We start from the raw sequence: 55830 nt of genomic DNA, 5'->3' as shown, positions 1-55830 counted from the left end.
ATTGGACATCCACACTGCACGTTCATTTTTCTCCTCTTGTTTTTGCCATGCCGCAAGCATCGCTGAAAGCCCGAGAGCCCCAGCTCCGCCCCCTCCGCTGACAAGAACGAGCCACATATAATCGCCTACCGACTGTGAAAGCGTTATCATAAATAAAGACATTAAAATTCCGCAAAAAAGACCCATTTTCATGCTTATCCCCTCCATTCGTCCTATTGTACAAGTCGCCATAATTGTTGTTTGATTTTCGATTATTACTACTATATGTACGAAATCGATAAGACGACCTTTCTTTTTACCTAGAAAAGCAAAAAAAGAACCTTTCACTTTGTCAAATTTGTGAAAGGTCATTTCCACTGAGGATTTTTTCGTCTCATTAAAAAATAAGACACACCAATCGCCTGGCAAATGGTTACATAATGAAGCAACATTAACAATAAAATACCCGTGTTCATCCCCATAATGACACCGACCATCCCAAAGCCGTTTTGAGAGCCAAAATAATAAATCATGGAAAATGAAATAATATGGGACCAGACCGTATGGTACAAGGCGTCTTTCACTAAACCTAGCCCAATTAAATACGCTTGAAGCGGGACGGCAAAAAAATGAAACAAAAAGTACGGCCATAAGGCGTGGACGTAAAAGACCGCTTCTGGTGAACGGAAAAACAAATTCGTGAGCGGTTCTGCGAACACGTACATAATGATAATCGCTGGCAATCCATATAAAAAGGTGAGCTGCATCGATTGCTGAAGCAATTGCTGCAATTTTTCCGTGTCTTGCTTCGCGTACGCTTCTGAAACGGATGGAATAAGAGCGACAAGCAGTGAATGGGCGAAAAAGGCCGGAAAAAAGCCAATCGACATCGCCACTCCTGCCATTAACCCGAAGTGCTGATTGGCAAGACTTGCCGTCAATCCTGACAAAACAAGTGCCTTTTTAATTAAAAACGGCTGAATGGCATTGGCGACGGAATTGAAAATGCGCAGACCCGTGGTCGGAAGCGACACCGATAATAATTTTCGGCGCACATCTTTTGCATTCATTTCGTGATGATTCGTTTTCGGAATGCGATGCAGCTGCAACACATAGATGACAAGTAAATATAAAAGAACGACTCCTTCGCTCGCAATAAGAGTGCAAATCGCCGCAAACAAGGCCACTTCCGTTGTGACGAAATGAAAGGCTTGAAATAAGACAAATAAAATGGTCAACTGAATCGCTTTTCGAATGAAGTTGGAGACGGCAATGGCTGACATATGATGGACCCCCATAAAGTAGCCACGCAGCACAGCCGAATATGAAATAATCGGAATAAATCCGATGACGACCCATTTAATCAGTGGGTGATGTTCATGAAAGATTGGGATGTAGGGAAATAAAAATAACCCGATCACCATCAACACCGCAGCAAGCATCGTCACGAACGAAAGCGCATGCCCAAGCATATGCCGGTGCTCCTTGCGGTCGTGCTCTGTCAAAAATTTCGAAACCGAGACGGGTAACTCCAAATTCGCAATGGTCACAATCAAAAAAATCGTCGGCAAAATGGACATGTAAATGCCCATCCCTTCTTTCCCAAGTTCCCGGGCCAATACCATGTTCACTAAAAACTCCACCAACTCTGACACAAAAGCGGCTCCGGCTAAAATGAACGTTCCCTTTAAAAAAGTGTTCATGCGTCAAACTCCTCTATCATCATATCCTTTCTTTCATATATATGTAGACAAGCCGCAAGTCATCACCAATTTGAGCGGAACGCGAAGCAGTTCCGCTCAAATTGATGATGCAAAAGAGGCTGGAGAATTCCCCAGCCTCTTTTGCCAACACTTTTTACGTTCATTATTCATTGCGGTAAACATATGGGTCGGACGGTTCGCTAATGTTTTGCCAGCCTGTTACCTTTAAAATAGGAATGGTTTTTTTGAATGGCTGATAATACATTGTGCTAATGGTTCCTTGCACACTTACCCATTCATCTTGTTCAAACTTCGTCCCTTCTGGAAATTCGACAAGCATCCCGAACACGCCGGAATCAGCCACACAGTGAATCACACCAAAGCGGAAAATGAAATATTGATGATCTTGCATTTCGTCTGTATGGAACGTAAATCCTTTGAACTCAATCGTTTTATCCATAAACTGACTCGTATGGTTATACAAAATTTCCATCCCCGTCAAAAAGTTATCATCATGAAGGGTGACTGTTTCTTTCCCTGTATATTTTGGAAGCTGTTCATTCATAAGCTCCTCGTAACCTTCTTTTCCGTAATAGACGCTCGTATCCGGCTGCAAAAATTGATGCTGTTCATAGGGACTCGCATTATCGTACATCGGAAAATGAAACCCTTTTGCTTCTACAATGCTGGAATCCAATGTGGCTACCGGAAAGAAAAGAGCCGTCACCACCGGAAACAAATAAATCGGATACGAAAGAAAGCGCAACCACGCTCGCTTCGGCTGATGGTCATGACAGCCATCACACCCGCAGTCATGATTGTGGTCATGGTTATCGTCTTCCTTCATATAAAAATACAAGGAAGCAATCGTTAAAAAGAACAGCAAAAAAATTGTACTAAAAGAAATCCACGAATATCTCATATTCACATATTTTGCAATATTACCTGTCGCATGCAAATGCATAAAAACGAACGTAAACCCAAGTAAAATAATAACTCGAAACATACGGACTATTCCCCCCTTCTATTAAATGAGCAAGATGGAGCCGATAAACACAAAGACGGTGACATACACAAACAAATAGAACACAAATTTCGCTTTGAAGTGTCCAAGCATCATCAATGTATTTTTAATATCAAACATCGGCCCGAACACAAGGAAAGCGGTAATGGAACCTTCCGAAAACGTACTGCGAAACGATGACGCAATAAAGGCATCTGCCTCTGAACATAATGACAGCACGTAAGCAAGCCCCATCATGACAAGCGTCGAAGAATATTCTCCGCTCCCCACATTCAGCAATGTTGATGTTTTAATAAACGTTTGCATAGACGCCGCTACAAATGCCCCGAGAATGAGAAATTTTCCAACTGAAAAAAATTCATCAATCGTATGTTTAATCGTCCCTACTAGTTTCGTTTTTAAATTGCCACTATGATGATGGTGATGGACATGCGTGTCCGATTTCACTTGGGAATCCTTAAACTGTCGCGCTAAAATTAAGCCAACAAACAACGCCACAAGCAAGGCAAGCCCTCCCCTGTTCCACATCATCCCCCAATCATTGCCGAATGCTACATAGGTAGAAAACAACACAACCGGGTTAATGACAGGGCCCGTCAACATGAACGGAATGGCCGCATGAAGCGGTACCCCTTTTGCCATTAATCGGCGCGTAATCGGTACAATCCCGCATTCACATGCCGGAAAAAGGGCCCCGAGAAAAGACGCCCATACCACCGATAAAATTTTATTTTTCGGAATCGCCTTGGCCATCATTTCTTCGGTCACAAACATTTGAATAATTCCCGACACGATGACACCGATGAGGACAAACGGCAATGATTCAATTAATAAACTAATAAAAATCGTATTTAACTGTAAAAAAGATTCGTACGTCATAAAACTCCTCGCCTAGCCTATCTTTTTATTCTCTTAACCTACCTATTTTAACGAAAGAAACAAGTTTATGCAAAACAGACAAAAAGGGTGCCTAAAAAGGGAAAAAACACCTCTTTTCAGACAACCTCAATAAAAATTTTCAATCTTATTATTGACACTTCAGTTAATCATTCGACACTGCTTTACTTCGCGGAAGAACGTTCACAAGAGGTTCTTTAGACCTCCTGAATCATCCGCTTAGGTCTAGAAAATGGGGCATAACCGCCTTTTGGTCATGCCCCATTTTCTAAATCAATCTATTAATTTGTTTCTGGATTTTTGTTATCAAGCTCGTCCTTTTTCTCGCCATCGCTAATGCCGTTATCTTGATCGATACCATCACCGATGCCGTTCTCTTCCATTTCTTGCTCCAGTTCATTTACTTCTTGTTCCGCTTCTTCCATTTGCTGTTCTGCTTCTTGTTCCATCTCATTCATTTCATCATTCATAGGATTGTCAGTATCTAGTTGGTCCTTTTGCTCACCATCACTGATGCCGTTATCTTGATCCACTCCATCACCGCATGCAGCCAATCCTCCAAGTGTTAACGTAGCAGCCATTGTTCCAATCATCAGTTTGTTGTTCAAAAGTGATTTCATTCGTAGTTCCTCCTTTTAGTTCATACAAAGTAAGTATTTGTAGAGGAAATACCCCGTCTTTTTTTTCTTTAAACATAGGAAAACGATTATTTTTCAAAAATAAAGGGGGGTCCGAAAAGAGGACCGTTACAAAAGCCTAGGAATATTCCGGGTTTTCATAAACGGTCCATTTTGCATAAACAGAAAAACGATCATTTCCCTAAACATTTTAAGACTTATTGGACAGCCCCATCTCACTTCATACAACTACAGCAATCACTCGTTATTTTCTCTCATCTTCTGTTCTTATTCCATTCATCTTTAATTAATAGTAGCTATGACCGTGGTGATGACCTTGGTCATGTTTCGGCCAATGTTGGTCGTGCTTCGGCCAATGGTGTCCGTGTCCTCCATGTTGCGGCCACGGCCATTGTTGCCCATGTCCTCCATGTTGCGGCCATGGCCATTGTTGCCCATGTCCTCCATGTTGTGGCCATGGCCATTGTTGCCCATGTCCTCCATGTTGCGGCCATGGCCATTGTTGCCCATGTCCTCCGTGTTGCGGCCATGGCCATTGTTGCCCGTGCCCTCCGTGTTGCGGCTGTCCACCTTGATAATATGAATAAGGGTTATTCATGCTTTCCTCTCCTTTAAAGGGGTAGTAAACTCTAGACTACATTATGCACCTTCCTATAAGCATGTTCCCTTAAAAGAACCCTTACCTAAAAAAGGGCTTATTTATGGACCGACCAAAAAAGAGACGGTTTGAACAGGAAGATTCCCATGTTCAAACCGTCTCTTTTTGTTATATCAGCCCGTATTGCGAAGCCCTGCCGCAATGCCGTTAATCGTTAGAAGTACTTCTCTTAATAAGCTGACGGCTGCTTCATCGTGCTCAGCTTTGCCGCGCAGCTCAGAAATCAGCTGAACTTGAAGGAAGTTCAATGGATCCACATACGGGTTGCGAAGTTTAACCGACTCTTTAATATTCGGAATATGGTCGAGTAAATCCGCTTGTTCCGTAATATTCAATACCATTTCTTTCGTTTGTTCGTATTCATTCATGATCGTGTCAAAAATGCGTTTTTCAACTGCATCATCTTCTACCATCGCCGCATATTCCTTCGCCGTTGTCACATCTGCCTTTGTAAGAGCCATTTGCAGATTGTCAATCGTCGAGCGGAAAAACGGCCAATTACGGTACATCTGTTGCAACAGCTTCAAGCCGCCTTTTTTCTCCGCAACTTGCTTCAAACCAGTTCCAGCCGCAAACCATGCCGGAAGAAGCTGACGACTTTGCGTCCAAGCAAATACCCACGGAATCGCACGTAAATCTTCAAAACGCCCGCTTCCTTTTCGGCTCATGGGTCTTGAACCGATATTTAGCGCGCCAAGCTCTAAAAGCGGTGTCGCTTGTTTAAAATACGTTAAGAAGTCTGGGTCTTTAAACACGAGCGACTGGTATTTTTGCAGAGCAGCAGCAGAAATCTCATCCATTGCCTGCTCCCAGTCTGCAGAACGTGAATCATTTTGCTCCGCTTCCTTTGATACGTGAGCAATCGCCGTGAGAAGGGTCGATGTCGCCTGCTCTAAACTGCGGTATGCGATATCTGGAAGCAAATAACGGGACGAAAGCACTTCCCCTTGCTCCGTAATTTTGACGCCGTCCCCTAATGTTTCAGATGGCTGTGATAATAAGCTTCGCGTTAACGGTCCGCCTCCTCGTCCGAGCGACCCACCTCGTCCGTGGAAAAACTTCAAGCGAACATCATACGTTTTCGCCATATCGTGAATTTCCTGCTGAGCTTTATACAGCTTCCAATTCGCCGTGAGCGTTCCGCCGTCTTTGCTGCTGTCGGAATAGCCAAGCATAATTTCCTGCAAATCGCCACGCACTGCTAAATGTTTGCGGTACAAGTCCATTTGGAATAATTGCTCCATCATTTTTGGACCGAACGTTAAATCGTCAATCGTTTCAAGAAGCGGCGCCACATGAAGCTTACTTGTTACTGTTCCGTCTTCATATACTCGATATAGCCCAACTTCTTTCGCTAATACGAGTACTTCGAGAAGATCACTTGCCGCTTGTGTCATACTAATTAAATATACTTCAATAGCGCGCTCGCCAAATTCTGCATGCGCTCGTCGAATCATTCGGAATACTTCAATGATTTCCTGTGTTTCCGGCGAGAACACATCGAAAATCGAGATAAGTGGTCTGCGATCTTGAAGAACCTTTGTCAGCACTTCCACTTTTTCTTCTTCTGTCAATGCTTTATAATCAGCCGCAATGTTCACATTGCGGAAAATTTCAGCAATCGCCGCTTCATGCTCCCCGCTATGGTTACGAATATCAAGAGACGCTAAATGGAAACCGAACAGCTCCACTTGACGAATGACTTTTTGCAGAAGCTTTAACGTATATCCGTTCGGATGATGTGTTTCCATGCTCGTCCGAATCATGTGCAAATCAGCAAGAAGCTCTTCTGCCGACTGATAGCCACCTTCCTCTTTGCCAACACGTTCTAACTTTTCCAGCATAATCGTCACTTTGCAGCGATACACTTCATCTTCGTTTCGCCATTTTTCTTTTCCTTCAAGCAGTCCTTTTTCTTGCTCGATGGATGCCAGCAATTCATCACTTACTTTTACACGTGATGTCGATTGGCTCAAGCGTGTTTGTAGCTCTTGAAGCCCTTCTTTATATTTGCTTAATGCTAAATGACGATGTTTGCGCAATGTTTTCCAAGTCGTTTCAGCCGTCACGTTCGGATTGCCGTCGCGGTCGCCTCCAATCCATGAGCCGAATCGTAAAAACGTCGGAACATGCCACTTTTCATTGTATTGTTCAAACAACAACTGCTCTAAGTCTTGATGAATTTGCGGAAGTACGTCGAATAACGTTTCATCAAAATAGTATAAGCCGTTGGCTACTTCATTCATCACTGTCAGTTTCTTATCTCGCAGTTCATCCGTTTGCCATAAAGCGGTAATTTCGTTGAATAAGCTTTCTTCAAGCGCTTGCTTTTCCCGTTTCGAACAAGGCTGGTCAAGCTGAAGTAAAAGCCTCGCAATACGCTGATGGATTTGCAGTACCGTTCTTCTTGTCGCTTCTGTCGGATGCGCTGTGATAATTAATTCAAGAGACAATTTCTCCAGCACATCTGTGACGACATCTGGAGTAATGTTGTTTTCCGCTAACGAAACAACCCCTGCTTCAAGTGAGCCTGGCTGAACAGCCTCTTCCTCCAAATACTGATATTCACGACGACGACGGATACGGTGATTTTGCTCCGCTACGTTCACAAGCTGAAGATAAATGGAAAAGAAGCGAATCACTTGTTGCCTTACCGGCGGTTCAAGCTGGTTCATCTCTTCTTTTAGTTGCTCATAAGTGGACGCATCCTTTTCGTCACGCAATGATTTAGTCATCGTCCGAATTTTTTCGATTTTGTTGATTAATGCTTCTCCACCTTCATGAAGGAGAACTTGATCAAGTAATTGTCCAAGAAATGCGGCATCTTGCGCTAATGGGTTCGTGTATGTTTCGTGCTTTTCTGATAATTTTACTGTCATAAATTCCCCTGCCCTTTCAATATCATGCTTTAGCCGTATCTTCTATATTGTAATCGATAGAAGATATCGTCATTCATCAAAGGGACATCAAACGTCCCGACAGGACTGATTTTGTCCCTATTAAGGAAAAGCCCTCGCTTTCCTTTCATTTTTCTCTATTCTACCAGTATTGAACTTTTTTCACAATAAATTATTTTATTTTTTAGAATTTTAATATTATTACCCACATATTTCCTGCCCTAAAATTCGAACTGCGTTTCCTTCCAGCGCGCTTATGGTATAATATAGCGGAGATTACGCCCGTCGTTTCGGGACAACTGAATTTGAGAGGAGTATATAAACATGACCAACAACGCTTTGTTTACCGGCTATGTCGGTACATACACAAAAGGCGATAGCCAAGGCATCTACACCTTCACTCTTCATACAGAAGAAGGAAGCATTACAAATGTGAAGGAAGCAGCCAAACTTGAAAACCCTACATATGTTACGATTAGTCAAGACAATCAATATCTTTATTCCGTCATTAAAAAGGGCGAAAAAGGCGGAGTAGCCGCTTATGCTATCCACCCTGACACGAAAGAGCTGACAGCATTAAATGAACAGCTGTCAGAAGGCGCGTCTCCATGTCATGTGAGTGTAGATAGCGAAAACCGCGTTGTCGTGACCGCGAACTACCATAAAGGAACCATTGAAGCATATGTCGTCAACGAACAAGACGGCAGCGTCCAGCCTGCTTCTTCTATTATGCAGCACGAAGGCACTGGCCCAAATGAAGAACGACAAGAAAAGCCACATGCCCATTATGCAGGATTCACACCTGATGAAAAATATGTAGTTGCCGTCGATTTAGGGACAGATGAACTCATTACATACAAAGTAGACGGAGGCACGCTGACGAAAGCCCATACGTTATCCATGAAGCCTGGAAGCGGTCCGCGTCACTTAGCTTTTCATCCGAACGGAAAATATGCCTACATTATGACAGAGCTCAGCTCAGAAGTTGTGGCGCTTACGTATCATCCAGAAGATGGGCGTTTTACTGAGCTTCAATCTATTTCAACAATCCCAGCAGACTTCACGGAAAACAATCAAGGAAGCGCCATCCACCTCTCGTCTGACGGACGCTTCGTGTATGCTGGCAACCGCGGACACGACAGCATCGCTGTATTCCGTGTCGATGAACAGACAGGAACGCTTGAATTTATTGAGCATACATCCACAGAAGGAAACTGGCCACGCGACTTCGTGCTTGATCCGACTGAAAAATTCTTAATTGCTTCCAATCAGGAGTCTCATAATCTTGTATTATTTTCACGAGATGCCGCTTCTGGAACGTTAACTCTTGTACAATCCGATGTAACTGTTCCATATCCAGTGTGCATTAAGTTTTTAAACGCATAATAACGAAAGAGGAGGTGTCTAAAAAGAGACAACCCACCTCTTTTCAGACACCCCCTGCAAAATGGACCGTTACAAAAACCTAGGAGTATTACGGGTTTTGATAAACGGTCCATTTTGCATAAAAAGAAAAACGATCGTTTCCTCGAAAATTTTAAGACTTATTGGACAGCCCTTTTCTTCATATGAGAGACGCTTCATCATTCGGTATGCAGGTTGCTTCCATCAGTACGTAAATTTCACCTAGGGGGGATGGCGTTCACGTTGATTGCAGCCATTCATAGCCATTGATTAAACACTCTCGTCTCCTCTATTATTTTTCACCTAAATATTCATTTAATTTCGCCATTTTCGCTTCGACCGTTTCTTTTGTAATGACCTCTGCTCCTGAATCAATACGTTTTTCTACTGCCTCGCCTTTCGCATGCTTATACGCACTCTCTACACTTAAGTAACCAATCATATAAGGGTCTTGGGCAATTGTAGCTGTTAAACCATCATTTTTAATCGATTCTAACCCTTCAGGCGTTCCGTCAAAACCGATAACAAAAATCCCTTTGTTTTTATCCTGAACGGTACGCAAAGCACCTAGAGCCATCTCTTCACTCGTTGCGTAGACAGCTGTCACATTTGGATTTGCTGTCAAAATATTTTCCATGACATTCGCCGCTTTCGCACGATCTGAGTCAGCAGGCTGAACCACTACTTCAATCCCTTGCTCTTTCAACACTTCTTCTGCTCCTTTTGTCCGATCATCATGCGTGTTATCACCTTTTGCTCCTCGAATAATTGCAACGGTGTCACCCTTTTTCACTTGCTTTGCGATAAACTCTCCGCCTAAACGGCCTGCTTCATAGTTACCCGTTCCGATAAATGACACCTTTTCTTCAAAGTCAGCATCAGTATCGAGCAATAAAACAGGGATGCCAGAAGCTTGTGCTTGTTCAAAAACAGGCTGTGCAGAAGCAGGCTGACTCGGAGCAGCAAGAAGCGCATCCACACCTTGAGTTAATTGGTCTTCCATCATCGATACTTGTTCCATAAACTGTGTTTCAGCCGGTGGCCCAAGAACATTTACCTTCACGCCATATTCTTCCCCAGCCGCTTTCGCACCCGCTTCGACAAATTTCCAGTAATCACTGTTTAGCGCTTTCAAAATCACACCTACTTCTAGATCTCCGCCATCAGAATTAGCATTGCCGCCTTCCGAACCGGTTTCCGTGCTTCCACATCCAACTAATGCCATGAAACTAAGAAGTAAAACGAACGAAATACTCCATATTTTTTTCATCTCAAAACCCTTCCTCATATCATTTACGATTCTTAATAGTTCAGCAATAAGGTAACCGGTTAATCTAATTCATTTCGTTAGACTATAAGTTTTACTAGAAAATATTAAAAGTGTTAGCTTAAAAATCATGAAAATTGCCTTAAATAGTATGAAAACACCACCTAACATATGTAATCTGAATGATAGAAAAAAGGAAACCGGTTACTTTCTTAAAAAGAGTGTATATTATTTTTAAAGCGTTTTCAATAATAAATTCAGAAAATATTTTAATTTCTAACATTTACTTCATTTTTTTCTAAAAGACTTTCATCTATTAGCATGAATATTTCTTCTATCATCCCACAACAAACAAAAAGAAGATGACTTTTATCAAGCGTAAAGCCCGGTCAGTCATCTTCTTTTTGTTTAGTTTTTTCCGTCTTCTATCCTCATTGTCGATTGACGAATCACAAGGTCTGGCAGCAGTACAACTCGGTGTGTGGTTTTGCTCTTCCCTTCGATCTTTTGGGTGAGTAGATTCACAACGTGATGACCAATATCTTTCAGCGGTTGCTGTACGGTCGTTAAAGAAGGGTCGACTACTTTAGATAGCTCCGTATTATCAAATCCAACGATCGATAAATCATTTGGAATCGTTAAATCTCGGTCGCGCGCAGCTTGCATTACACCGATCGCTAATAAATCATTACAGCCAAAAATAGCGCTAGGACGCCGCTCTAAATCAAGCAAAGCCCCAGCTTGTAATCTCGCACACGCCCTTGTTGACTCACTGCATACTTTGATTAACGCTTCATCCACTTCTACTTCTGCATCGATGAAGGCTTGTTTATACCCTCTAATCCGTTCTTGACTGCTTATATCGCCCTCCGCAATTACACCAATGCGTCGATGACCTAGTGAAAGCAAATATTCCGTCACTTGATAACCACCTAAATAGTCATCGACCGTCACCGTATCAATGGGCATTGCAGGTAAATCTTGAGCAATGAGGGCGAGCGGAAACTGCTCTTTAATTAAACCTTTTAACAGTTTAATATTTTTAAACCTAGCCGCGACGATGATTCCATCCACTTGTTTTTGTTTTAAAAGCGAAATGTATTTCAGTTCCTTATCTGGGTTGAAGTCTGTATTACACATGATGACGGTAAATCCAAGTTCTTGCCCTCTTTCTTCTATGTATTTCGCATACTCGGCAAAAATGGGATTTGCAAAATCCGGAATAAGCAGCCCGATTGTATGTGTATGTTTGCTTTTTAATGCCGAAGCAATCATACTTGGCTGATAGTGTAATTCATCCATTATTTGTTGAACTTTTCGCTTCGTTTTCTCACTAATTGAGCCTGTATTGTTAATGACTTTTGAAACAGTAGCCGTTGAAACACCAGCCTTTTTCGCGACGTCATAAATGGTGATTTTCATTTTTTAACCTACTCTCAACATGTATTGGTTGTTTGCATGAAAGAATTAAGGTAACCGATTACTTTTGTTTTTATTATATTGAGATTTAGTATGAAAATAAAGTCTTTTCTGTAAATTGAACGTGAGAAATCAACGATCGCTTTTCCGTTTCTTTCGCCATTTTTCTCATACAAAAGGAAAAGACTGTAGATAAACTCGATGGCGCCAAGTTTGTCTACAGTCTAACAATCAGCGGGTTATTAGATCCAAGAGAAGCCTCCGCGGCGGTCTCTCCGATGACAACGGTGCTTTTTTCTATCGTCCTCATCCACAATAATCACTTCATCAGCGCGAATAATGACTTGATCCACATCCAGCACTCGTCTTCTCCGGTGATTGTCACCAATTCCTGCTACATCATCATTATCCCAGTAGCGGTGACATCTTTTATCATCTTCTTCAAACACAATTACTTCATCAGCACGAACAAGAAGTCGGTCAAGATCGTCACGGCGGCGGTCACTGATACCTGCCACATCATTATCACGACGTCTTCTATCAGACATGTACTCTCCCCCCTTTCCTCTATTTACTATATGCTATGCCGATAGAGAGGAAATGAATAGACGAGAGTACAGGGTATTTGTCCATTTTTCATTATTGTACCGATTTTTTATTACAGGCTGTTGACGATGCGTTCCGCCGCCTGGCGCGCCCCAGAAATGTTACGGGCGATTGGTCCGACTTCAAGCTCCGCTAATGCACCTGTAGTGTAGAGATTAGGTCCCCACTGCAAAGATTCTGACACAATCGGATAACCGCATTCAGCACAACGCAACGAATGTTTATGTATCATCGGCGTGAGCCATTCTGCTCCTGGAAGTGACGGTTTAAAGCCTGTCGCTAATAAAAGCGTCCCAGTTTCCTGAATCAGCTCATTGTGGTGATCGTACAATCGAATCGTTCCATCTACGCACAACGCCTGTTCAATGCATCCATCTTCTACATGCAATACTCCTTGCTGAAGACGACGAAGCACTTTCAAATGCAAATCCCGAGGAATGGAACCTTTATGACGGGCCTCTTTAATTTGCGCACGCCGCGTTTCATAGCTTTTTAGCTTGCGGAACGTGGTTTGATTTTTCGGTCCAAGCCAAGCCGGATCACTGTCGAAATCATAAACACGAAACGGATGGCGCTTCAATAATGTTACTTCGCCCGGAAACAGCGTGCTCAGTTTTAAGGCGAGATGAATAGACGTAATGCCGCCACCGACAATTGTCAAAGGACGAGGCAACGTATGAAAATCAGGCTGCTCTTCCTCAAACACATGATAGACAGCTGCTTCTCCGCCTGCTTTCAGCTCTTGCGCCCAGTTCGGCCAAAACGGCTGCTCTCCGATACCAATCGCCAATACTAGGTTTTGCCCCATCACTTCTCTTCCATCTTCCAATTGTACAGTCCATCCCTCTTCCATCCGGTCCGCACCGGTCACTCTTCCTTGAATCCACGCCTTTTTTAAAGATAAATCCGCAGCGATATGGTCACAATGCTCATTGAATGCTTGGAGGGACGGGCGTTTGTACTGTCCGTAAAAGGCCGTTTTTCCATCATATGAACGCTCCTTTACAAACCCTTGCAAGCCAAATGGATCCACATCAAGATGATGAACGGACGGAGACCGCAAATAAGGCATGGAAATAGTGCTTGTGCAGCGTTTCCAGTTTGCGAGCGGTTCCGTATGCCGGTCGATAATGGCCAGTTTCTCAATGGTCGTTTTCTTTTTCTTCAATAAAAATGTTGCCATGGTCGTTCCTTGAATGCCTCCCCCGACAATAATCCATTCATACATCATACGTAACATCCTCCTTGTTGAACATAATGATAATTATCCAGCCGAAATGCTAGCATCCGGCTCTTTCGTTTCTCCATAAGGGAACAGTTTTCTACTTAATGCTGGGACATACATCGTCAAAAAGAACGAACGCCCAAAGCTGAACACAATAAAGGCTAGCCATAAACCGTGATTACCTAAAAGTGGTACAACTGTAAACTGCATCACGACATAGGCGATTAACGCTAATAACATGGAATTGCGGACAGGTGCAGCTTCTGTTGCCCCTGTAAATGCCCCGTACAAAATAAGGCCGAAGCTCGCGGTAAACGGAAACAGCAAGAGCCATGTTCCGTATGAATGAGCCAAGTCGATGACAGCCGGTATCGTTGTAAACAACCTAATCATCTTTTCTCCGAACAAATAGTACATGCCGGAAACGAACAACGAACCAAGAAATGCCCACTGACATGATAGTTTGAGTGTTTTTTTATATAAGGACGCATCCTTCGCTCCAATTGCTTTTCCTGTTAAAATGCTCGTAGCATTGGCAAATCCGTCAAACAAATACGCCATAATGTAATGAATTTGAATAAGCACCGCATTCGCTGCCAGCATTTCCGTCCCAAAGGAAGCCCCTTTTGCCGTAAATAAGTTGAACACGGTTAATAAACAAACTGTGCGGATGAATAAATCACGGTTCACGTTCATCATCTTTTTCAACGAAGCAACATCCAAAATTTCTTTCATTGGCGGAAGTGTCACCCGGACAGGCGATGCCTTCCAAATAATAATGACACCAATGACAAAGGCGGTTACTTCTGATAAAAGAGTCGCCATTGCTACTCCAGATACCGCCATAGAAAAGACGTGAACAAACAACAAATCAAGCACGATGTTCATGACATTCATGAACACTTGCAGCATGAGCGAAATTTTAATCATGGACATGCCCATTAACCAGCCGAGAATGACATAATTCAGCAATGTAAACGGAACACCCCATATTCGAATGCCAAAATAATCCGAGACAAATGCCTGAACATCCGATGCCGGATTAATTAAAGCTAACGCAGCATGCTCAATCGGCGCTTGAAGAAGAATAAACATGAATCCAACTGCAATCGCCAGAAAAAATGGCCTCGCTAGCACGAGCACACCTTGACGAGAATCATTCGCTCCTTGTGCTTGAGCAGCAAAACCAGATGTGCTGACACGTAAAAAGCCAAACAGCCAATACATCGTATTAAAAATCATCGTCCCAACCGCGACTGCTCCAATGTAAGCAGGGTCAGGCAGCTGACCGACAACGGCCGTATCAACCGCTCCAAGAAGCGGTGTCGTTATCGTCGAAATAATAAGAGGAATGGCTAAAGCAAGATAAGCTCGATGGTTCAATCATTTCCCCTCCTTACGACTCAAAAACTTCGATCAATTCTTTCGTATACGGATGGCGATTGTCTGAAAACAAGTCTTGCTTCAAACATTCGTCAATCATCCGGCCTTGCTGCATAACCATAATCCGGTCACTCATAAAGTTGACAGCTGCAAGGTCATGCGAAATAAACAAATAAGAAAGACCGAGCTCTTCTTGCAAATCTTTTAATAAGTTCAAAATTTTCGCCTGAATGGACACATCCAGACTGGCTGTCGGCTCATCTAAAATGATAAGAGATGGCTCCGTGCTGATCGCTCTGGCAATGCTGACCCGCTGTTTTTGTCCGCCGCTTAAATGATGTGGATAAACCTCCAGAAGATGCGGCTCAAGACCCACCATCTCCAATAGTTTTTCCGCCGCTTTTCGCCGGTCATGGCGCACCTCTTTCAAAAAAGAAGGGACCGCCGATTTTTGCACATCGAGCGGCTCCATTAAAGAATCGATCATTTTCAAGCGTGGATTTAAGGAAGCGGCTGGATTTTGAAAAACGACTTGCATGTTCTTTCTCTCGCTTTTCGAGCGTTGCTGAAGCACATTTCCGTTCAGGCGAATTTCTCCTTCATCAATCGTTTCCAGCATAAGCAAACATCTCGCTAACGTACTTTTGCCGCTGCCGCTCTCTCCGACCAACCCTACACACTCTCCTTGTTGAATGGAAAGTGATACTTCATCCACCGCTTTATGGCCGCATGAATATTGTTTTGTTACATTAACAGCTTGTAAAATCGGTTGCTTCAACATAGACGCTTTCTCCTTTCTTACTCAAGTGTGGCTTCTCATTCGTAGACCGACAGCAACCGTGACGGTGTTTCTCTTAAAGGAGGAACGGCGGCAAATAACTGCTTTGTATACGAATGATTCGGGTGTGCAAAAACCGCATCCTTTTCACCCGCTTCTACAATTTCACCTTTCCTCATCACCGCAAGCTTATTTGCATATTTCCGAACATGCCGCAAATCGTGAGTAATGAATAAAACTGCACAATCTGTTTCTTCTTTCACATTGTGAATGAGCTTTAGCACACTGGCAGCCGTCATGCTGTCAAGAGCGGTCGTTGGCTCATCGGCAATGAGCAATTTTGGTTTCAGCATCATCGCCATCGCAATGGCTGCGCGTTGCAGCTGTCCTCCGCTCAACTGAAACGGATAGCTCGCGTACACCCGTTCTTCAGGAAGGCGTACATTTTTTAAAGCGTGAAGTGCACATTCTTTCCGCTCGCTTTTAGACATATCCGTATGTGTGCGAAGCATTTCATCAAACTGCTTGCCAACTCGGATAAACGGGGTAAACGCCCCTTGATAATCTTGAAACACATAAGCAATGTCTTTTCCGCGAAGTGGTTGAAGTTCTTTTTCTTTCAATGTGCGCACATTGATTCCATCTAATAATATCTCACCCGCTGAAACAGATAAGCCTGTTTGCAGCAATCCACCGATAGCCGAAGCAGTCACGCTTTTACCGCTCCCGCTTTCGCCGACCAATGCAAGCCATTCGCCTTTGCCAATCGTAAAACTAATATTATCGACAATCGTCCCGCCTCTATGCTGAACCGTCAAGCCGGAAACATTTAAAATGGTCATGCTGCGTCCTCCTTCTCCTGTTTCACATCAAAACGGTCGCGTAAAAAATCACCTAATAAATTAGATAAAAGCACGACAAACATAATCGCCAGTCCCGGTATAATCATTAAATGCGGCGCATGATAGAAGTAAGCTCTTCCTTCGTTCAGCATTGCTCCCCATTCTGGAGTCGGCGGCTGGGCGCCCAGTCCTATGTAAGAAAGGGATGCAATCATTATAATAACCTTTCCAATATCCATTGCCGCCAGCACCATCACATTTCCCGCTACGTGTGGAAGCATATGTTTGCGCAAAATGGCAAACGAACTAAGACCGTTTAATTTAGCTAAAATGATATACTCTTTTTGTTTTTCCGCTAAAACAGTACTTCGAGCTAGTCGCGCGTACCCAACCCATTTCACAACAACAATCGCAAACACGAGGTTTACGATGCCAGGTCCGAGTAAGCCGCTCAAAATAATAGCCGCAATATAGTCAGGAAACGTTAAAAACGCATCCGCTATCCTCATGAATAACCGGTCTACTCTGCCCCCAATATAACCGGACAAAAGACCGACGGGTACACCGATGCATAATGAGACGGCCAGCACAAGCAAGCTTGTGCCGACCGTTGTTTGTGCCCCCATTAAAATACGAGAAAACATGTCTCTTCCTAAATGATCCGTTCCTAATAAGTGATGAAAGCTTGCTGGTTCGAGCCGTTCACTCATGTTCACATGTTCATGATCAAACGGTACGATGAACTGCGCAAACAACATTATCATTACGACGAGAGTCATTAAGATGATAAGATAGCCGGATGGACGGAATCTCAAGCCCCATTTTTTCATCATCGGCGCTCTACCTCCTTCAACCGAATCTCTGGATTTAAATAGCGGTACGAAACATCGACCGCTGTATTAATGACAACCATCGCAACACCCATGAGTAAAATGTAGCCTTGTATAATAGGATAATCTCTTCGCACGATGGCTTCCACGACAAGCTTGCCGACGCCTGGATAGGCGAATAACACTTCAATGATGACCGTTCCACCAAGCAAGGACCCTAGACTGACACCTAAAATGGTAATAACAGGACTAAGGGCGTGACGAAAGGCATGTAAGAAAAAAATTCTTTTCGTGCTCAGTCCCCTTGCTTTCGCTGAACGGATAAAATCCTGCCCTAAGCTTTCTAGCAAGCTCGAGCGCAACAGTCTAATATATAACGCTGACATCGCCAGCCCCAATGTTAAAGATGGAAGAATTAAATGCAAAATGGTTCCCTTTCCCATTGACGGCAATAAGCCAAGCTTCACCGAAAATAACTGGATGAAAAGTAGCCCAAGCCAAAAGCTTGGAATGGCAGCGCCGGCTACGGAAAAGAGCCGGCTTAGCCGGTCCACCCATCGACCTTTATATAAAGCAGAGAGTGTTCCAAGTGGAACAGCAATGATTGTCATAATAAAAAGGGATGCCGCCGTCAACGCAAGCGTCGCCGGCACCCTCTCCATCAACTCTTCAAGCACGGGTTGATTGGTCATATAGGAATTGCCTAGGTCAAACTGAAAGAAGCGCTGAAGCCAGTTCCAATATTGAACATAAACTGGCTGGTCAAATCCAAGCTCTTGTCTCAATTCGTCGATTTGCTCCTGTGAAATCGCTACGTCATCGATTTTTAAAATATAGCGAACCGGGTCACCCGGCGCTGCCTTCATAAACACGAAACTAATAAATGAAAGCAGCAGCAAAAACAGAGCAAGTTCAATAAATCTTTTACCTAATTGCTTCATTTTGTCTTCACATCAAGGTCTTTCGTCAGCATATAAAACTCACTTTTACTTGTTACCCACCCTTGTACATCTGCTTTATAGGCAACGAAATTGTTCGGGTGGACAATGAACGAATGAAGAATTTCATCTTCAATGATGCTTGTTGCGCTTTTCGCTAATTCTGTACGTTTTTCTTCATCGATGGTGCGGTTTAATTCCTCCACCATGGTATTCATCGGCTCATTGTTAATATGGCCATAGTTCATAGCCCCATCTGGCATATACACGGCGTTTAAGAAATAGCTAGCATCTCCTCGAGGTGCCGTTAGTAAGCTGTATGTTGCTAAATCCCACTGTTGATCGCCCACTAAATATTCATCGATGTTCTCTACTTGCTGAATGTCAATCGTAATGCCAAGTTCTTTCGCCTTCGATTGTAAAAGTTGCGCCATTAACGGCAGTTCTGGACGATGAGCGTAAGTCAAAATGGTAAGAGAAAGAGCTTTTCCATCTTTCACGGCTTGACCGTCTTTCATTTCATATCCAGCTTCCGCTAAATATTTTTTAGCCACATCAATGCCATATGCTTTTTCTTCATAAGAAGGAGAAAATGAAAAGTCTGGTAAAAATGGGCCAGCGGCTGGAGCGGCTTGCCCAGCCATGATGCTGTCTGCCACTTCTTGGCGGTCCATTAGGACATCAAATACTTTTCTTACATTTGGGTCGCTTAATGCCTCTGTTTTCGTATTATACATAATGAAATGTGTCCGCAAGCTTGAAACAACATCCGTTTTCAATGATGAGTCTGCTTGTAAGCTTTCAAGACTTTCAACAGCTGGGCGATAAACAATATCCGCGTCCCCTGATTGCAACGCTAACGTTCGTGCATTAGCATCCTCGTTAAACGTAAACGTCGCACCGTCAAGATTCGCTTTTCCATCCCAATAGTCTTCATAGCGTTCTAATTCAAGCTGACTGTTCGCTTCAAATGAAACAGCTGTAAATGGTTCTGTTCCAACGGGCTTTTCTTCCACATTTTCTTCCGTTACATCAATAATGGCTGTATTCGGATGAACAAGCTCCGATGGGAAGTGTGGCATTGGCTCTTCTAACGTAATCGTCACCGTTTGTCCGTTTGCTTCTACCGCTTGAATTTTCAATGCGCTTTTCATCGATTCACTCACATCGATGTTTCGTTCAAGCGATACTTTTACCGCTTCTCCATCTACTTTCTTTCCGTTTTGGAATGTCACGTCATCTTGAATCGTGAACGTCCATACTTGCCCGCTCTCATCACTGCTCCACTCTTTCGCAAGCCACGGTTCAAGCTTCAGTTCTTCATTAATTTTAATTAACGTTTCCGCCACACCCGCTCGTACCGGCGTCCAGTTTAAATGCGGATCCAATGTTTCACTCGGAAAATTGGAGAGAAACGTTACTTCCTTTTTTTCTTGTTGATCCGTTGACGTTGAATCTTGTGAAGACGTGCATGCAGCGAGAAGCAATGCCATCGAACTTGCCATGACGCCCATTTTTAATTTACTCCCTAACATCTTTGTTCCTCCTAATTTGAAATGATTACGATTTATAATGTGTAAAAATTACTTCTCCCTTGCGTATGTATCATAAAGCAACAGTTTTTGTTAAATCAGAATGTTTCCGATTAATGCATTAAAAAAATACTCTTTATCACAAAAAGTGATAAAGAAATGGCTTTGGCAAAACAGAAAAGAAATCGTTATGATTCTTACTGAAACTTTTTCTATCTACTAAAAAATCGTAACAATTACGATTAACAAAATGTAGAATACCACCTTATCCTATCAGCGTCAATCATTATTTTACGCTTTTAAAAAAATAAATGAGCTGAACATGACTCTTTCTTTCAGGAAGCATCACCACTAGCTAGTCATGCTTCCTGAAAGAACACTTAGCTTACTTTAAGCGGCTTTTCCTTTTTTAAAGGTCTTCCGCTATGTGAAGAAGATGGTTTTGCCAATGCAAGCAATAAAATCATTCCAATGATGCAAGCTGTCCCTATCCATTGAAACAAGCCGAACGGTTCTTTCAGCCAAAAAACGGTCGTTAACACCGCCGCAAGAGGTTCCACACTGCCAAGAAGGCTCGATTCTTTCGGCGTAAGACTTTGCAAGCTTTCAATATAAAACCAAAAAGCTAGCATCGTGCCAAAAATGATAACAAATAATAAGTACATATATGTTTCTACTGTTAAGCCCATAATGTCGATTCGCCATGGAGGATGGATGAAACTTAAAGCAAAGCCTCCAATGACCATCGCCCAGCCGACAATCACTAGCGAGTCATATTGCTTCAATAAAGGAACAGCATACAGCGTATAAAAGGCTAGCGCCACTCCTGATAAAACACCCCAAATAACGGCAAGGGCAGGAACAGACAGCTCTGAAACCGAACCGTTCGTCAGCAAGAAAAAGCAGCCAACTAAAGCAAGAGATACTGTCACGACATCTTGCCGTGTGAAAACAGACTGTTTCCGCAGGAAAGTATACATAATAATCATCACCGGCGCTAAATATTGTAACAGCGTGGCGACTGCGGCATTTCCATGCTTAATGGAGGCCATATACGTGTACTGAACGGCAAGCATGCCCGCCAATCCGAAAATAATTAACGGCCAAGCCGTTTGTCTATTTTTCCAAACCCCCACTATTTGCGAGCAGTCTTTTCTAAAAAATTGAACCGCTAATAGTAAAAAACCAGCCACAAGCAACCGTGTTGTCACAAGCCAATTCACGTCGATGCCAGATTGCTGAAAAAGTTTTTGGGCAACCGTACCGCCAACACCCCAAAATATCGCGCCCGTCATTACGAGCATCAGCCCTATTTTTCTCGTATGTTTATTCATAAGCCACTCTCCACCTCAACTATCATAATAGTGCTATAATAAGTGAGAATTTGCGAAAAAAATACTTAAATGTTATGAAAAAATATCACAATATTGAGGTGATGTGATGCAACTGAAAAATTTCATCATCGATCAACATTTAAAAGAGCTGACTGAACATCGCACGGTCGTGCTGCCAATTGCCTGCTATGAAACGACGATTCACCAAAATATAAATGGCTATATCCCGCTTCATTGGCATGAAGAACTTCAATTTATGTTCATTCTAAAAGGAGAAGCTCTCTTTCAACTGAATGGAGAAAAGTTGGTCGTAGGAGAAGGAAACGGACTGTTTATTAACAGCGGCTGCCTGCATATGGCGGAGGACAAAAACCAGTCGAACTGTGTATATGTTTGTTTAAATGTATCCCCCCATTTCGTTTTATCGCACGAACTGTATCCAACGTATGTCTCGCCTTACATTCAAGCCACAAATTTACCGTACGTCTACTTAGATGCACGTGAACATTGGGCTCACAACATATTGGAAGCCATCCAACATGTACATGAGCGGCTTAAAAAAAAGACACCGTACTATGAAATTGACATTTCTGTAAAGCTAACATTAATGTGGCAAAACTTAATTATGAATGGCTTTCCGTTAGAATACGATCAAACAGAAATGGTGAAAAATGAACGAATAAAACAGATGCTACACTGGATTCATGTTCATTATGCAGAAAAGATTACGTTAGAAGACATCGCCAAAGCCGGGCAATTGAGCCGCTCTGAATGCTGTCGCTATTTTAAGCGCGTGTTAAAGCAGACACCGCTCCACTACGTCACCGACTATCGCATTCAAAAAAGTCTATCTCTCTTGCAGGAAGCGGACTCCACCGTCACCGACGTTGCCTATCAAGTAGGGTTCAACAGTACGAGCTACTTCATCAGCCAATTTCGAAAATCCATGAACATGACCCCATTGGCTTATAAAAAATGGAAGCAGCGCTAATCGTTCGATAATAAATAAAGGGTATCTGAAAAGAAAAAAATCCTCTCTTTTCAGATACCCTCAAAAATGGGCCGTCACAAAAACCGAGAAATATTAAGAGCTTTGATAAACGGTCGATTTTGCACAAAACAGAAAGTTAACTATCTTTCTAAGTTATTGGATAACTCCGTATTTATTACACAGGTTGACGATTAATGACCCATCCAAACGGATCGGCAAATGTTTCCCAATTTTTCTGTAATTCGTCTTCGGTCATTAAGCACGCATCAAGGGAGTCGATGATCGACTCTTTATCCAAATCGATCCCAATTAATACAAGCTCTGTTTTGCGATCACCGTATACCGGGTCCCACTCATCAAGTAAATGAGGATTGGCTCGCAAAATCTGCTGCTTTTCCGCTTCTGGAAGAGAGGCAACCCAGTAAGAAACCGGTTCAAAAGAAATGGATGGACCTGCTTGCGATAAAAGAAGAGATACATCGTTTCTTGTCGCACACCACGCAATCCCCTTTGCACGCACAACTTCTTCTGGAAAATCATCAAGCCACTGATGAAAGCGTTCTGAATGGAATGGTATGCGACTTCGATAAACAAATGAGCCAATCCCGTATTCTTCTGTTTCAGGCGTATGCTCCCCTTCTGCTTCCAACTCGCGCAGCCACCCTGCTGCCATGCTTGCCTTATCAAAATCAAATAATCCAGTATCCAAAATATCAGATGGATTCACCTTTCCGTTTACAGTACGAATGAAACGAGCTTCTGGTTGAAGTTTACGTAATACATTTTCAAGTTGATCAAGTTTTTCCGGTTCAAGCATATCGCACTTATTGAGTACAAGCACATCACAAAACTCAATTTGGTCAATTAATAAATCGGCTACCTCTCTCACATCTTCTTCCCCTAATGCCTGTGCACGATCAAGCAAGCTTTCTCCTGATGAAAAATCGTGCCAGAATCGATTAGCATCTACAACTGTGACCATTGTATCCAAGCGACAGTATTTCGTTAAATCAATTCCCAATTCTTCGTCTATGTATGAAAAAGTTTGTGCGACCGGAACCGGTTCACTAATGCCAGTAGATTCAATTAAAATATAATCAATATCTCCTTTTAAAGCGAGTTTCTCCACTTCTACAAGCAAATCCTCCCGCAATGTACAGCAAATACAGCCATTAGACATCTCGACTAATTTTTCATCCGTTCTAGATATACCGCCACCTTGCTGTACTAATTCAGCGTCTATATTTATTTCACTCATATCATTAACGATGACTGCCACTTTTAATCCATCACGGTTATTCAACACATGGTTCAGCATCGTCGTTTTACCTGCTCCTAAATATCCACTCAATACGGTAACAGGAATTTTTTGATTTTTCATAGCTACACCCCTTAAATCGTAATCGTTACGATTTAATCATAGCAATAATCTTCTTTTTTGTAAATCAATCATTTGCAGAAAAGTTGTAAACGAAAAAGACTCTTGTTTTTTACAGTCATATGCTATAGTATCGAATACAAAACGTAATTGTTACGTTTTGTATTCGATACTATTATACATATAAGGATTAAGTACTGTTGCCGAGAGGAGAATATATGATGAAACATTTACCGTCTAAAGCTGAAAGATTACAATTGTTTGGCTCCGTCAAACCTGGCATGAAAACAAAACCGACAGAAAAAGAAAACATGCCCGATTTGCAAAATATGAAAAAAGACTTTTTATTTTCAATTCATGCAGTTGGCATTACAAATGTGAAAAGTCCTGTAACAGTGACATCCACACTAAGCCCAAACGTCCAAACAACCATTGGATCCTTTACGCTCACTTCTTCCATTCCACACGATGCAAAAGGAACAAATATGAGTCGTTTCACAGAGCAGCTGGAGTTATACCGTAAACAAGGTTTTTCATTAACGTTTTCTACCTTGCGGGATTTTACTAAAGAACTAGCAGAACGGCTAAATCAGCAAGATGCTACGGTCGAGGTCGATTTCCCATGGTTTTATGAACAACAAGCGCCTGCTTCTTCTTTAACAGGATTAAATCATGCCGAAGCAAAAATAAAAATGGTCTACCAACACGGTCGTGTGTCCGCACCAGTTGTGCAACTAACATGTGCCGTTACAACCCTTTGTCCTTGTTCAAAAGAAATTAGCGAATACAGCGCCCATAATCAGCGCGGTTACATTACAATGAATATAACACTAACAGATGATTATAATGAAGAAATGGATTGGAAAGCCATTCTATTAGACGCTGCTCAATCGAATGCAAGTGCCGCTATTCATCCCATTTTAAAGCGCCCTGACGAAAAAATGGTAACAGAACAAGCTTACGAAAACCCGCGTTTCGTCGAAGATATGGTTCGTCTTGTCGCAGCCGATTTATATGAACATCCGTTTGTACAAGCATTTACAGTGGAATGCCGAAATGAAGAATCGATTCATCTTCACGATGCCTTTGCGTCGCTTTCCTATGATAAAAAGTTACAGGATTAAAAATGGAGTCCGATTCACTTTTTCTTCATTTCTACTGAACCAGCCGCACAGACGACAAAAATGGTCTGTGCGGCTAGTTTCAATTCGCGGTTTTCTTTCTCACAAGCTGTCTGCTGGCATTGTACTCCAATTGCATTAATTCCTCTTTAATAACGGTTTTCTGCAGATTTTCACCAATGAACACTAAGTTTTTAGGAAATTTCATAGGTTGAGGAAGCAAAAATGGAACCCCATAAGAATATTGGAATAAATACGTGTGCTCTTCCTCTCCTTGAAATTGAACAAAGCCTTTTATTCGGTAAATCGAATCTGGCATCTCTTGTAACCACTCATTAAATTCTTCTTTAATCACAGGAACCTGAAATTGATACGTCGTTGTTTGGATATGCAAGTGATGATGTACGTGCAACTCTTTACGGTCATCAGCCGATAATGAAGAGACGCTGTCCATTTCCTCAATTGAAAAATGGGAATAGTTCGTCCGCTTTACCTTCGCTGCTGGGTTGATGGCGGTAATCTCCGCTTCAATATGCTCTAGTGCTTCTTCTGAAACGGAGTCTACTTTATTCATTAATACATGATTGGCATATTTCACTTGCTCTTCCAGCAAGTTTCTCACCTGTAAACTAAGGTTACTTCTGTTTAACCATCGTTTCGAATCTACAACGGTCACGATTCCTTTAATGTCTGTATTCCGCGCCAAAACTGGGGATAAACAAGCATCGAGCACCTCAATAGGATGAGCGACTCCAGTCGTTTCAATGTAGATAACATCAGGTTGATGCTGCTGGTAAAGGGATAATAGCTCAATTTCAAGCTCATCTTTCATCGTACAGCAAATACACCCATTTAAAAGCTCTTTTAACGGCGTTTCCCTCCCAATAATGTCTGTATCGACAGAATGCTGACCGAGTTCATTCAACAAGACGGCTACTTTCCTCGTTTTTTTCTTCTCTGCTTGCAAAAAGTTTTGTAACAAAGTAGTTTTCCCGCTTCCGAGAAAACCACTTAATATATAAATCTCCAGCTTTTTCATCTATAATCACCCATTCTCAAGTAATGTCTTGAATTTGTTTGCTTTTTTAATTGCGCATTCATCCTGCCGTTTTTATGATAATAGTAATCATTACGATTTAATAACTGTATTAAATACAGAATGTATCTTTTTATATTCCCTTTCAAGCTCACTTAACGGAAGTTCATACAATTGTTGGTTGAATAATTTATATATCCCGTGTTTAAGCAATTTATTGATAAGCAACTCCCTTCGCTTCTCGACCATTTCCCGGAGATGTGTTGACATGCTATCCCCTCCTCCCGTTCATTGAATACCCATCTTTATGATAAAATAAACCATTAATCGTAATCATTACTTTTTATGAATCGCATCTTACCATATCATTTTTCACTTGTAAAGCAACAACACCAAAAAAATAAAAAGCAGATGTTCCTCCCCGTTTTTAAACGATGGTTCAATCCGCTTTTTTCATTGTATGCTTTTTAGTATTTATTTTGGCAAATGTTCGTAAACAAGGCGTAAAGCACTGCAAGTCCCTCACACCTTATACATTTCCATCTCTTCTTTAATGGCTTTCATCTTATGATCTAAATAATGTACCATGTCTGCAGCCATCTTTAACTCAGCTAGTAAGTGCTCTGGCACATCCTTTTGAAATTTATAGTAAATTTTATGTTCCAGGCTTGCCCAAAAGTCCATTGCAATTGTTCGAATTTGTACTTCTACTACAACTCGTTCCGTTCGGTCTGTAAGAAAGACGGGGATTTCAATAATTAAATGCAAACTTTGGTAGCCGTTCGACTTCGGTGTTTGAATATAATCCTTTACCTTCACAACGTGAATATCATCTTGCTTGCGGATCATCTCATAAATTTCGTAAATGTCCGAAACGAATGAGCATGTAACCCGTATTCCTGCAATATCTTGAATATGTTCCCTTGCATGTTCAATGGTCGGTTCATATCCTTTTCTTTTCAACTTTTCCATAATACTTTGCGGTTCTTTGATCCGTGTTTTCAAATGCTCAATCGGATTATGGTCATGAATTAGCTGAAACTCCTCATTTAAAATCCGCAGCTTTGTATTCATTTCATCTAATGCAAATTTATAAACCATCATGAAACTTTTCCAGTCTCTTACCTCGTTGTTTGTCAGTAGCACGTTCCATTCTCCTTTAAATGAATGAGACGGTTTCAGTAAGCCCATCACTTTCCGTTACTCTTCTCATTGTCTATATCAATCGTCGTGGTTTCAATAATATGATCAAGCTTCTGAAAAAGTTTCAGAAACGTCGAAAGCTCTTCCGCCGTGAAATGAGAAAAATATTGCCCCATCATCTTTCGATGGGAATCAATCATTTTTTCCAGTTCTTCATGCCCATGGGGACTGAGTTCCACCATCACGACACGGCGATCAACTTCAGAATGCGATCGTTTTACTAAGTCTCTTTCTATCAGGCGGTCCATAATGACCGTAATAGCACTCGGCTTTACATTCATCACATCCGCTAAATGAGTGACACGTGAAGCCCCTTCCTGCTTCAGCGCCATCAACATATAAAATTGCGGCGGAGTAATGCCATATGGCTGCACATTTTTCTCAATAATGGGACGCAGCTTTTGTTTCATTGAAACCATAATCATTTGAATCTGATCTAAAAACTCATTCTCCCGGTCTGTCATCATACACATCCTATTCAACTAAAGTATTTAACTTATTTAAATATTATCTATTTAAAATTTAATTGTCAAACCCCATTTATTTACTTTCTATCATAATACTCCACTCGATAAACAGACAACGCTTCCTATAATCGAAAGGTACTCATAACAGTTTCTTCAGACCTCTCGAATGCACTCTCAAAGGTTCACCTAAGCGGATGACAGTCCTTTCGTCATGCCCAGTAGTCTAGATTGATTCATATATTTTCATTGCTTAAATATTAATAAGGTGATATATTCTATTTACTTAACAATTACAAATAACCACTTTATCACTTCATAAGTGAAGCCAAAAGCGATACAGCTTTTGGTTCTTTTTTTGTTCTAAAAACAACATAAAGCGTATTTCTTGATGGGGCCAATACAGCACGGTATAATGTATCAATCTTATAGAAGGAGACGAATTTATTATGGAGCTCGTTCAGTGTAAACAAAATGTATTAAAAAAACTAAAACATGACTTTATTGAAGTATATCCTCCTGTCATTTTATTTAAAAAAGGACATCTCTATCCTACTTATCAAGACATTCATCACAACTGGCTCGCAACAGATGAACAAGGAGAAGAGCATATCATCGCCGAAAATGTTGTGAGCCCTTCCTCCGATTATTGGTTTAACACCCATTTTGAAATGAAGTCGTGAAAAATATAAAAGACCCCGTCTCGCCAACTCTCCTTCCTTGGAGGCTGCAAGATGGGGTCTTCTAAAAAAAGAAACCAAAAGCATATACACTATCACTTAAAAACTGAAACTCAACTTATACACACTACTAATTCGCCTGTTGGAACACAAGATCTGTGAGCGCTTGTTTTAAATTAACTTTCATCATTACGTTATCGAAATTGATTCCTAAACTTACAATCGTCTGAGCAATTTCAGGTCTAATACCCGTTAAAATCGTGCTGACACCAATGAGTTCAAGCGCAGAAATGACTTTAAACAACTGGTCAGCAACCATCGTATCCACGACTATCACACCCGATAAATCTAAAATAAGAGAAGAAAGCTTTAATTCCACTGCTGACTTTAACGTTTCTTGCATAATTAATCTTGCCCGCTCCGTATCAATATCTCCTACAAGCGGTAACACAGCAACAGCATCGGATAATGGTACAACGGGAACCGATAGTTCAAGAAAGGCCGTTTTCGCAGCTTCCAGTGCCTTTTTATTCATATCCACATACGTTAAACTAAAACAATAAACAGCATGATCAAGTAAAGGATCAATAATTCTCATCACCTGAAACACTTCAGCCACCGACATGTTCCGTATCGTCATTTCTTCTTCAATAACTTCGCTCAAAAGTCTTCGATAATAGCTTGTATCCTTCATCGCTTCATCCAGTGGAATGCCTAAACTATAAGAGAACTCTCCTGTCGTCTTTCCCCACTTCTCCATATCCTTATGCACTCTTTCCATGTTGGAATCTCTCTTAAGTGCTTCTCCGAAAAGAGCAATAAGTTGCGTTCTTGCACGGATAATTTGTTCTTCTTCTACTCGAGCAAGGCGCTGTTTCAAATCATCACTCGCTTCAGCCATCCGAATGTTGTGTACTTTTCTTGCCATCTCAAGCTTTTTCTCTATTATTTTCTCCCCAAGTAAAGTCAATTCATACTCCATGGCTTCCTCCAACGATTATGTATAATTTCTGGTAAATTTGCTAATATAGTGTTATTCACTTTTTAATTGAATTATAAACCACTATACTCTCTTCTAATAGCATTTCATTTAAATAATATGAAAGTGAACGCCTAATTTTACATCAGGCATTCTAAGGAATCCTATTTTATGGTATAGTATTATTAGTTTTAAAATTAGAATAACTACCTATAATGTAACATAGTATATAAAATATCCTTAGGAGTGTCAGAAATGAAGACAGACAATGAACAAGCAGTCGCTTCCAAACCTTTTTTAAATCGTTATTCTTGTCCAGTAGAAGGGACGGTTGATGTTATTGGCGGGAAGTGGAAGAGCGTCATCATCTATCATTTACTTGATGGCGAAAAAAGGTTTAATGAGCTGAAGAAATTGAATAATGGCATTACGCAAAGAATGTTAACACTTCAGTTAAGAGAATTAGAATCGGATGGAATTGTACATCGCAAAGTATACCCGGTTGTTCCTCCAAAAGTAGAATATTCCTTAACAGACTTCGGCCAATCATTAGCTCCGATTATCCGCTTAATGCGTGAATGGGGCACAGAAAATATGGAAAAGGTTTTAACAAATCGCGAACAATATGAAGAATAATCGCGATTCTATGAAAGAATGAAGAACATGCTAAGAAAAAAGCCTCGTCACGAAATCCTTCGTTTACTGGATTTACATGACGAGGCTTTTTCACATTTTTTCTAATGACATGTATATCGTTGCTTACTCAACCCACTCCACGATATCTTCCATAGGCTGTCTCGTTTTAGCAAACATTGGCGCACCTTTACGGTATCCGAATGCCACCATTACAGACAATCCTAAGTTATCACCTTTAACAATGCCTTCTTCTTTCAAGATTGCTTCTACCTTTTCTTTGTCGAAGCCTTCAATTGGGCAAGAATCAATACCAATTTGAGCTGCACATGACATCATATTCCCTAAAGCAATATAAGACTGTCGTGATGCCCAATCAAATACCGCTCGATCAGACTCTAGCAATTTAAAATCCGTTTCTTGGAATTTTTTATAGAATTCATGGCGCATTTTTTGACCTTCGCTTGGAATTCCCATAATGTCATTCATCATATGTTTAATATAGTCTGCATCATAATGCATATCTTTTACGTTTCTTGAAAGAACAAGTACAAAGTGACTCGCTGTCTTTAATTGTCCTTGCGCTCCCCAAGCAACAGGAAGTAACTTTTCTCTTAACTCTTTATTTTGTACAACGACAAATTTCCACGGCTCATATCCAAATGAAGAAGGAGACATGCGACCTGTTTCTAAAATAAATTTAAAATCACTGTCAGAGATTTTTTTATCTGCATCAAATTCTTTACAAGCATGTCTGAAATTAAACGCCTCTAAAATTTCTTGTTTTCTTGTTTCGTTTGCTGTGATTGTCATTTTTCAACGTTCCTTTCTCGACTGTAAAATGTATCGTTAATCGTAATCATTAACTACAATGAAATCATACATCGACAGAACATTCTTGAAAAGTACGCACATTTTTGTTGTATAGTACCAAAAAATATACTAAAGGGAGTATCAACTCGACAATGATGTCACGTTACCCAACAAAAAAGCTGGATTAAAAGAGCTCCCTCTTTTAATCCAGCCTCGTATGCAAGATTGTTCATAAAATACTGTTGCTTCACTGATCACAGTAGTTTTAACCTCTCATCGCGCAGTCACGATCGCGTTACATTCCCCTCGTTTACTTTTTCGTAATCACTAATGATAACTTATAACTGACATGAGTACTTAAATTTGTCAAAAACTCGTCCAGCTCGGCATTGGAAGGGAAACGACATTCAAGCAAATAGCAGGCGTCTCCGCTAACTTTGTAGTTATGGATCACATACTGTTTTTGCTTATCAACAAAGGATAAAAATGGCGTATGATGAGTGCTTTTCGTATAAATATCGATAAAAGCATGGATGGGATACCCCGCTTTCGCTTGATTCAACTGAACGGTATACCCTTCAATGACCCCTTCTTCCTCCAGTTTGATGACCCTGGCCGAAGTTGCCTGACCGGTCAAATGAACTTTCGCCCCTAACTCTTTCATCGTAATCCGGCCGTTTTTTGCAAGTTCTTCGAGAATTTTTTTATCTGTATGATCCAGCATCACCGTAACTCCTTTCACAAATCAAGTTTTCATCAAAAACACTTGATTTTTTTTATGTATGTACCCTCTTGAAAATTTTATACTATAGGAGAAGTTTATTAAAGGAGGAAACGATAAATGAACATTAGACAAATACGTAATGCGACCATCGTGTTACATTACGGCGGACAAACCTTTTTAATTGATCCGTTTTTAGCGGAAAAAGGAGCCTATCCTCCATTCCCAAATACACCAAACCAAGACCAATCCAATCCGACAGTCGACTTGAACGTTCCTATTGAAGAGATTATTAAAGCAGATGCCGTCATCGTCACTCACCTGCATCCAGATCATTTTGATCCAGCGGCAATGGCTGCCTTGCCAAAAGACATCCACATTCTCGCACAGTCAGAGGAAGATGCAGAAACGATTAAAAAAGAAGGATTCCAACATGTAGAGTCCTTAACGAATGTGTCTAGCATCGGAAGCGTCAGTCTAACGAAAACGAGCGGCCAACACGGAAAAGGCGAACTTGCCGTGCAGATGGGGCCAGTATCAGGCGTTGTTTTCAAGCATCACGACGAAAAAACATTGTACATCGCCGGCGATACTGTATGGTGTGACGATGTCCAACAAGCGATTACAACACATGAACCAGATGTAATCATTGTGAACGGAGGCGCTGCCCAATTTTTACAAGGCGATCCGATTACCATGTCCAAAGAGGACATTTACGAAACGTACATGGCCGCTCCAAAAGCAACCGTCATTGTGTCCCATATGGAATCATTGAATCACTGCGTATTAACGCGTGACGAACTAAAACAATTTATTGAAGAAAAAGAAGCGACAAGCCGCATTTTCGTACCAAACGATGGCGAATCCTTGGCGTTTTAACCAGAAGTCAGGCCCTCTTGAAACGAGGGTCTTCTTTTGATTATGAGGCGCTTAGTGGTTGGTTTGTTAGGATATGATTGTTCATTGAAACAACTGATCGATTTCTTTACGATCATAATCTAAAATCCAAGTATTATAGTTTTCATAAAGAAACCTTAGCGCTTCTTTATCTCCTGCCACCATGTCACAGCCACGATCGTCATAAAGATGGTAAATAATGTTTTTTGAACGGTTGATAAAGTAAATGTCATAGCCGTGCTGCGGCTTGTTCTTTAAGATTGTGGACGGGTGACAAAAATCCTCATAGATGATGGCTTGTAAAAGCTGCGCATATTTCAGCTCGCTTTTTCGACAAGGCAGCACAAAGCGATGGGTGACAAGCGGCTCATCTTCTTCTTCCTCGAAAAGATTTCGTACTTGTTCGTGTTGCAGCTTATACAACGTTTGTTTATTTTTTATGTACTTTAAATAGACATTTAACGGCTGTTGCTGAAGAAAACGGTCTCTTTTCACCGTATGCACATCTGTCACAACCAACATGTCATCATGTTCTTCAAACACTTCATGAAACAAGGCGATGGACCGCTCAAATGTCTGCTTTACATTTTTAGGATCATCATATGAAAGACATGGGTGTGAAATTTCAAAGCGAATGCCGTATTTCCAGTGATAGAATAGCGGAGGCCTTAAAGTCAGTCCGTTAAAATGTTGATTCAACCATTCATATAACGCTTGTATCATTTCTTTTTGTCCTTCCTTTCAATTGCCGCCGTCACAAGAACAATCAATAACAACAGCACACTTAAAATATTCTGCAACATTTCCTCCAGTGGCAAAAAACGTTTAATGAGCATAAACAAACCAACTGAAATGTAAATCTTCCATGCATTTTTTGCGATTTTCTCCATATAGTCTCCTCTTTTTGAAGCAAGGCGGAATGCCCCGCCTTGCCCTTTCCTCTATGAATGTTTGATCGGAATCATCAAAAAGTCTTTTCATACACCGCTATTTTTTGGATGATGGTTCCGGCGGTCCAATAATGACACCGCTCGTCCCTTCAATCGGTTTCAAAGCCTTTTCCATTGCTTTCGGGTCAATATTGTATGCTTGTTGATAGATTTCAAGCGGCGTTCTAGTCAATGTTGTTGAACCTTCTTGAGACTGAAATTGATCATTATTGAAAAACAATAGAAGCTCTGTATTATCGGAATCTGCCGCAATCCAATGCCAATACCCCATCGGAATAAACACAGTCTCTCCTCTTTTCTTAAGCTTAAAAGTTTGAAGACGGTTCGTTGTGGGATCTAGCACACCAACAGTCGCTGAGCCTGATATAAGATAATCCAATTCCCAAGCATTCGGGTGCCAATGCGGCTCACGAATAAACCCCTTTGACAGCCTTAACTCAGCAATCGCACCGCCAATCATGGCCGGCATTTGAGTAGAAGTTAATTGAAAAGCGATATTTTCCGGATTTCTCTCAAACAACACACTATTTTCTATATCATAGAATAGATTTGGCGTTCCTTTTCCCGTTAAATTTCGGTTATCAGTAATGTAGCCAGACGTTGGAGTTGTCATTCAATGCATCCTCCTTTCATCTATTGTTGATTCTATCATATGAAACTGTAAGGAAACCCGTGCAGAAAAAGAGAATCCATTTTTTCTAAACTATGATATATAAATCAATAGACAAAGAAGCTGACCAATAATTTAGTCTGCTTATTTATTACTTATTCACTCTGAACGTTTCATCAATAACCCGCGCTAAGAAAGTAGAAAATTGTGCTCTATTTACAATGTTATTAGGTTTAAATGTTCCATCAGGATAAATAGCCGTAATTCCGCTTCCTGCCAATGATTTAACATTTGTTAACAATGGTTCTGAAACATCTGTAATCTGCCCATCATATGTAGTTGTTAAATTATGCGAATGAGTCAACACATAAGCCATTTCCCCGCGTTTCAAACCTTCATTCGGTCTAAAGTTGACTTCTTTAGGAAAAATCCCCTCATCTATAACTGTGGCGATGATATCATAACCATATTGACCTTTAGTCACATCTGCTAACTGAGGATCAGGTCTATTGGTTGTATCGAGCTTTAAAGCCCTAACAATCATAGTGGCTGCTTGTATTCTGGAAACGTTATTATTAGGTTTAAATGTTCCATCAGGATAACCTTTAATAATTCCTGTATAACTTAAGTATTCAATTTCTTTTTGAGCCCAAAAAGTTTCCGGTACATCTTTAAATTTATGATAATGATATCCATCACATAAACCTTTTTCTATAGATGTTTCCGAACAATTATGACCACCATTTTTATCTAAGTTACCAGGATGTGCACTAACACTTGGACTAAGTGCCAATAATGCTGTTAGCGTAGTCATGAAAATTTTTTGTTTCATTGTACTCTCCCCTTAGTTAAAACTGTATATTTTACCCAAATACCATTATACCTAAAAATTATTTTATTGGGTATTTTTTCTATTACATCATATGGTTATTTTCCCTCTTCAACCGATAGGCATTTTTATTCAATGAGAAAATCCACTATAATAGATATCATACATACAAGTAGGAGGCGGATAAGAATGGATAAAGTAGCAACTTTTTTAATGTTTCAAGATGGTAATGCAGAAGAAGCGATGAATTTTTACACATCGATCATTGAGGACTCTCAAATTACAAGCATGGTGAAATATGGGGCTAACGAAGCTGGACCAGAAGGAACTGTCATGCAAGCTAGTTTTACTTTAAAAGGGCAAGAATTTATGTGTGTCGATAGCTATATCAAACACTCCTTCACTTTTACACCTTCTTTCTCCATCTTTGTTACTTGTGATAGTGAAGAAGAACTGGATCATCTGTACGGGAAATTGAGTGAAGGTGGACAAGAGCTTATGCCTTTAAACAATTATGGCTTCAGCAAAAAATTCGGATGGGTAAATGACCGTTTCGGCGTGTCGTGGCAACTAAATCTTCCTTTTTAAAGGTTTTAGGTATTCACTACATGAAATAATAGGGTATTCTGCACTACGTTAATAACTTCCACAATCGCTTAAAAGGGCATTTCAAGATTGCTATCGTTTTAGTTGGTATGTTGTTAATCGTTCACATTACAAGAAAATGAATACCCTAAAGCCCAGAAGTCTTTTTCAACTATTGGCACTCCGCCTATTTCGTAACACCTCTCGCTTGCGAATTTAATTTCTTTATGATGAAAATATAATTGCGTTCCATACAAGAACACTACCATTAGAAGAGATAAAGTTCCAATTGCTATAAACGCTTTCGTTCGAGCTTTCATTACATATGGCCTCCTTCTAACATATTTAGTCTAACACATTCTCCTGTAATTTTAAGGTTGAATTTGTACTTCCTGTTTGAACGCTTGATTTCATCGTAATGTTCAAACAAGGTACATTTCGTTTCATCAAAACAACTATCTTTAAGAAAACAGCTTTATTGATAACTATTCATACATAGAGGTATGTTATAGACTATACGGCAATGAAAGGTGATTTACAGATATATAGATTAAGAGGAGGATTTGCCTTGTATTTGATCATATCCATTATTTTATCTGCTATATTAGGTTGTGTCTTACTTATGATGGGCCCTATAGTTGGCGGTTTACTTGCTTTTGGCATCGTTTTGGGTACTTTGTTTAGAGTCTTATACCTTTTAAATGACATCCACAAATGGTTGTTACAAGCGGCTCCAAAAGCAGATAAAGTAACAGAGGCTTATGAACACTATTTGAAAGAGAAAGAAAATAAAAGTTAAAGACCACTTTTGTCATTTATAATCAATAATAAAAAACGAGTCCCTTTCAAGACCCGTTTTTCCATTTCATATTAACGGACTTCTCTTAACGTCAAATCCTTACGACGGTACACACTTAAGACGACTCCCATTAAAACCGCGTTGAGCAAAACTGGCATGAGCCCGTAGCTAATGAATGGTAAAGACATGGCTGTCGGGGGAAAGAAGCCACATGCCATGGCGATGTTGGAGACGAGCTGAACGGTATATATAGCTGCCGCTCCGACGAGAAGAAGCCGACCGTACGAATCGCGAATGTTTCGACTAACGATGACGATTCTTGCAGCAAGCAAGGCAAGAATGCACACGAGAAACAGCGCCAACCCCCACCCGTAATGGTAAGTGAAGCTGACGAAAACGAAATTAGTGTGAGCATCTGGAATGACTTTTTCACCAATAGAACCTCCAAACCAGCCAGCACTTGCCATCAGTTCCTTTACATACAAGACTGTATAACTTGATGGGTCTTTCTCAGGATTCAGAAATCCGATGATTCGTTCTTTTTGATAAGGACGAAGAAATGGCCAAACAGCCACCCCATAGACAGCGATCAGACCCATTCCCGCTCCTGTCACCGCCGCTTTTACTTTGGCGCTCCATTTGCTCCACCAAAGCATGAGCGCTACCATCACCCCGTAAATATAAAGAGTTGAAACACTCGGAATGCGCATGAACAAGAAGCAAGAAAACGCAAATAGCAACAGAAATTGCCAAACTTTGAACTGACGGCTATGAAAGAACGAAGCCCATGCAAGAAAAAAGAATGGGAGAACCATTAAGCTTTCAATCGTGAGCGGCCCGATTTTTACAATCGTCACTCCATTAATCAAGCTGTTGGGACCAAACTGAATGAACAATAACAGCAACACACCTGTTCCATAAAACAACAAGCCATGTTTTTGCCATTTCCGGTAATCCACCAACATCATTCCCCATGCCGCCGCTCCACCAATTAGGACCATTACGGCTTTACGGGCTGTATCCACGCCGTCTAAGGCGAAAAGCGGCAAGAAGCCGAGAAAGAACGTCGCTGTGAGAAGCATGACCATCAACCAATCAACTTTTGGACGATGAATTTTGTTTAACTGTTGTCCAAGCTGAACAGGGCTGCCCATTTGTGCAATTGCTCTTGCTTCTGCTTCTTCTTCTGAAAGCCCCTTCTTCACCCACGCCTGTTTCGCTTCTCGCACATGATAATCTAATTCCTTTGATACATAGTGCTTCGCCTCTTTTGAAGCGATTTGACCGATTACTTCATTTAAAAATTTTTTGCGATGTTGCATGTTTTTCACCCTTCCAGCAGCTCTTTGAAACGAAACGACTTCTTCGAACAGCTTTTTTCCGCCTTCTTCAACGCCTTTCGTCCTTTATCGTCCAATTCATAATATTTCACGCTTTGTTCATCCCAGCTCGATTGCAAATAGCCTGTCTGTTCCAAACGGTGGAGCAATGTATATAAAAAACCTTCATTGTCTTCAAATTTGCGAATACCTCGACTCCGTATTTGCTGTGTCAGCTCATAGCCGGTTTTTCGCTGAACAAGCAGCTGCAAGATGGCAAGTAACACACCTTCCTCACTTTCATCTTGCCGACTTATTTTTTTTCGGATTTCTGTCTGCTGCTCCTCTGAAAAACGCCATTCATTAAATACCGTTTCATCCATCGTCTTTTTCAACCGTTTTAAACGATCTTCCATCACGATTCCTCCAATCGTTCCTTCAGCAATTCTTTTGCGCGTCTCAGTCTCGTTTTAACCGTATTGCTGCCTGTTTCCGTCAGCACGGCAATTTCTTTAATCGGCAGCTCTTCATAATAAAAAAGATAAATCACTTCTCGGTATTTAATCGGCAGCGTCATAATCGCCGCAATAAGTTCGTCATCCTCTTCTTTTTGAATAACTGCTTCTTCCACAACTTCTTTTTTCGTCCTGCTGTCAACAGATTCTTCTCCTGTGATAACTACATTCTTTTTGTACCAGCTTTTCAAAAAGTCTTTGCAATGATTAATAGCGATTCGCCATAACCACGTTTTCAGCTTCGATTTTCCGTTATATGTATGAAGTGATTTATAACATTTTACAAAAATATCTTGCGTTAAGTCCTCCGCTGTTTGTTTGTCGTTGACGTAAGAGTATACAAGCTGAAGGATTTCCTGTCCGTACCGGTTCATGACCTCATCGATGAGAAAGTCTTTATCTTCTGTCTCCCACACTTCCGCTGTCCATTCTTTCACTATCGTCCCTCCTTCCACCTATTTAGACGACACACTCTTAGTGAAAGTTTTCAAAAACAGAAAAAATAACCCACTAAAAAAACGGCGGTTCAAGACTAACCCGTTCCGTTTTAGGAAAGAAAAATATAAATAACTACCTTATTAGCATTGAATTTAACAAATAATTCGTAATATAAATCGCATACAAAAACGCTCAGCATTTACTCTGAGCGTTTTTGTAATTGACTATCTCCATTTAACTGAAATACTTATTTTAAATTTAAGCAACTTACTCAATAACAACATTTCCTAAATATTGAGCACTACCTGCTGGACTACTAAATTCAACTTCTAAAATATAATTCCCTTTGTATGTTGGAAATTTGAACTCTTTGGAATCATCTAATGCAAGTTCGGTTCGTTTGCCATCTTTTAATAGGATAACAGTTATCTTAGGGTCAGTCCAAATATCTCCACCGTTTTCTTCGTTTTCTTTAAATTCTAAAAACACTCTTTGACCGGAAAAAACCTTTATTTTATCAAGTGATGATGCGTATTTTTCGACGTCTTTAATTTTTTTCTGTACATCTTCACTTGCTGTATCTCAACTAATATTTGCTTCTGTTAATTGAACAGATGAACTATCGAAATTTAAATGCGCAGTTGGAACTCCCACATCATAGTCTTCGCCAATACACCCTGTTAGTGTAAAAGCAAAGAGTATTCCTATAAATAATTTAAAAAATAATTTCATATCACACCTCATTGGCTTAGTTTAACAGCCTCTTTAAGTTCCAAATCTGTCTTCAAATTATTAATGATATCTTTACTTATCTAATTTTTCCAGCAGTTCAATAATTCGGTCATTTTGCTTTCTGATCGCCTTAAAATTTTTCTCTACCATTCCAATTCCTAAAAATAGTAAAATAAAAATAAATATTTCAACCATTGAATCACCCCTATAAAAACCTTATATTTCCATTCTACTACAAAAATAAAGGATAGAATACAAGCTTTTTGAAACAGAGCGACTTAACACGACTCCCTAATGTATAGATGACCTGTAAATGTTTTGACGACACGTTTCATCTCATAATCACCATTCAGACATTCTATCATTGTTTTAGCTGCCTCCATGCCGACTTCCATAATTGGAATAGAAATGGTCGTGATGGTCGGAGTCGTTACTTGGCAAATGCTTTGATTGTCATAACCGATCACAGCCAAATCGGTTGGTATTATCCAGCCATGATTAAATGCCGCTTTAATCATACCGGCAGCAACTTGATCATTGCCGGTAAAAATGGCAGTAGGCCGGTCAGTTAACGCTATTATTTCTTCAAAGATTCGAAAGCCATCTTCAATCTTCATTGCCCCTTCAAACATCCACTCTGTTTGGATTGGCAAGCAGGCTTCCTTTAATGCATCGATGTATCCTTTTCGGCGTAATTGCTGCGCTTTGCTATGAAGAACGTCGCAACAAAAACCGATTTTTTCGTGGCGTTGCTGAATCAGGTGATTCACCGCTTCATAAGCCACTCTGTACTCGTCATAGCAAAAAATTGGAATTGGCGCATTTTCATCATACTCGTTACAAAGGATAATCGGTCCCCAGTTTAAAAACGGTTCTACCTCTTCCCATTTATTTTCTAAAGAAGTGAGAATCACTCCGTCGATTTCTTTGTATTTTAAAAGTTGCAGCGTTTCGAGTTCAATATCCTTCCGATAAGAAGTTAGAACGATTGATGGTTTATATCCTTTTTCCATTAAAGTATGGGACATGCTTTGAATGAGCTGGCTGAAAAAAGGATGCTGAGCATCTGGCACTAAAATGGCGATGACCCTTGTCGATTTGGCTCTTAGTTGCCTCGCAATCGCGTTAGGTGTGTAATTAAGTTCTTGTATCGCCTGCATGACGGCCAAACGTTTCGGTTCGGACACGTACGGATGATGATTTAGCACACGCGAAACGGTCGAACGAGAAACCCCGCTTTTTTTGGCAATTTCATCTATTGTTGGCATATTCCTTCTCCTTCTCCAAAAACCTTTGACATGAAATCGATTTCATCACTTATTATAACGTAAATAACATTCACATCCTTTAAAGGAGGTTATCTTGATGTCTTTTATCCCACTACCGAAACGAGAGAAAACGGCCTTCATCGTCTTTTGCGACTTCGATGAAACGTATTTTCCTCATCACTATGACGAAGAACTAACAAAAAACATCCATCAGCTGGAGGAGTTTATTCGTAAACAAAGCGAAGAACATGGCTTGCGGTTAGGTTTCGTAACAGGAAGCGGCCTTGATTCTGTTTTCAGCAAAATGAAAAAAGCCGGTATGCGCTATCTCCCCCATTTCATCGCCAGCGATTTAGGGACCGAAATCACCTATTTCCACGAAGACGGGACTGTACATACCGATGAAGAATGGGTGTCGCAAATAAACAGTGAACACTTTCATGAAAGGACGATTCATGCTATCCGCTCTCTTTTAGAACAGCAAAGCGGCATTGTACTGGAACCGCAAACACAAATGGGCGCCTCTAAGTATAAGCATAATTTTTACTATTATTCAAAAGGTGACGATCAAGAAGCATTGGAAACCATCCGACAAACGGCTGCTTCTCATCAGATTGGCATAAACATCAATCGATGCAATCCTTTAGCAGGAGACCCTGAAGACGCATATGATGTTGACTTCATCCCGCTCGGAACAGGAAAAAGCGAAATTGTCCGCTACATACTGCAAAAACACGACTTATCCGAACAGCAGGCCGCAGCTTTTGGAGATAGCGGCAATGACTTAACTATGCTAAAGAGCGTAAAATTCGGTTATTTGCTGGCAAATGCCACAGAAGAAGCGAAAGCACAACATGCAAACATCACCGCTGACCGGTATGCAAAAGGCATTTTAACGACCTTACAGCACATCTTCATTTGATTCAAGAACATTTACAATGGTTACTCACGACACTTGAATTGATTCGCTTTATATAGTCTTTAATTTACAATTTTCATTTACTTTTGGAGGCATTAAATGCATATAGTAGATATACTTAAAAACAAAAAAGTTAAGGTAATCGAAATACCAAAATGGGGGCCGTATTTACGGAAGCAATAAAGATAGAAAATGAACCATTTTTTTCACCAAACACATAACAAAAGGCCAATCCTAAACGGACTGGCCTTTTCATAAGCGGTAATTAGTTGACCGCTTTTAAAATATTTTGGATTTGAAGCTCTCTTACTTTACGTGGTAAGAAGCTGCGGATTTCATCATCGTTAAAGCCGATTTGAACGCGTTTTTCGTCTAAAATAATCGGTCTTTTTAAAATTCCAGGTTGCTCGATGATAAGTTTGTACAGCTCGCTTAATGTTAAATCATCTAAGTCGATGTTTAATTGTTGGAACACTTTTGAACGCTCAGAGATAATTTCTTTTGTTCCCTCTTCTGTTAAACGGATGATTGATTTAATTTCGTCTACTGTAAATGGGTCTTTGAAAATGTTTCGCTCCACATATTCAAGTTCGTGCTTTTCTAACCATGCTTTCGCCTTACGGCATGATGTACAACTTGGTGAAGTATATAACGTAATCATTCTATTCACTCCTTTAAATAGTCCGCTCTACTATATTTTGATTCATTTAATGACTCTCGAATTCGAGATAAATTTTATAAAAAAAGCTGTTTAGTTGATTATTTACTTTTATTTATGTTATCTTGAAGAAAATTATCTTTAATTTAATGTAATTATAAAATACCCTTCATGGTTTGTCAATGGGGTTTTTTATTGTGCAAGCCAAGTGTGTTCATCTCAACATTAAGCCTGTTTTTCTCCATAACAAACAAAAAAAGACGTCCCAAACCTACTATGAGCTGGCACGTCACTTTTTCTCTAAAACGATACTTTTAGCGTGTTTCTTCCTATTATAATGGTTCTACTTGTTGGGGAATTGTCTTTTTATAAGTCATTCTCCTTTGTTGCTGCATTAAAAAGAAAAAGACTCCTAACAGCACAAGCAAGCCGCCGACAATTTGCCAGCCAACGAGACGCTCCCCAAGCAGCATGACCGCTAAAGCTGTTGCTCCGACCGGTTCCCCTAAAATACTCATCGAGATGGTCGTCGCATTCACATAATTTAAAAGCCAGTTGTTGATAAGGTGCGATAACGTCGGCACCGTTGCCAACAAGAAGAAAATGCCCCATTCGCGCGCTTCATAACCACCAAGCGCAACACCCATGCCGAGATTATACAGCGTCAGCACAATGGAGGCCGACAGAAATACACAAAAGCTGTAAATCCAATGAGACACCTTTTTCACCGTACTTTGCCCGATTAATAAATAGCCGACAACTGCGATGACACTTAAAAAGGATAGAATATCGCCAAGAATCGCTTCTTGACTTAACCCGAAATCTCCCCAGCCGATCATGACCGCTCCTACAATGGCAATCCCCATCGTCATCAAAGCCGGGAATGTGGTTCGTTCTTTATACAATAAAAAACCGCCCGCTAGCGAGACGATTGGCTGAAGCGCAAGAATGATGGTCGAACTTGCGACCGTTGTCAACTTCAAAGACCCGAACCAAAGTAAAAAATGAAGTGCTAAAAAAAAACCGGAACAAAATAAAAAGAGCCCGTCTTTTTTCGTTATTTTTCGGAATTCCTCCCGTTTTGCCCATACAATCGGCAACATAAGCAAGCTGGCGAGCCATAAGCGATACATACTTAAAATCGATGCCGGTGCATCCGACCACTTAACAAAAATAGCCGAAAACGAGATGGCAATAATCGAGATCACTAATGGCAAGCCAATTGATTTTCCGTTTTCACCTTGCTGCACATTTCTCCCACCTTTTCTCTGTTCCTGCCATTATTATAATCCTTCCTCCATATTCTGTCATGCCTTATTTCAAGAGGAAAGCAGGCAGCAGGCGGGACATCTCTTTAAGAAAGAGAAGGTTCTCTAAAGTTTTTTTGCCCCATAACGTAATACACGTCTTGGCGGCTGCTCAAAATGAAAGAAGGACCTGGTTTTCCTCTCTTAGCGCGGTGACCAGCTAAGTGTACTTCACTCGTTTCCCATCCTTTCCAAGCCTCTTCTGATTCCCAGCGAATCATGATGATTACTTCTTCCTCCCCTTTTCGCTGCTTTTTCTTCATCACACTTAAGTCGATAAAGCCTGGCTGTTCTTCAATAATCCCTTCTCCTGCAAAGCGTTCGACCATTTGATCCGCGTATCCTTCTTCGACAGAAATCGTCTTCATTTGAATAAACATTGTCCATTCCTCCATTGCTATGATGTATAGTACACATTATAGATGATAGTGATTCTCAATATCAACTAATAACTATCCAAATTTAAACAATTTTTCCACATCGACCTATTGAAGCATTTGCCGCACTAATTCCTTATTTCGTTTTTTGAACACAGCATTATGAGAAGACACCATCGCACTTTTGCTCGCGTCCGGCTCAATAAATTGCTTCGCTTTATTGACCGCGTTAGCCGCATCTTGAAACGCTCCGGCAATTAAATTTAACTTTCCGTGATGCTTTAAAATATCGCCCGCCGCATAAAGCCCCGCAACCGACGACTCGCTGTTCGCATTTCCGGCAATGTAATAGGCGTCTGCAACGACGATATTTAGCTCACTGTTTTCCAACAACGCCGCATCGCGTTCATATCCATGATTAATGACGACTTCATCGACTGAAACATACGAAACCTCTCCTGTTTCATGGTTGGTCAGCTCGACTTGCTCAACCGCTTCATGATCCGCACTCGCCACAAGCTTCGTAATAGAGGTGTGAAACAAACACTCGACCGAGCTGTTCAACAGCTGCGTAATTTGTGCTTCATGTCCTGATAAAGCCCTTTTTCGATGCGTTACATAAACACGTTTCGCGACAGGCTCCAATTCATTCGCCCAGTCAATCGCTGAGTTGCCCCCACCTGAAATGATGACCGTTTTATCTTTAAAATGTTTTAACGACTGAACGGTATAATGTAAATTTGACACTTCAAAGCGTTCTGCCCCTTCAATGTCAAGCTTTTGCGGCTTCAATATCCCGCTTCCGACCGCAACGATGACCGTTTTGGAAAAATGGATTTGACCAGAAGCCGCCTTTAATTGAAACAGCCCTTCTTCGTCTCGGGCAATGGACTCGATTTTTTCGTTTAAGACGACCGTCGGGTTAAATGTCAACCCTTGTTGGACAAGCTGTTGGATTAATATCGCTCCTGGGATAGGAGGCTGACCGCCAATATCCCAAATCATTTTCTCTGGATAAACATGAATTTTCCCGCCTAGCTGCGGCTGATATTCAATTAGCTTCGTTTTCATTTCCCGTAGTCCGCTGTAAAAAGCAGAATAAAGCCCAGCAGGCCCTCCCCCGATAATAGTTACATCAAATATTTCCTTCTTATTCATCTATGTTCACTCCTTATCAAACAAACGAAAACGATTCTCATTATCAACAAATTATACGCTCTCTTTTCCACTTTGGCAATATAAAGAACTATTGACAATGAAAACAGCGGGCTTTATAGTATGTAATGAGTCGATACTGATAATCATTATCATATATATTTGTAAACAACCAACATGGAGGTGGCAAAATGGTCCGTCTATACACGGAAAACTTACATATTGGCTATGATGAGCACCTCATCGTGAAAGATTTAAGTGTAGAAATTCCCGACAAAAAAATTACGACCATTATTGGATCAAATGGATGTGGAAAATCAACGTTGCTGAAGGCCATCACAAGGCTTATCCCCCACCAAGGTGGAACCGTCATTTTAGATGGAGAAAATATCGCCAAGGAAAACACGAAATTACTCGCCAAAAAAATGGCGATTTTACCGCAAACACCGGAAGCAGTCAGCGGTTTAACCGTTGGCGAGCTCGTATCGTATGGCCGCTTTCCTTATCAAAAAGGATTCGGTCGACTCACCAAAAAAGATTATGAAGTGATTGACTGGGCACTCGAAGTGACCGGAACGAAGGACTTTAAATTCCGAACGGTCGATGCCTTATCGGGCGGTCAGCGCCAACGTGTGTGGATTGCGATGGCGCTCGCGCAGGAAACCGACATCATTTTCCTTGACGAACCGACGACCTATTTAGACATGGCGCATCAGCTGGAAGTGCTGGAGTTACTGCAAAAATTGAATGTTGAACAACAGCGAACCATTATTATGGTGCTTCATGATTTGAACCAAGCAGCCCGCTTCGCTGACTACATGATCGCCATGAAAGCTGGAGAGATTATCAAAGCTGGAAGCTGCGAAGAAGTCATGACCCATGACGTGCTGAAAAAAGTGTTTCATATTGATGCTGAAATTGGCCGTGATCCAAGAACGAACAAGCCGATGTGCATCACTTACAACTTATTAAAAGGAGAACAACAACATGAAAAAACTACTAGTTCCATTCCTGCTGCTGTTGGTGCTCATTATTAGCGCTTGCGGAAACACGGAAAAAGAAAACGCAACTCCAACCGAAAACATAGCTGAAACCATTACATACGAATCAGAAAACGGACCGATTGAAGTGCCCGCAAATCCTGAGCGTGTGGTTGTGCTTTCTTCATTTAACTCAGGCAGTGTAATGGCTTTAGGGGTTAATATCGTTGGAATTGATACTTGGTCTAAAAGTAACCCTCGTTATGAGGAATATATTAAAGATGCCGTAGAAGTATCCGATGAAAGCCTTGAGAAAATCATTGAGTTAGAGCCTGATTTAATTATCGCGACACCAGATAGCAAAAACCTTGATAAGCTAAAAGAAATCGCTCCTACTGTCACGTATACGTACGGAAAAGTCGATTATTTAACACAGCATTTAGAAATGGGGAAACTTTTAAATAAAGAGAAAGAAGCGCAAGCGTGGATTGATGACTTCAAAACACGTGCTGCAAACGCTGGTGAAGACATTAAAGCAAAAATCGGCGAAGATGCAACCGTTTCAGTCATTGAAAACTTTGATAAGCAGCTTTATGTATACGGTGATAACTGGGGCCGCGGCACAGAGATTCTATATCAAGAAATGAAATTAGCTATGCCTGAAAAAGTGAAAGAAACAGCTTTAAAAGACGGCTATTATGCGTTGTCTGTAGAGGCTCTTCCTGAGTTTGCAGGAGACTATATCATTTTTAGTAAAGACTCTGACACTGACAACTCATTCCAGGAAACAGAAACCTATAAAAATATTCCTGCCGTCCAAAACAATCGAGTATTTGAGGCTAATGCTAAAGAATTTTTCTATAACGATCCGTTAACGTTAGATTTCCAACTAGACTTTTTTGTTGAAAATTTTCTTGGAAACTAATTCTTTAAAGCTAAAGCTTCACTCTAGCTAGTTTCCTTCATTAACCTCTTAGGAAAAAGGCTCCGTTACGAAAATCTGCACATTTAGTAGATTTTCATGACGGAGCCTTTCACATGGCATTCCGCCACTTTAACCATTTTGACCACTTTACGTTAATTAACATCAATAAAAAAGATGGGAGACTGCTGATGAAACGAAATCACCCTTCCTTTCCATTTGTTTATAAACTTTTTGGAGGACTACTTGTATTTAGTTGTATGTTCATTGCCGCCTGTGTATTTGGAGCCGCTGACACGACGGTCAAAGATGTATGGCTTGCGCTTACTTCAAACACTTCCAGTGATGAAATTTTAATTATTCGCGAAATCCGTCTGCCACGCGAAATAGGTGCTGTTGTAGTAGGAGCTGCTCTTTCAGTTGCTGGTGCGATTATGCAAGGGCTAACGAGAAATCCCCTTGCTGATCCCGGCTTGCTAGGTTTAACAGCTGGAGCGAATGCTGCTTTAGCTATCACATTGGCACTCATTCCTACTGTCAATTATTACGGCATTATGGTTGCTTGCTTTATCGGGGCGGCTACGGGGGCCATTATAGTTTTTGGAATTAGTACATTAAAAAAAGGTGGATTTTCACCTCTTCGTATTGTCCTAGCGGGTGCCGCCGTATCTGCTTTCTTATTTGCTATCGCAGATGGTGTTGGGCTCTACTTTAAAATTTCAAAAAATGTATCTATGTGGACTGCAGGTGGATTGATTGGAACGAATTGGAATCAACTTCAAGTACTTGTTCCATTTGTTCTAACTGGCATTATAATTTCACTTTTATGTTCCAGACAGCTGACCATCCTCAGCTTAAGTGAAGAAATTGCCGTTGGACTCGGTCAAAAAATAATGGTCGTAAAAACCATTCTTTTTATAGTGATTATTCTGCTCTCAGCAACTTCTGTCGCACTTGTCGGAAATATTGCCTTTGTCGGACTGCTTGTTCCGCATATCGTTCGAATAATCGTCGGGACAGATTACCGCTTCATTTTACCGATGTCAGCCATTGTCGGGGCAAGTTTTATGTTGTTTGCCGATACGGTCGCACGCATGATTCATGCACCATATGAAACACCGATTGTCGCCATTGCGGCGGTCATCGGCTTGCCGTTCTTCCTAATCATTGTCCGTAAAGGAGGGAAAGCATTCTCATGATCGAGCCAGCTTTGCTAAAAAAACAGCGAATGTTATTCATTTCCTTACTTCTGTTGATTGTCTTAACGATTGTCACTGGAATGGGACTAGGCTATGCCTCCCTCTCTTATGACAGGCTGATCCCTACCTTGCTCGGTCAAGGAACGTTTAAAGAAGAGTTCGTTTTATTTTCGATTCGCTTGCCGCGTATTTTCATTACCCTGCTCGCTGGAATGGCTCTTGCTTTATCAGGGGCCATTTTACAAGGAATCACCCGAAATGACCTCGCCGACCCCGGAATTATTGGGATTAACTCCGGGGCAGGTGTCGCTATTGCCGTTTTCTTTTTATTTTTTCCGATTGATGCAGGCACATTCGTTTATATGTTGCCGCTCATCGGGTTTATTGGGGCACTCATTACGGCTGGCCTCATTTATACCGTGTCATACAACAAACGAGCAGGCCTTCAGCCCGTCCGCCTTATCCTAGCAGGCGTCGGCTTTTCCATTGCGCTGTCTGGGTTAATGATGGTGCTTATTTCAGGGGCAAAACGAGAGAAAGTGGACTTCATCGCCAAATGGCTTGCCGGAAACATTTGGGGCACTGACTGGCCTTTTGTGCTCGCTCTCATTCCGTGGTTAGTGCTTCTCATTCCATTCACATTATATAAAGCAAATCGCTTAAATTTGCTTGGACTGAGCGAACCTGTCGCTATCGGAGTTGGTGTTTCTCTTGAAAAAGAACGGGCGGTGCTCACCTTAGCAGCCGTCGCCCTTGCCGCTTCGGCCGTTTCCGTAACCGGAGGCATCACCTTCATCGGACTGATGGCCCCACATCTCGCCAAAGCATTAGTCGGACCGAGAAATCAGTTGTTCATCCCGATTGCCATTTTACTCGGTGGCTGGCTCCTATTGTTTGCCGATACAATTGGCCGGAACATCGGTGAAATCCCTGCCGGCATCGTGGTGGCAGGGATTGGTGCTCCGTATTTTATGTATTTGTTGTGGAAGAAGTGAATTTGTTGGAAAACGAAACCGCCCCTTGATAAGTACATCAAGGGGCGGTTTCGTTACAAATTCGTCAAAAACATCGAGAGCGGTGGAAAATACGTAATGATAAGCAAGTCGCATACCATGATGAGAATGAACGGGGCAACTGCCCGAACGAGCTTGTCGTAAGAGACATCGGCAATCCCTTTGACGATGAATAAATCCAGTCCGACCGGAGGTGTAATGAGGCCGATGGATAAATTGACCACCATCACGACCCCGAAGAAAATTGGGTCAATCCCTACTCCCATTGCAATTGGCAGTAAAAGCGGCGTTAAAATCGTAATTGCCGCAGAAGCGTTCAAAAAGCAGCCGGCAATGAAAAAGACAATGTTAAACATGAGCAAAATTAAATATTTATTATCCGAAAAGCTCGTTACAAGCATAGCAAGTTGCTTCGGAATTTGCTCTGCTGTAAGAAGCCAGCCGAACAAGTTCGCAGCCGCAATGATGAACACGACCATCGCCGTCATTTTGCCGGCATTGAGAAAAGCCGCCGGAATGTCTTTCCATTCCATATCTTTGTAGACGAATTTATTAATAATAAACGCATAGGCAGCAGCTACCGCCCCTGCTTCTGTTGGGGTAAAAATGCCTCCTCTAATCCCGATAATGATAATTAAAGGCAAAATGAGCGCCAAAATTCCTTCCAAAAAAGTTCGCTTAAACGAAGTAAACTCAAATTTTCCTACTTCTTCCGAGTAGCTGTGCTTTTTCGTCAGCCAATAGTTGAGCGTCATAATAGACAGTCCGATTAAAATGCCTGGGACAATGCCTGCTGTAAACAAATCACCGATTGACACGCCTGCTGTAACCCCATACACAATCATCGGGATAGATGGCGGAATGACGACAGCAATGGTACCGGCACTCGCTACCGTCGCAGCAGCAAACCCTTTGTCATATCCCTTTTCTTCCATCATCGGAATCATCATTTTTCCAACCGCGGCTGTATCAGCAGCTCCGGAACCGGAAATCCCCGCAAAAAACATGCTCGTGAGCGTTGACACTTGAGCGAGACCTGCCCTAATCCAGCCTACGGTCGCAAAGGCAAAACCAGCAATCCGCCGCCCCATGCTTCCAGACATCATAAATTCACCTGTCAGCATGAAAAACGGAATCGCTAACAGCGGAAACGAATCGACAGATGTAAGAATCCTTTGGGGCACGACTTCCAGCGGAATATAATAAATACTTGACAAAAATCCCGCCACAGATGCCCAAATGAGCGAAATGGCAATCGGAACACCAAGCAACATTAACAGAAACAGCACTATTAAGACGACAACCGCTACTGTCATTCAATTTCCTCCTTTTTTATCCTATCGTAGTCTTTTCACTAGGAATCTCAACTGTCAAAATCTCGTTTGTTACAGATTTTTCTTGTGGGGATGTTAGTTCAAACAAATGGACAGTCGCATGAAGAAGACAAATGAGGGAAGAAATAAGCACCGTCCCATAGATAAGGGTCATATTCAGTCCCATCGCAGGGGAAATTTGCTGGCTCGTAAACTGTAATATCCTCCAGCCATAGACCATTAAGAAAAGAAACAGAGCGGAATTAGAAATTTCAATAAATATGAGTAGTTTCTTTTTTACGTTTTCAGATAGATAGTGATGAAGAATTTCTACTTGGGCGTGGCCCTTACTTTTGTAAACAATCCCGATTCCTAAAAAAACAATCCAAACGAATAAATAACGAATTAGCTCTTCAATCCACGTCAAGTTAAAAACAGAGAAATCAATCATTGGTATTAGTTGCTTCATAACGGGACTTTGGAGAACGAAGCGTGAAAATACTTGATAAACGGTAGACAAGAAAGCGATAACAAAAAATAGAATCAAAACAAACCGGCTTGCTCGATCGACTTTTTCACTCAAATTCCCAATTAACAACCTCATGGTAAAGCCACCTCCACACTTTATTTCATACTTTTAATTTTATCCAGAAGCTCTTTTCCAAGAGATGGTTCAAATTCCTCGTAGACGGGGCTCACTGCTTCTTTGAACGATTCAATATCTGGGTTTTCTTCAATTTGAATGCCTGTTTTTCTCAACTCTTCGAGCAAGAGCTGCTCATCCTTCAGCGCGACCTTTCTCTCGTAATCTACCGCTTCCTTCGCCGCACCTTTAATGACTTTCTGCAAATCTTCTGGCAATGTATCAAACGTCGTTTTACTCATAATGAATACGGCGGCATCGTAGTTGTGAGCAGTCAAGGTGAGATGCTGTTGAACCTCTTGAAACTTATTTAAGTAAATTTGGGCAAGTGGATTTTCTTGACCATCTACTACCTTTTGCTCTAAAGCAGTGTAAAGTTCTCCGAATGGTACTGGTACGGGTGTCGATCCAAGTGCCTTCACAAAGGAAATATACGGCGGCGATTCTTGAACACGCAACTTCAAGCCAGCCGCATCTGCGCTCGTTTGAATCGGCTTTTTATTGTTCGTCATATGCCTCCAGCCATTTTCCATATAGCCTAAATTGATTAATCCCCGATTTTCTAAGTCGGAAGCAATTTCCTGTCCAATGTCTCCGTCCAATACTTTAAAGGCATGCTCACGACTTTCAAATAAATACGGTAAATTCAAAAGATTAAATTTCGGAGCGAAATTGGTGACGGGGGCAACAGAACCGATATGAAAATGGATGGAACCAATTTGTGCCCCTTCAATTTGATCTCGCCCATTCCCAAGTTGACTGCTTGGAAAAATGTCAATTTGAATGCGCCCATCAGACTGTTTCTCAACCAATTCTTTAAATCGTAACGCCCCTTTTTGATATGGATGAGTCTCTGTCTGCAAATGACCGAGCCGTAAAACATACTCCGCATCCGACTTGCTTTCTGTAGCCGCACTGGAACAGCCCGCAACCAACAATAACACCATAACCGCTAAAATGGAGATGTACCTCTTCATTAAACACCCTCCCAAATCAGATGTAAGCACTTACATTTTTGTGTATAATGTTTCATGCAGCGGGATCTGGTTGCCGTCAAAACGGGAATCTTCTTTACCAAAAAGAAAGGACAGATGGTAAATGCTCTCCCTTTATTAACCTTTTTCTCCACTATGGTAATTCCGCACTGACTGATTCGATTCCTGTCTCCTAACGCTGTTTATCCTACGTTTTCTTTTTCTCTTTTTACACGATCCCCCTTCTAATTTTTACTGTCCCCCTTCATCACCATCTTGGTTCAGTCACCCAACCAATAATTTTATTTTATTTTCAATTTTCAAAAAAATCAACCTTTTATTTTTAACTTTCAAAAGAAAAACGGTTGATGGATGAATGGAAAAGTGTTTAAATAAAGGTATAGTGGTTGGGTCACTTAGCCAATTTTTATTTTTGAGGGGGTATAAACTTGAATAATGCAGGAGCAACTAATGTGAAAGAAGAACATGCCATTCCGCTTCACGCCCACCGGAAATCCCAATTTTTACAGAAGCATAAAGGATGGATTAAAGGCGTTGTGTTAACCATTGTACTCGCCCTTATTGCCGGAACAATCGCCACACTTCCCTTTTTCTCCATTATGGGCGTGATGATTTTATCCATCTTGCTCGGAATGAGTTGGAAAGGGCTGATGGACGTTCCGACAGATGCCGCAGCAGGCATTACCTTTAGCAGCAAAATCCTTCTTCGAGCGGGCATCATCCTCATGGGGTTACGATTAAACATCGAGCAAATCTTATCCGCCGGTTTCTCCATTCTCTTCATTGATATCATCGTCATCGCATTTACCCTTATTGTCATGATGTATATGGGAAAAGCATTGGGCATCGACCGTCACCTGTCCGCATTAATCGCAGTCGGAACAGCTGTGTGCGGAGCAGCGGCCATCGTCGCCGTCGCCCCTCTCATTGGAGCGAAAAAAGAATCGACGGCCATTTCCGTCGCCTTTATTGCCATCATGGGAACAATTGTTACAGTGTTCTACACGTTTTTGTATCCGGTTCTCGGGTTGGACCCGTACGATTACGGTGTACTCACAGGATCCACCCTTCATGAGCTCGCCCACGTCATCGCAGCCGCTGCACCTGGAGGCGATGTCAGCAGCGACACTGCTATTCTCGTCAAATTGGGCCGTGTCGTGCTTTTAATTCCAGCTGCCCTCATTTTAGGACTCCTCTTCAATAAAGCCCCTGCTGGAAAAAGAAAGTGGAAAGACTTGCCTGTTCCATGGTTCATCTTTGGCTTTTTGGTTATGTGTCTCATCAACACGGTCGGTGTGCTTTCCGAAGGACTGACTCAAATGCTAATCGCCTTAAGCATTTTCCTGCTGTCAATGGCAATGGCGGGACTTGGATTGAGCGTCAATTTCTCCGAATTTAAAAAATTGAGCGGAAAAGTGTTGTTTACTGGTGCAGCCGGTTCTGTGGCCTTGATTGTCCTCGGTTTTTTATTTACGAAAATGTAAAGGATTGAGATTGTTTGAAAAAGGGAAATTTGCCCCTTTTCAGGCAATCTCTTTCTCCATCTGCAATTATTTTGTTGATAAGGAATGTTTGGAAATGATTTAATGAAAGAAGAGGTTGGGTCAATGGTACACATATAACATAACATCACTACATCTTCCATTTTAATGGACGAGATTGGAGCGATCATATGCAACTAAATCGAAAAGGAATTTCTGAACAAGTAGCCGACAGTATTAAAAAGAAAATTCAAGAGGGCGAATATAAAGTCGGCGAAAAAATATTAGGGGAACGTGAGATGAGCCTTGAGCTATCCGTCAGCCGAAATACAGTACGAGAAGCCTATAAAATTTTAGAAGCATACGGTTATCTCACTGCCAAGCACGGAACCGGTGTGTTTGTCGCCTCACCAGAACACCAAATCCAAAAAATGACCGAAGCGTTTTTCGTATCATCTGATCAAGTAAAAGACTTTTTCTCTGTTCGTAAAATATTAGAAGAGTGGACTGTCAAATGGGCCATTGAAAATTCAAACGACGACCAGTTCCACGAATTAGAGCAAATTTTGACAGAAGCGAATGATATTATTGCGAGCAACATCGATTATGACCACCTGGCAGAATTGGACCATAAATTTCATATGACACTCGCCAACAACTCGAAAAATGTTGTGCTTATCCGGATCATGAATTACTTAATTGATTTGCTGTCGGAGTCCAGACGAAAATCAATCCAAATTCCAGGGCGGGCCCTACAATCCGTTCAAGAGCATACGAAAATATTAGAAGCCATTAAACAAAAAGACATTCATCTCGCACAGCAATATATGAAAGAACATATCGACAGCGTCGAGCAATCCATTACGGAAAATGCAATATAATCACGGATAAAGGGGGCATGAGCGAAATACTCATGCCCCCTTCTTTTTCAACGATGTCTATGGTAACACCGCAGAGCTGGCTTCTTGTATCGAGAGTGGAGCTGGAAATTCTACCCCGTACGCACTCCCGACGGCGACTAATTCTTCGATAACGCTCGGTGAAAGCTGCACCCCGTCCTGCAAACGGCTTTCCCGCTCGCGCTTCCTTCTTTCCCCTGGATAGCGTATTTCGCTCGTCCCTGGCGTGGTCGGAACGTCCTTCATTTCCGCTAGTAAATGTTTCATAGATTCAAAGAATGTGTGCATATTCATGAATTTCTCAATATCAAGCAAAATAAAGAAATGACCGACATTAGCCGGTTCTGTTTCCCCGTCATCGTAAATATTTTTTACGTGAGGACCGAATGCCGCGCCAGACAACACTCCTGTCAGCACTTCGACAGCGAGCGCGAGCGCAGATCCTTTCGCTCCGCCAAGCGGCAGCACAGAGCCTTGTAAAGCCGCTTTTGGATCAGTCGTCGGCTGTCCATTTTTATCAATCGCCCAGCCTTCTGGAATAGGATTGCCTTGCGTAGCGGCAAGAATGATTTTTCCTCTTGCGACGATGCTTGTTGATAAGTCGATAATGACGGGCTGATCATCTCCTGTCGGAAAGCCAAACGCAATCGGATTTGTCCCGAAAAAGGCATGCTTCCCTCCCCACGGGGCAATGCCTGGAGGCGAATTAGTGAAACCGATACATGCAAGATTTTGTTCACAGGCGAGCTGGCAGAAATATGAAGCGGTCCCAAAATGATTGCTGTTTTTTATCGCAATAGCCGCCACCCCACTCCCTTTCGCCATCTCAATTCCTTTTTGGATCGACCTGTAGCTGACAACGTGACCAAGACCATTGTCTCCATCTGCGACAAGCACAGATGAACTCTTCTCAATCAGTTGAATATCAGGATTCAGTTTGATGCGCTGATCGATAAACCGCTTGGCGTAAATTGGCAACCGGCTAATTCCGTGACTGTCGACCCCTTCGAGATTTGCCTTAACGAGTGAATCTGCGACAATAGCCGAATCTTGTGCGTTCATTCCAATTTCCTTCAATACCGTTTCACAAAACTGCTGCAAACCCGCTCCCGTGTAAGTATTCATCCTTTCATACACCCCTCGTTATTTAGTCCCCGTGGCATGTGCATCTTTCAATCCCAAAAAATAATGACTCAAAAGGATGCTAAACATACCTTTTGAGTCATCCTGCTGAAAACACCCGCCGCCATGCTGGATGCTTTCCTTTCAAACTTCTTTTACGCGCTTCGATATAGTTTTGTCATGACGAATTCACGATGCCCTAACGCTTCAGCGCTCGTCAAGCGGCCATTAACGGTGCGGCAAATGATGTCCATTAATTTATCACCTGCTTCTTCCAGTGAAATTTGACGCGACAGCAAACCTTGCACATCCACATCGATATGCTCGCTCATCGTGCCAGCTGTAATCGGGTTGGCCGTAATCTTCACAACCGGTTCAATCGGATTGCCGATAATGTTTCCTTGACCTGTCGGGAATAAGTGAAGAACTGCTCCACCTGCTGCCATCAAAGTGATACATTCTGCTGCCGCAGACGATGTATCCATGAAGTAAAGACCATTGCCATTCATCGGTTTTTCCGCCGGATCAAGCA

At 41.5% G+C, this 55830-nt stretch carries 63 protein-coding genes (2 of these 63 running past the window's edge); 17 read left to right on the top strand and 46 right to left on the bottom strand.

What is annotated here, in order from left to right:
* From ACXAEO_RS09770 to ACXAEO_RS09750, 5 genes are all read right to left on the bottom strand, one after another.
* Nucleotides 1-192, bottom strand: partial view of a hypothetical protein gene (locus ACXAEO_RS09770; RefSeq protein ID WP_474880318.1) — the 5' portion only. The gene continues 75 nt to the left of window position 1, outside the view; the window shows 192 of its 267 coding nt (coding positions 1-192); the start codon lies at nucleotides 190-192; its stop codon lies off the left edge, out of view.
* 155 nt (nucleotides 193-347) lie between these two features.
* Nucleotides 348-1682 (bottom strand): polysaccharide biosynthesis protein, encoded by a 1335-nt coding sequence (locus ACXAEO_RS09765; protein ID WP_474880315.1) that lies wholly within the window; start codon nucleotides 1680-1682, stop codon nucleotides 348-350.
* 163 nt (nucleotides 1683-1845) lie between these two features.
* Entirely contained in the window at nucleotides 1846-2688 is an 843-nt protein-coding gene (locus ACXAEO_RS09760; RefSeq protein WP_474880312.1) for a TIGR03943 family putative permease subunit, read from the bottom strand.
* A gap of 21 nt (nucleotides 2689-2709) precedes the next feature.
* The gene (locus tag ACXAEO_RS09755) at nucleotides 2710-3585 is read right to left on the bottom strand and encodes a permease (protein ID WP_474880310.1); all 876 of its coding nucleotides are present in this window, start codon (nucleotides 3583-3585) and stop codon (nucleotides 2710-2712) included.
* Nucleotides 3586-3884: 299 nt separating this feature from the next.
* Entirely contained in the window at nucleotides 3885-4223 is a 339-nt protein-coding gene (locus ACXAEO_RS09750; RefSeq protein ID WP_474880308.1) for a hypothetical protein, read from the bottom strand.
* Nucleotides 4224-4394: 171 nt separating this feature from the next.
* On the opposite strand from ACXAEO_RS09750, the gene ACXAEO_RS09745 reads away from it, so the two are divergent.
* Nucleotides 4395-4856 carry a hypothetical protein gene (locus ACXAEO_RS09745; protein ID WP_474880306.1) on the top strand — a complete coding sequence of 154 codons (462 nt, stop codon included), beginning with the start codon at nucleotides 4395-4397 and terminating at the stop codon, nucleotides 4854-4856.
* 156 nt (nucleotides 4857-5012) lie between these two features.
* On the opposite strand, the gene ppc is transcribed toward ACXAEO_RS09745, so the two are convergent.
* Complete coding sequence (gene ppc, locus ACXAEO_RS09740) at nucleotides 5013-7778, bottom strand: phosphoenolpyruvate carboxylase (protein WP_474880304.1); 2766 nt, start codon at nucleotides 7776-7778, stop codon at nucleotides 5013-5015.
* Nucleotides 7779-8120: 342 nt separating this feature from the next.
* Here ppc and ACXAEO_RS09735 point away from each other — a divergent pair, with 342 nt between their 5' ends.
* Complete coding sequence (locus ACXAEO_RS09735; RefSeq protein ID WP_474880301.1) at nucleotides 8121-9182, top strand: lactonase family protein; 1062 nt, start codon at nucleotides 8121-8123, stop codon at nucleotides 9180-9182.
* A 310-nt stretch (nucleotides 9183-9492) separates the two neighbouring features.
* On the opposite strand, the gene ACXAEO_RS09730 is transcribed toward ACXAEO_RS09735, so the two are convergent.
* The 11 genes from ACXAEO_RS09730 to ACXAEO_RS09680 all read right to left on the bottom strand — a co-directional run bounded on the left by ACXAEO_RS09730 (nucleotide 9493) and on the right by ACXAEO_RS09680 (nucleotide 21354).
* Nucleotides 9493-10470 (bottom strand): sugar ABC transporter substrate-binding protein, encoded by a 978-nt coding sequence (locus ACXAEO_RS09730; RefSeq protein ID WP_474880300.1) that lies wholly within the window; start codon nucleotides 10468-10470, stop codon nucleotides 9493-9495.
* Nucleotides 10471-10875: 405 nt separating this feature from the next.
* Nucleotides 10876-11889, bottom strand: a complete 1014-nt coding sequence (locus tag ACXAEO_RS09725) for a LacI family DNA-binding transcriptional regulator (RefSeq protein WP_474880298.1) — start codon at nucleotides 11887-11889, stop codon at nucleotides 10876-10878.
* Between the two features lie 239 nt (nucleotides 11890-12128).
* Complete coding sequence (locus ACXAEO_RS09720) at nucleotides 12129-12434, bottom strand: hypothetical protein (RefSeq protein WP_474880296.1); 306 nt, start codon at nucleotides 12432-12434, stop codon at nucleotides 12129-12131.
* Between the two features lie 110 nt (nucleotides 12435-12544).
* Complete coding sequence (locus ACXAEO_RS09715; RefSeq protein ID WP_474880294.1) at nucleotides 12545-13723, bottom strand: FAD/NAD(P)-binding protein; 1179 nt, start codon at nucleotides 13721-13723, stop codon at nucleotides 12545-12547.
* 33 nt (nucleotides 13724-13756) lie between these two features.
* The gene (locus ACXAEO_RS09710) at nucleotides 13757-15100 is read right to left on the bottom strand and encodes an MATE family efflux transporter (protein ID WP_474880291.1); all 1344 of its coding nucleotides are present in this window, start codon (nucleotides 15098-15100) and stop codon (nucleotides 13757-13759) included.
* A 13-nt stretch (nucleotides 15101-15113) separates the two neighbouring features.
* A complete protein-coding gene (locus ACXAEO_RS09705; protein WP_474880288.1) occupies nucleotides 15114-15881 on the bottom strand; it encodes an ABC transporter ATP-binding protein in 768 nt (255 codons plus the stop codon).
* A 35-nt stretch (nucleotides 15882-15916) separates the two neighbouring features.
* Nucleotides 15917-16720, bottom strand: a complete 804-nt coding sequence (locus ACXAEO_RS09700; protein ID WP_474880285.1) for an ABC transporter ATP-binding protein — start codon at nucleotides 16718-16720, stop codon at nucleotides 15917-15919.
* Entirely contained in the window at nucleotides 16717-17550 is an 834-nt protein-coding gene (gene nikC, locus ACXAEO_RS09695) for a nickel transporter permease (RefSeq protein WP_474884071.1), read from the bottom strand. Before nikC ends, ACXAEO_RS09700 begins: the two co-directional genes overlap by 4 nt.
* Complete coding sequence (gene nikB / locus ACXAEO_RS09690) at nucleotides 17550-18491, bottom strand: nickel ABC transporter permease (RefSeq protein WP_474880282.1); 942 nt, start codon at nucleotides 18489-18491, stop codon at nucleotides 17550-17552. The genes nikC and nikB overlap by 1 nt, the downstream gene beginning before the upstream one ends.
* Nucleotides 18488-20023, bottom strand: a complete 1536-nt coding sequence (gene nikA, locus ACXAEO_RS09685; RefSeq protein WP_474880280.1) for a nickel ABC transporter substrate-binding protein — start codon at nucleotides 20021-20023, stop codon at nucleotides 18488-18490. Before nikA ends, nikB begins: the two co-directional genes overlap by 4 nt.
* Before the next feature lie 377 nt (nucleotides 20024-20400).
* The gene (locus ACXAEO_RS09680; protein WP_474880278.1) at nucleotides 20401-21354 is read right to left on the bottom strand and encodes an EamA family transporter; all 954 of its coding nucleotides are present in this window, start codon (nucleotides 21352-21354) and stop codon (nucleotides 20401-20403) included.
* Between the two features lie 106 nt (nucleotides 21355-21460).
* Here ACXAEO_RS09680 and ACXAEO_RS09675 point away from each other — a divergent pair, with 106 nt between their 5' ends.
* Entirely contained in the window at nucleotides 21461-22345 is an 885-nt protein-coding gene (locus ACXAEO_RS09675; protein ID WP_474880275.1) for an AraC family transcriptional regulator, read from the top strand.
* Between the two features lie 175 nt (nucleotides 22346-22520).
* Here ACXAEO_RS09675 and ACXAEO_RS09670 read toward each other — a convergent pair whose 3' ends face one another.
* Nucleotides 22521-23726, bottom strand: coding sequence for a GTP-binding protein (locus ACXAEO_RS09670; protein WP_474880271.1), 1206 nt, complete (start codon nucleotides 23724-23726; stop codon nucleotides 22521-22523).
* A gap of 215 nt (nucleotides 23727-23941) precedes the next feature.
* On the opposite strand from ACXAEO_RS09670, the gene folE2 reads away from it, so the two are divergent.
* Nucleotides 23942-24847: a GTP cyclohydrolase FolE2 gene (folE2, locus tag ACXAEO_RS09665; protein ID WP_474880268.1), complete on the top strand. Its 906-nt coding sequence runs from the start codon at nucleotides 23942-23944 to the stop codon at nucleotides 24845-24847.
* Between the two features lie 79 nt (nucleotides 24848-24926).
* On the opposite strand, the gene ACXAEO_RS09660 is transcribed toward folE2, so the two are convergent.
* From ACXAEO_RS09660 to ACXAEO_RS09645, 4 genes are all read right to left on the bottom strand, one after another.
* Nucleotides 24927-25883 (bottom strand): CobW family GTP-binding protein, encoded by a 957-nt coding sequence (locus ACXAEO_RS09660; protein WP_474880265.1) that lies wholly within the window; start codon nucleotides 25881-25883, stop codon nucleotides 24927-24929.
* 90 nt (nucleotides 25884-25973) lie between these two features.
* Nucleotides 25974-26150: a Fur-regulated basic protein FbpA gene (locus ACXAEO_RS09655; RefSeq protein ID WP_474880263.1), complete on the bottom strand. Its 177-nt coding sequence runs from the start codon at nucleotides 26148-26150 to the stop codon at nucleotides 25974-25976.
* A 252-nt stretch (nucleotides 26151-26402) separates the two neighbouring features.
* Nucleotides 26403-26984, bottom strand: a complete 582-nt coding sequence (locus ACXAEO_RS09650; RefSeq protein ID WP_474884069.1) for a GTP pyrophosphokinase — start codon at nucleotides 26982-26984, stop codon at nucleotides 26403-26405.
* 86 nt (nucleotides 26985-27070) lie between these two features.
* Nucleotides 27071-27550, bottom strand: coding sequence for a MarR family winged helix-turn-helix transcriptional regulator (locus tag ACXAEO_RS09645; RefSeq protein WP_474880261.1), 480 nt, complete (start codon nucleotides 27548-27550; stop codon nucleotides 27071-27073).
* A gap of 446 nt (nucleotides 27551-27996) precedes the next feature.
* Here ACXAEO_RS09645 and ACXAEO_RS09640 point away from each other — a divergent pair, with 446 nt between their 5' ends.
* Entirely contained in the window at nucleotides 27997-28230 is a 234-nt protein-coding gene (locus tag ACXAEO_RS09640; protein WP_474880259.1) for a hypothetical protein, read from the top strand.
* A 127-nt stretch (nucleotides 28231-28357) separates the two neighbouring features.
* Here the strand turns inward: ACXAEO_RS09640 and ACXAEO_RS09635 are convergent, their stop codons facing one another.
* Complete coding sequence (locus ACXAEO_RS09635) at nucleotides 28358-29209, bottom strand: STAS domain-containing protein (RefSeq protein ID WP_474880257.1); 852 nt, start codon at nucleotides 29207-29209, stop codon at nucleotides 28358-28360.
* 252 nt (nucleotides 29210-29461) lie between these two features.
* Here ACXAEO_RS09635 and ACXAEO_RS09630 point away from each other — a divergent pair, with 252 nt between their 5' ends.
* A complete protein-coding gene (locus ACXAEO_RS09630; RefSeq protein WP_474880255.1) occupies nucleotides 29462-29842 on the top strand; it encodes a winged helix-turn-helix transcriptional regulator in 381 nt (126 codons plus the stop codon).
* A gap of 123 nt (nucleotides 29843-29965) precedes the next feature.
* On the opposite strand, the gene ACXAEO_RS09625 is transcribed toward ACXAEO_RS09630, so the two are convergent.
* A complete protein-coding gene (locus ACXAEO_RS09625; protein WP_474880253.1) occupies nucleotides 29966-30652 on the bottom strand; it encodes an NAD(P)H-dependent oxidoreductase in 687 nt (228 codons plus the stop codon).
* Nucleotides 30653-30962: 310 nt separating this feature from the next.
* On the bottom strand, nucleotides 30963-31376 hold the full coding sequence (locus tag ACXAEO_RS09620) for an Lrp/AsnC family transcriptional regulator (RefSeq protein WP_474880251.1): 414 nt from the start codon (nucleotides 31374-31376) through the stop codon (nucleotides 30963-30965).
* Between the two features lie 117 nt (nucleotides 31377-31493).
* Here ACXAEO_RS09620 and ACXAEO_RS09615 point away from each other — a divergent pair, with 117 nt between their 5' ends.
* Nucleotides 31494-32252, top strand: coding sequence for an MBL fold metallo-hydrolase (locus tag ACXAEO_RS09615; RefSeq protein WP_474880249.1), 759 nt, complete (start codon nucleotides 31494-31496; stop codon nucleotides 32250-32252).
* 81 nt (nucleotides 32253-32333) lie between these two features.
* Here ACXAEO_RS09615 and ACXAEO_RS09610 read toward each other — a convergent pair whose 3' ends face one another.
* The 4 genes from ACXAEO_RS09610 to ACXAEO_RS09595 form a co-directional block, all read right to left on the bottom strand.
* Nucleotides 32334-32993, bottom strand: coding sequence for a DUF3885 domain-containing protein (locus tag ACXAEO_RS09610; RefSeq protein ID WP_474880246.1), 660 nt, complete (start codon nucleotides 32991-32993; stop codon nucleotides 32334-32336).
* Nucleotides 32990-33160, bottom strand: a complete 171-nt coding sequence (locus tag ACXAEO_RS09605) for a hypothetical protein (protein WP_474880244.1) — start codon at nucleotides 33158-33160, stop codon at nucleotides 32990-32992. Before ACXAEO_RS09605 ends, ACXAEO_RS09610 begins: the two co-directional genes overlap by 4 nt.
* Nucleotides 33161-33257: 97 nt before the next feature.
* Nucleotides 33258-33833, bottom strand: a complete 576-nt coding sequence (locus ACXAEO_RS09600) for a cupin domain-containing protein (RefSeq protein ID WP_474880242.1) — start codon at nucleotides 33831-33833, stop codon at nucleotides 33258-33260.
* Nucleotides 33834-33981: 148 nt separating this feature from the next.
* A complete protein-coding gene (locus ACXAEO_RS09595; protein WP_474880240.1) occupies nucleotides 33982-34662 on the bottom strand; it encodes an S-layer homology domain-containing protein in 681 nt (226 codons plus the stop codon).
* 186 nt (nucleotides 34663-34848) lie between these two features.
* Between ACXAEO_RS09595 and ACXAEO_RS09590 the strand changes: the two genes are divergently transcribed.
* On the top strand, nucleotides 34849-35247 hold the full coding sequence (locus ACXAEO_RS09590; protein WP_474880239.1) for a VOC family protein: 399 nt from the start codon (nucleotides 34849-34851) through the stop codon (nucleotides 35245-35247).
* A gap of 113 nt (nucleotides 35248-35360) precedes the next feature.
* Here the strand turns inward: ACXAEO_RS09590 and ACXAEO_RS09585 are convergent, their stop codons facing one another.
* Nucleotides 35361-35564: a hypothetical protein gene (locus ACXAEO_RS09585; RefSeq protein WP_474880237.1), complete on the bottom strand. Its 204-nt coding sequence runs from the start codon at nucleotides 35562-35564 to the stop codon at nucleotides 35361-35363.
* Nucleotides 35565-35812: 248 nt separating this feature from the next.
* Between ACXAEO_RS09585 and ACXAEO_RS09580 the strand changes: the two genes are divergently transcribed.
* The gene (locus ACXAEO_RS09580; protein WP_474880235.1) at nucleotides 35813-36043 is read left to right on the top strand and encodes a hypothetical protein; all 231 of its coding nucleotides are present in this window, start codon (nucleotides 35813-35815) and stop codon (nucleotides 36041-36043) included.
* A 71-nt stretch (nucleotides 36044-36114) separates the two neighbouring features.
* On the opposite strand, the gene ACXAEO_RS09575 is transcribed toward ACXAEO_RS09580, so the two are convergent.
* The 7 genes from ACXAEO_RS09575 to ACXAEO_RS09545 form a co-directional block, all read right to left on the bottom strand.
* Nucleotides 36115-37365 carry an FtsW/RodA/SpoVE family cell cycle protein gene (locus tag ACXAEO_RS09575; RefSeq protein ID WP_474880233.1) on the bottom strand — a complete coding sequence of 417 codons (1251 nt, stop codon included), beginning with the start codon at nucleotides 37363-37365 and terminating at the stop codon, nucleotides 36115-36117.
* Between the two features lie 5 nt (nucleotides 37366-37370).
* Nucleotides 37371-37778, bottom strand: a complete 408-nt coding sequence (locus tag ACXAEO_RS09570; RefSeq protein WP_474880232.1) for a PadR family transcriptional regulator — start codon at nucleotides 37776-37778, stop codon at nucleotides 37371-37373.
* A complete protein-coding gene (locus tag ACXAEO_RS09565; RefSeq protein WP_474880231.1) occupies nucleotides 37778-38314 on the bottom strand; it encodes a sigma-70 family RNA polymerase sigma factor in 537 nt (178 codons plus the stop codon). The genes ACXAEO_RS09570 and ACXAEO_RS09565 overlap by 1 nt, the downstream gene beginning before the upstream one ends.
* 268 nt (nucleotides 38315-38582) lie before the next feature.
* Nucleotides 38583-38804, bottom strand: a complete 222-nt coding sequence (locus ACXAEO_RS09560) for a hypothetical protein (RefSeq protein WP_474880230.1) — start codon at nucleotides 38802-38804, stop codon at nucleotides 38583-38585.
* A gap of 93 nt (nucleotides 38805-38897) precedes the next feature.
* A complete protein-coding gene (locus ACXAEO_RS09555; RefSeq protein ID WP_474880229.1) occupies nucleotides 38898-39047 on the bottom strand; it encodes a hypothetical protein in 150 nt (49 codons plus the stop codon).
* 72 nt (nucleotides 39048-39119) lie between these two features.
* Nucleotides 39120-39242, bottom strand: a complete 123-nt coding sequence (locus tag ACXAEO_RS09550; RefSeq protein WP_474880228.1) for a hypothetical protein — start codon at nucleotides 39240-39242, stop codon at nucleotides 39120-39122.
* An 83-nt stretch (nucleotides 39243-39325) separates the two neighbouring features.
* Nucleotides 39326-40315, bottom strand: coding sequence for a LacI family DNA-binding transcriptional regulator (locus ACXAEO_RS09545; RefSeq protein ID WP_474880227.1), 990 nt, complete (start codon nucleotides 40313-40315; stop codon nucleotides 39326-39328).
* Between the two features lie 97 nt (nucleotides 40316-40412).
* On the opposite strand from ACXAEO_RS09545, the gene ACXAEO_RS09540 reads away from it, so the two are divergent.
* Both ACXAEO_RS09540 and ACXAEO_RS09535 read left to right on the top strand, forming a co-directional pair.
* Complete coding sequence (locus ACXAEO_RS09540; RefSeq protein ID WP_474880226.1) at nucleotides 40413-41237, top strand: HAD-IIB family hydrolase; 825 nt, start codon at nucleotides 40413-40415, stop codon at nucleotides 41235-41237.
* A gap of 96 nt (nucleotides 41238-41333) precedes the next feature.
* Nucleotides 41334-41417, top strand: coding sequence for a DUF4275 family protein (locus tag ACXAEO_RS09535; protein WP_474884067.1), 84 nt, complete (start codon nucleotides 41334-41336; stop codon nucleotides 41415-41417).
* 82 nt (nucleotides 41418-41499) lie between these two features.
* Here ACXAEO_RS09535 and spxA read toward each other — a convergent pair whose 3' ends face one another.
* From spxA to ACXAEO_RS09515, 4 genes are all read right to left on the bottom strand, one after another.
* On the bottom strand, nucleotides 41500-41895 hold the full coding sequence (gene spxA, locus ACXAEO_RS09530) for a transcriptional regulator SpxA (protein ID WP_474880225.1): 396 nt from the start codon (nucleotides 41893-41895) through the stop codon (nucleotides 41500-41502).
* Between the two features lie 329 nt (nucleotides 41896-42224).
* Nucleotides 42225-43142, bottom strand: a complete 918-nt coding sequence (locus tag ACXAEO_RS09525) for a DMT family transporter (RefSeq protein WP_474880224.1) — start codon at nucleotides 43140-43142, stop codon at nucleotides 42225-42227.
* A 104-nt stretch (nucleotides 43143-43246) separates the two neighbouring features.
* Entirely contained in the window at nucleotides 43247-43579 is a 333-nt protein-coding gene (locus tag ACXAEO_RS09520; protein ID WP_474880223.1) for an antibiotic biosynthesis monooxygenase family protein, read from the bottom strand.
* Nucleotides 43580-43684: 105 nt separating this feature from the next.
* Nucleotides 43685-44734 (bottom strand): NAD(P)/FAD-dependent oxidoreductase, encoded by a 1050-nt coding sequence (locus ACXAEO_RS09515; RefSeq protein ID WP_474880222.1) that lies wholly within the window; start codon nucleotides 44732-44734, stop codon nucleotides 43685-43687.
* A gap of 188 nt (nucleotides 44735-44922) precedes the next feature.
* Here ACXAEO_RS09515 and ACXAEO_RS09510 point away from each other — a divergent pair, with 188 nt between their 5' ends.
* The 4 genes from ACXAEO_RS09510 to ACXAEO_RS09495 all read left to right on the top strand — a co-directional run bounded on the left by ACXAEO_RS09510 (nucleotide 44923) and on the right by ACXAEO_RS09495 (nucleotide 48827).
* Nucleotides 44923-45768: an ABC transporter ATP-binding protein gene (locus tag ACXAEO_RS09510; protein ID WP_474880221.1), complete on the top strand. Its 846-nt coding sequence runs from the start codon at nucleotides 44923-44925 to the stop codon at nucleotides 45766-45768.
* The gene (locus tag ACXAEO_RS09505) at nucleotides 45719-46636 is read left to right on the top strand and encodes an iron-hydroxamate ABC transporter substrate-binding protein (RefSeq protein ID WP_474880220.1); all 918 of its coding nucleotides are present in this window, start codon (nucleotides 45719-45721) and stop codon (nucleotides 46634-46636) included. Before ACXAEO_RS09510 ends, ACXAEO_RS09505 begins: the two co-directional genes overlap by 50 nt.
* 188 nt (nucleotides 46637-46824) lie before the next feature.
* Complete coding sequence (locus ACXAEO_RS09500; protein ID WP_474880219.1) at nucleotides 46825-47832, top strand: FecCD family ABC transporter permease; 1008 nt, start codon at nucleotides 46825-46827, stop codon at nucleotides 47830-47832.
* Entirely contained in the window at nucleotides 47829-48827 is a 999-nt protein-coding gene (locus ACXAEO_RS09495; protein ID WP_474880218.1) for a FecCD family ABC transporter permease, read from the top strand. Before ACXAEO_RS09500 ends, ACXAEO_RS09495 begins: the two co-directional genes overlap by 4 nt.
* A 53-nt stretch (nucleotides 48828-48880) precedes the next feature.
* On the opposite strand, the gene ACXAEO_RS09490 is transcribed toward ACXAEO_RS09495, so the two are convergent.
* Genes ACXAEO_RS09490 through ACXAEO_RS09480 form a run of 3 tightly spaced genes read right to left on the bottom strand, consistent with a single transcriptional unit; the run spans nucleotide 48881 to nucleotide 51778 of the window.
* Nucleotides 48881-50161, bottom strand: a complete 1281-nt coding sequence (locus ACXAEO_RS09490; RefSeq protein ID WP_474880217.1) for a TRAP transporter large permease — start codon at nucleotides 50159-50161, stop codon at nucleotides 48881-48883.
* 16 nt (nucleotides 50162-50177) lie between these two features.
* Nucleotides 50178-50762: a TRAP transporter small permease gene (locus tag ACXAEO_RS09485; protein ID WP_474880216.1), complete on the bottom strand. Its 585-nt coding sequence runs from the start codon at nucleotides 50760-50762 to the stop codon at nucleotides 50178-50180.
* Nucleotides 50763-50782: 20 nt separating this feature from the next.
* Nucleotides 50783-51778 carry a TRAP transporter substrate-binding protein gene (locus ACXAEO_RS09480; RefSeq protein ID WP_474880215.1) on the bottom strand — a complete coding sequence of 332 codons (996 nt, stop codon included), beginning with the start codon at nucleotides 51776-51778 and terminating at the stop codon, nucleotides 50783-50785.
* Nucleotides 51779-52224: 446 nt separating this feature from the next.
* On the opposite strand from ACXAEO_RS09480, the gene ACXAEO_RS09475 reads away from it, so the two are divergent.
* Complete coding sequence (locus tag ACXAEO_RS09475) at nucleotides 52225-53280, top strand: YeiH family protein (protein WP_474880214.1); 1056 nt, start codon at nucleotides 52225-52227, stop codon at nucleotides 53278-53280.
* A gap of 188 nt (nucleotides 53281-53468) precedes the next feature.
* Nucleotides 53469-54158 carry a FadR/GntR family transcriptional regulator gene (locus ACXAEO_RS09470; RefSeq protein ID WP_474880213.1) on the top strand — a complete coding sequence of 230 codons (690 nt, stop codon included), beginning with the start codon at nucleotides 53469-53471 and terminating at the stop codon, nucleotides 54156-54158.
* A 57-nt stretch (nucleotides 54159-54215) separates the two neighbouring features.
* Here the strand turns inward: ACXAEO_RS09470 and ACXAEO_RS09465 are convergent, their stop codons facing one another.
* Together ACXAEO_RS09465 and ACXAEO_RS09460 are read right to left on the bottom strand one after the other, a co-directional pair.
* Nucleotides 54216-55301, bottom strand: a complete 1086-nt coding sequence (locus ACXAEO_RS09465) for an Ldh family oxidoreductase (RefSeq protein ID WP_474880212.1) — start codon at nucleotides 55299-55301, stop codon at nucleotides 54216-54218.
* A gap of 152 nt (nucleotides 55302-55453) precedes the next feature.
* Nucleotides 55454-55830: the end of a UxaA family hydrolase gene (locus ACXAEO_RS09460; protein WP_474880211.1), read on the bottom strand. Its footprint extends 781 nt past the window's final position; 377 of the gene's 1158 nt are visible here — the last part of the coding sequence; its start codon lies beyond the right edge, outside the window; it ends in the stop codon at nucleotides 55454-55456.

Source organism: Bacillus sp. ABA4_010, assembly GCF_056159105.1.
The sequence above is the reverse complement of the archived record's forward strand: the minus strand, read 5'-3'. Positions and strand labels throughout refer to the sequence as shown.

Bases quoted from the DNA above. Each gene is read 5' to 3' on its own strand.
- ACXAEO_RS09755 (WP_474880310.1), bottom strand. From the start codon at position 3,585: ATGACGTACGAATCTTTTTTACAGTTAAATACGATTTTTATTAGTTTA.
- ACXAEO_RS09730 (WP_474880300.1), bottom strand. From the start codon at position 10,470: ATGAAAAAAATATGGAGTATTTCGTTCGTTTTACTTCTTAGTTTCATG.
- ACXAEO_RS09670 (WP_474880271.1), bottom strand. From the start codon at position 23,726: ATGAAAAATCAAAAAATTCCTGTTACCGTATTGAGTGGATATTTAGGA.
- ACXAEO_RS09555 (WP_474880229.1), bottom strand. From the start codon at position 39,047: ATGAAATTATTTTTTAAATTATTTATAGGAATACTCTTTGCTTTTACA.
- ACXAEO_RS09675 (WP_474880275.1), top strand. From the start codon at position 21,461: ATGCAACTGAAAAATTTCATCATCGATCAACATTTAAAAGAGCTGACT.
- ACXAEO_RS09590 (WP_474880239.1), top strand. From the start codon at position 34,849: ATGGATAAAGTAGCAACTTTTTTAATGTTTCAAGATGGTAATGCAGAA.
- ACXAEO_RS09765 (WP_474880315.1), bottom strand. From the start codon at position 1,682: ATGAACACTTTTTTAAAGGGAACGTTCATTTTAGCCGGAGCCGCTTTT.
- ACXAEO_RS09515 (WP_474880222.1), bottom strand. From the start codon at position 44,734: ATGAATAAGAAGGAAATATTTGATGTAACTATTATCGGGGGAGGGCCT.
- ACXAEO_RS09575 (WP_474880233.1), bottom strand. From the start codon at position 37,365: ATGCAACATCGCAAAAAATTTTTAAATGAAGTAATCGGTCAAATCGCT.
- ACXAEO_RS09705 (WP_474880288.1), bottom strand. From the start codon at position 15,881: ATGTTGAAGCAACCGATTTTACAAGCTGTTAATGTAACAAAACAATAT.
- ACXAEO_RS09495 (WP_474880218.1), top strand. From the start codon at position 47,829: ATGATCGAGCCAGCTTTGCTAAAAAAACAGCGAATGTTATTCATTTCC.
- ACXAEO_RS09680 (WP_474880278.1), bottom strand. From the start codon at position 21,354: ATGAATAAACATACGAGAAAAATAGGGCTGATGCTCGTAATGACGGGC.
- ACXAEO_RS09600 (WP_474880242.1), bottom strand. From the start codon at position 33,833: ATGACAACTCCAACGTCTGGCTACATTACTGATAACCGAAATTTAACG.
- folE2 (WP_474880268.1), top strand. From the start codon at position 23,942: ATGATGAAACATTTACCGTCTAAAGCTGAAAGATTACAATTGTTTGGC.
- ACXAEO_RS09650 (WP_474884069.1), bottom strand. From the start codon at position 26,984: ATGATGGTTTATAAATTTGCATTAGATGAAATGAATACAAAGCTGCGG.
- ACXAEO_RS09545 (WP_474880227.1), bottom strand. From the start codon at position 40,315: ATGCCAACAATAGATGAAATTGCCAAAAAAAGCGGGGTTTCTCGTTCG.
- ACXAEO_RS09620 (WP_474880251.1), bottom strand. From the start codon at position 31,376: ATGCTGGATCATACAGATAAAAAAATTCTCGAAGAACTTGCAAAAAAC.
- ACXAEO_RS09645 (WP_474880261.1), bottom strand. From the start codon at position 27,550: ATGATGACAGACCGGGAGAATGAGTTTTTAGATCAGATTCAAATGATT.
- ACXAEO_RS09510 (WP_474880221.1), top strand. From the start codon at position 44,923: ATGGTCCGTCTATACACGGAAAACTTACATATTGGCTATGATGAGCAC.
- ACXAEO_RS09470 (WP_474880213.1), top strand. From the start codon at position 53,469: ATGCAACTAAATCGAAAAGGAATTTCTGAACAAGTAGCCGACAGTATT.
- ACXAEO_RS09630 (WP_474880255.1), top strand. From the start codon at position 29,462: ATGAAGACAGACAATGAACAAGCAGTCGCTTCCAAACCTTTTTTAAAT.
- ACXAEO_RS09615 (WP_474880249.1), top strand. From the start codon at position 31,494: ATGAACATTAGACAAATACGTAATGCGACCATCGTGTTACATTACGGC.
- ACXAEO_RS09725 (WP_474880298.1), bottom strand. From the start codon at position 11,889: ATGAAAATCACCATTTATGACGTCGCGAAAAAGGCTGGTGTTTCAACG.
- ACXAEO_RS09550 (WP_474880228.1), bottom strand. From the start codon at position 39,242: ATGGTTGAAATATTTATTTTTATTTTACTATTTTTAGGAATTGGAATG.
- nikC (WP_474884071.1), bottom strand. From the start codon at position 17,550: ATGAAAAAATGGGGCTTGAGATTCCGTCCATCCGGCTATCTTATCATC.
- ACXAEO_RS09505 (WP_474880220.1), top strand. From the start codon at position 45,719: ATGAAAAAACTACTAGTTCCATTCCTGCTGCTGTTGGTGCTCATTATT.
- ACXAEO_RS09500 (WP_474880219.1), top strand. From the start codon at position 46,825: ATGAAACGAAATCACCCTTCCTTTCCATTTGTTTATAAACTTTTTGGA.
- ACXAEO_RS09635 (WP_474880257.1), bottom strand. From the start codon at position 29,209: ATGGAGTATGAATTGACTTTACTTGGGGAGAAAATAATAGAGAAAAAG.
- ACXAEO_RS09660 (WP_474880265.1), bottom strand. From the start codon at position 25,883: ATGAAAAAGCTGGAGATTTATATATTAAGTGGTTTTCTCGGAAGCGGG.
- ACXAEO_RS09570 (WP_474880232.1), bottom strand. From the start codon at position 37,778: ATGGAAGATCGTTTAAAACGGTTGAAAAAGACGATGGATGAAACGGTA.
- ACXAEO_RS09640 (WP_474880259.1), top strand. From the start codon at position 27,997: ATGGAGCTCGTTCAGTGTAAACAAAATGTATTAAAAAAACTAAAACAT.
- ACXAEO_RS09490 (WP_474880217.1), bottom strand. From the start codon at position 50,161: ATGACAGTAGCGGTTGTCGTCTTAATAGTGCTGTTTCTGTTAATGTTG.
- ACXAEO_RS09735 (WP_474880301.1), top strand. From the start codon at position 8,121: ATGACCAACAACGCTTTGTTTACCGGCTATGTCGGTACATACACAAAA.
- nikB (WP_474880282.1), bottom strand. From the start codon at position 18,491: ATGAAGCAATTAGGTAAAAGATTTATTGAACTTGCTCTGTTTTTGCTG.
- ACXAEO_RS09625 (WP_474880253.1), bottom strand. From the start codon at position 30,652: ATGACAATCACAGCAAACGAAACAAGAAAACAAGAAATTTTAGAGGCG.
- ppc (WP_474880304.1), bottom strand. From the start codon at position 7,778: ATGACAGTAAAATTATCAGAAAAGCACGAAACATACACGAACCCATTA.
- ACXAEO_RS09485 (WP_474880216.1), bottom strand. From the start codon at position 50,762: ATGAGGTTGTTAATTGGGAATTTGAGTGAAAAAGTCGATCGAGCAAGC.
- ACXAEO_RS09465 (WP_474880212.1), bottom strand. From the start codon at position 55,301: ATGAATACTTACACGGGAGCGGGTTTGCAGCAGTTTTGTGAAACGGTA.
- ACXAEO_RS09655 (WP_474880263.1), bottom strand. From the start codon at position 26,150: ATGTCAACACATCTCCGGGAAATGGTCGAGAAGCGAAGGGAGTTGCTT.
- ACXAEO_RS09520 (WP_474880223.1), bottom strand. From the start codon at position 43,579: ATGTTTATTCAAATGAAGACGATTTCTGTCGAAGAAGGATACGCGGAT.
- ACXAEO_RS09595 (WP_474880240.1), bottom strand. From the start codon at position 34,662: ATGAAACAAAAAATTTTCATGACTACGCTAACAGCATTATTGGCACTT.
- ACXAEO_RS09535 (WP_474884067.1), top strand. From the start codon at position 41,334: ATGCATATAGTAGATATACTTAAAAACAAAAAAGTTAAGGTAATCGAA.
- ACXAEO_RS09605 (WP_474880244.1), bottom strand. From the start codon at position 33,160: ATGGAGAAAATCGCAAAAAATGCATGGAAGATTTACATTTCAGTTGGT.
- nikA (WP_474880280.1), bottom strand. From the start codon at position 20,023: ATGTTAGGGAGTAAATTAAAAATGGGCGTCATGGCAAGTTCGATGGCA.
- ACXAEO_RS09760 (WP_474880312.1), bottom strand. From the start codon at position 2,688: ATGTTTCGAGTTATTATTTTACTTGGGTTTACGTTCGTTTTTATGCAT.
- spxA (WP_474880225.1), bottom strand. From the start codon at position 41,895: ATGATTACGTTATATACTTCACCAAGTTGTACATCATGCCGTAAGGCG.
- ACXAEO_RS09700 (WP_474880285.1), bottom strand. From the start codon at position 16,720: ATGACCATTTTAAATGTTTCCGGCTTGACGGTTCAGCATAGAGGCGGG.
- ACXAEO_RS09715 (WP_474880294.1), bottom strand. From the start codon at position 13,723: ATGATGTATGAATGGATTATTGTCGGGGGAGGCATTCAAGGAACGACC.
- ACXAEO_RS09610 (WP_474880246.1), bottom strand. From the start codon at position 32,993: ATGATACAAGCGTTATATGAATGGTTGAATCAACATTTTAACGGACTG.
- ACXAEO_RS09480 (WP_474880215.1), bottom strand. From the start codon at position 51,778: ATGAAGAGGTACATCTCCATTTTAGCGGTTATGGTGTTATTGTTGGTT.
- ACXAEO_RS09720 (WP_474880296.1), bottom strand. From the start codon at position 12,434: ATGTCTGATAGAAGACGTCGTGATAATGATGTGGCAGGTATCAGTGAC.
- ACXAEO_RS09540 (WP_474880226.1), top strand. From the start codon at position 40,413: ATGTCTTTTATCCCACTACCGAAACGAGAGAAAACGGCCTTCATCGTC.
- ACXAEO_RS09585 (WP_474880237.1), bottom strand. From the start codon at position 35,564: ATGAAAGCTCGAACGAAAGCGTTTATAGCAATTGGAACTTTATCTCTT.
- ACXAEO_RS09750 (WP_474880308.1), bottom strand. From the start codon at position 4,223: ATGAAATCACTTTTGAACAACAAACTGATGATTGGAACAATGGCTGCT.